The following is a 53,415-nucleotide window of genomic DNA, read 5'->3' on the forward strand; positions in this document are numbered from 1 at the left end:
CCTCGGAACACATCAATCTTACCGGAGATTATCGTTGGCCAAAGCCTTAGCGTAGGATTTCGCCCTCTCCCGCAAACGACCCCAGCTTGAGCGCTTCGACCGGGGATAGGGTCGGCGGGGTGTCCATCAGTTCGCAGGGCTTAAAGTTTACGCCCGGCCCGTCGAAGTCGGCCTCGTCGTAGGCGTCATGATTCGCCCGTTTGAGCAAGTCGGCCAGCGACTGAGCGCGGCGGCGCTCGTCAGGTGTAATCCAGCCGCTGAGGGCAAAGCCGACGATTGCGCTGATATGGGCGTCGGACAAAATGCTGATAGCCATTGGTGATTTCTCCTAGCGATTGCACTGGTAGCAGGTGCAGCCCATGCCCTGCTGCTTGAGTTCTGCGCCGCGGGCGAAAGCCTCCCGGTAGCTTTCGAAGCTGACGCGATTCTCGGTGTAGATCCGCATCGCGGTTCGCTGGTCGTTGTGGTAGCCAGCAACCTTGATGTGTGCGAGTGCATCTTTGCGGGTCATGGGTAGAGTCTCCAGCGGATGGGAGCGGCAAGGCCGCTCCCGGTGGGATCAGCTCGCAGCGCGAGCCAGAAGCGCCGGAGCGGCTGCGCGAACGGTCGCTACAGCGTCGGCATGGGAAGTGGCGAAGTGACCGGCAAAGCGGAAATAGTGCTGCCCAAGGCGCACATAGATCCGGGTGATGTCGCCGTTCAGTCGTTCGCTCATGCGGAATGAAGCGGTATCACCATTGTGAACCCAGCCCATGGGAGGAAGGATGTTCAGCGCATCGTCATATGTTTCTGCGTCGATCAGCATCGGCGCTTCTCGGGTCAGCGCCTCGATCTGCTCGCGGCACTCGTCCTCTGTGACGATGGTCATGCCCGGATAGCGTGTAGTGAGGTCGTCGAGCGATTTTCCGCACTGGTCTACCCAGTCGCCAGTTGCGGACTTCTCCGCGTATGACCACGGCCAATGCTTGCCGGGTTGGTAGAAAACGTGTTCGGTGGTAGCGGTCATGATTAACCCTCTTTCGCAGATGCCCGGAGCGGTTGCCGCCGCTTGGTTCCGGGTGTCGAGGCGGAATTGCTTCGACGGGGTTAGTATCTCAACCCCCGCCGAAAATGTCAACCTTTTGTAAAATTTGATTTTACATATTTGCGCCTTTGGCGAATGCCGGCGCGGCGTGATTTATTGGGTTCGATCAGAGCGGATTACGCTTGAAATAACGAATTCCCAGGATGACTACAGCAATCGGGAACAGCACTAGGCCAATGTTTAACAGGGTGCCCATGTCGAAGTGCCCGACAGATTCGGTTCTCCATACTGCGGAATTTTCAAATCTACGCTTGCTGAAGCTCGATGAGGTTTACCAGTCGAGAACCTGCAAGCCGATCAGCACACTGCCAACTGTGGCAAGGATCGAAAACACTTTCCAGAACGGTAGATCTAACTCAAGCAGTCTGAGCGTGCCGTATACGAATGCAAATAACATCAACGAGAATGCGAGAGCATCTATCCAGCCGGGAAAGGGTCTGCCTAATACAGCAGTGAGTTTTGGCAGAACCAGAAGGAGGAATCCCGCACCTATTGAGGCCAGCCATTTCTGATGATTACGGGGGTTCTTGGGCTTCTCTGTGAAGCTTAGGCCATCCCCGCCATGATGTTTTCCGTCACTCATGGTTTCTCTCCTAGCAGCGATGCGGCTCGGTTATCCGGGGCCGCTTCGCGCTTTTAGTGGTTATGCTTGCTCGCGATGAATCTCGGCCATGCACTCGGCTTCGTCGATAGCTTCGTCGTCAATGCGGATCTCTCGCAGGATCAGCGCTTGTTGAAACTCGATGCGATGGTCACGGGGCAAGCTATCGAACTCCTGGCGCAGTGTGCGCAGCAAGCGAGCCTCGTACAACTCGTAATGACAACCGCTGCCCTTAACGCAGGAATCAATGTGATGGCTGATAACCGCCGCTGAGTCGAAATCGGAAACTGGTTTTTCAGCAGACGGACGACCGCTCCAGAAATTCAGAAAGTCAGCGCGGGTCAGGTTCGGTTGAAGCTGGGTGACTACGGACATCGTTGTAACTCCTTCGCAGAATCCCCGGAGCGGTTGCCGCCGCTTGAATCCGGGTGTCGAGGCGGGACTGCTTCGACGGGATTAGTATCTCAATTCCCGCCGAAACCGTCAACCTTTTGTAAAATCTAATTTTACTTATGTTTCTGCTTTCTGTCAGGTGGTGTCATCGAGGCCAGCACCGCTGCAACGATAAAAGCGCCGATGGCTGACCATTCACACAAGGCATTGAGCTCTGGAGACACCTGGCCCCCATTACCAAGAGCGTGCGGGATCACCAGCAAAGTTAGAGCGCAGATTAGTACGGCCAGCCATTCGTCATGGTGGGCGATGTAAGCGGTCAGCTTAGATTTAGCGGTGCGAGTTGTAGTAGTCATGCCGGTGGTTCCTTCGCAGAGCCCGGCGCGGTTGCCGCCGCGTATGCCGGGCTTAGATTTAGGTTAGTCGTGGATGCGGCAGGGATAGTCGCCAATGCCGGTGCACTGCGGGCAGTGCGCCATTTCAGCCTCAAGAGCGATCATATGGTCACGATCCTCCCAGCCTTCTTTCCACCACTCGGCCAAAAGGGTGCAGCTTGCCAACAATGGCGGGACATCTCCAAGAGGACGGCCCATTTCGCGGTAATCACCCCCGATCAAGTCTGCTGTCATGGCAATATCTTGATAGTGGATGTCCCGCGTTACCGCATCCATGCTGTCTGCATTTATCAAATACTGTTCGTACCGTGTCCGAACATCTAGGCAGTTACTCAGTAGATTCATGGTCTGGCCTCATTTTCGCAGAGTACCCGGAGCGGTTGCCGCCGCTCTGTTCCGGATGTCTTAGCTGTTGCTTCGACGGATTTAGTATCTCAAATTACGGCTATTTTGTAAACCTTTTGTAAAATCAAAGCCCTGTTTTTGCTTCTTTCTCGCACGCGAGAAAAAACCAGCGATCAGCTTGACGCCGCCGCTTTCGGGTGCTGCTTGGAGTGCTAAGGCAGGTGTGGGAATAAACGCTTTTCAGCGTCGCCGCTTGCGGCGGCTTCTTCTTCCCTACGCCCTGGAGCGCGCTTGCCCTGGTGGGTCTGCTCGTCGGCGGCGGCTGGGCGTGGTAGAGCCAGGGAGACACGCGGGCAGGTTATCGAGCAAGGGGTCTTCTGAGCGCAGCGTCCCTTGCTCGATGTTCTGACCGGGTGTATCACGTCCGGCTCCCACGGCCAGTTGCTGACGATGAGCCCGCGCAAATGTCGCGGAATGGCGGCAAGCGGAGCGCGCAGGCCGCTTGCGGCCGGAGGCGTGAGGATGGAAGCCCGAAGGGCCAAGACCCGGCGCGCTCTTGGCCGGGGCTTGGTTCACGACAGCCGACCCCGAAGGGGCACGCCCTAGGGCTGAGGCCGCAGACAACAAAAATTCACTTTCTGATAGGCAGGTTTTGAAAATTGGAGCGGCGCGCTCTATCCATTCGCGGCGAAACTATCCGCATAAAGTATTCAAGGCCGATAAAGCAGCTCCCAAGCAACGCGAAGAACGCGAATGATGCCCAGTCGATAAATGTTGTTTCATCCAGCATGAAAGGCCGAGAAAGCTGCCGTGCCAGGATGACCAGCATCAGCACGCAAACGGCGGTTCTTGTCCAGGGCCAGCGCGCAGTTATGCGATCAATCCGCTCCATGAATTTGTTCAGCATGTTCGCCTCGCTCAGTGATGAATAGATCTACCGCGAAGATTTCGCGGAGTTGTAGCCTAGCGCAAGGTCGTACATTGAAACCGTGACGAATCGAAGCGCCTGATTCATTTCCCGGGCCAGCTCGTCAGCATCAGGACAATCCGCATCCTTTGCAGCCAGGTGCAGGGCATGCGCTCGCGCAATGAGATACTGCACTTCACTGCTCAGGGCGATGATTTTACTCGGGTACAACTCTTTAACAGGTCCGGTGACAAATAGTGCCGGAAGCTGTTCGCTTTTCTGCTTGAGCCACTGGGTGAATACTTCGGACTGCGTTGCAACTGCTGAACCTCTGTCGGTGAAGGTCATGTTTTCTTGCTCGGCTTACTCGGCGGTTTGTTGTACGGCGCGGCCATTTCTTCAACCTGTGCGGCAAGCTCTGGCGGTAGCCAGACCATCACCGGCACCAGTTCCTGGGCGCCCTGGTCATTTAGAATTTTGGTTACACGCTTCACGGCGGCGTAAACAAGCTGCCGTGACTCGCCCTGCTCTTTCGCAACATCAGACGGGCGAAGCCCATCGACCAGAACAGAACGAGCCATTGAAACGGTTCCCATAGACAAATCCCGAAAAGCGCCGCTGAATTTGTCCCATTGTTCCGCTGTGTATTTGCTCGATCTCGACATCTAATTTCTCCGGCTATCAGGTAGCGGACACGGCCAGCCGTGGCGGTGTGCCGCTGGGGATTGTGAAAGCCGACTAACGATGACCTGGTGGGGTACGTTGGCCAGCCCGAGGAACGTCCAATAACGCCCGTTCCAGTGCGCGTAAATTCGGGTCACATTGCCGACTTCGCATTGCTCGATCTTGAATGTCTCGGCATGGGCGTCGGCGGCGAAGTCGGCCACCGGCAGGTGGCTAATGGCGTAATCATATCGCGCCGCGCTTATCTCGGCGGGGGCCGTGCCGTGTGCGGCCTCCTGGGCGATGAGAAAACTTTCCTCATCGCCCAGCACCGCGCCGGGGTGTCGGATCTGCATTTCTGGCAGCATCAGCCAGCGGCACCGGCTTACCCATACATTCGGGCCTATCTCTTGTGCATAGTCGATGATCGAGGTGTCACCGGGTACATAGAAAACTTTTGCGGTCATGACGGCTATCTCCCAAGACGACAAGAGCCGGGCGCGTTAGCGCCCGGCCTGGTGATTACGCGGCGTTGAGGTTGCCGGTGCGAAGCATCTCGGCCATTGCCCACATTGCGCGGTTGAGTTTCACGTCTTGGTCAATGCCATTGACCTGCCGGGTGGTGGTGCGGCGTCCCTGCTTGTTGCGACCGCGCAGACCGCCCTGAATGGTGTTTTCCTGTACGCGGTTGAAGGTTGTCCAAAGGTCATCGCTGCGGTCTTCGATGCGGCGCGGCATCAGCAACTGTTCAGCAGTGACAGGGGCCGGGCCGTCTTTCTCGTCGTAGCGGTAAGCCAGGGTTCCAGCAGCAAGGGCAAGCTGTTCATGACGCCCGAGGTGCATTTGCTTCATCACGTCGCGCTTTTCGTCGATGGCCTCGAACTGGCTCAGAACCTCATAGGCACCTTCGATCACTTCGCCTACAAGGTCAGCGCGGCCACTGTGGCGCACTTTCTGATCCATCATTTTGTCGCCCAGCACCAGACCGTTAGCGCAGACGAAACGGAAGCATCCAGCCATCATCTGGTACGAACTGGTGCCGTCGTGGCTGTTCAGCAGAATGATTTCATTCGCCTCTTTGCTCATGATCTGGTCAGCGTGGCGCAGGCGAATCATGTGCTTGGTGTGTTCGCGCTTGTCAGCGTTGCGAACGCGGGTCTGGCAAGCCATGAAAGGCAGGAAGCCTTCACCGCGCAGGCTTTCCAGCACTTCGCTGGTTGGGATGTAGAGATAACGATCGGATCGGCTATCGTGTGCCTCGGTCGCAAAGATCGACGGGGCCACCTTGAAAATTTGCTCATTGGTCAGCGGCTCATGGCTGCGGATCATTTGAGGATTGCCGAAACGGCTAGCAAGACGGTAAGACATAAAAGTAACTCCTTCGCAGATAGCCCGGAGCGGTTGCCGCCGCTTGATCCGGGTGCCGAGGCGTTATTGCTTCGACGTGGTTAGTATCTCAAAATTGCCCCCATACGTCAACCTTTTGTAAAATCTGATTTTACTATATGCTACTTATTTTCCTGTTCTCGCACGCGAGAAAATGCCCCGGATCGCTTGACGCCGCCGCTTTCGGGTGCTGCTTGGAGTGCTAAGGCAGGTGTGGGAATAAACGCTTTTCAGCGTCGCCGCTTGCGGCGGCTTCTTCTTCCCTACGCCCTGGAGCGCGCTTGCCCTGGTGGGTCTGCTCGTCGGCGGCGGCTGGGCGTGGTAGAGCCAGGGAGACACGCGGGCAGGTTATCGAGCAAGGGGTCTTCTGAGCGCAGCGTCCCTTGCTCGATGTTCTGACCGGGTGTATCACGTCCGGCTCCCACGGCCAGTTGCTGACGATGAGCCCGCGCAAATGTCGCGGAATGGCGGCAAGCGGAGCGCGCAGGCCGCTTGCGGCCGGAGGCGTGAGGATGGAAGCCCGAAGGGCCAAGACCCGGCGCGCTCTTGGCCGGGGCTTGGTTCACGACAGCCGACCCCGAAGGGGCACGCCCTGGGCAATCACCCCTCTCGACCCGATACAGCGGAGGTGTAGCCGGTCGAGATTTCGCGCTTACCGTCTCGATCTATGTCGAACTGGGCAGAACAGACGATCCCGTCGTTCGCTTCACTGACGTAAATCACCTGGTGAAGCTTCATAACATGGCCACCTTGGCTATTCGCGTTTCTCTCGGCCATTGCGGTGATCGATGCGAGACAAGAATCCCTGTTAGCAAGCGCTTGTGCAGATATCGGCTTTTCCGATTTGTAGTTCTGCAGGGCAACCCCGCACACAACCCCAATAGCTAAAGTGACAGCTACGCCGATGACTCCAAGCGTCATGCCTACATGTCGTTCCATTTTTTCATTCAGCATGAGTTGCACCTTCTACTGATTTACGGATTTTCTGCTCCGTTACTACCGATGTGCCCGGCGGAAAATCAACATCGATCCCGGTTTTTTGGTCGTTGCTGCGCGGTTGCTGGCTTTCCTGGTGAATCTTGTTTTCGCGTACGCGAGTTTGAATGCGGGCTTTTGAGAAATGCCACTCGGCCACCAACAAAGCAACGAACGAAACTGCAAGTATGACTTTCGTTAGGAAGCCCACAATGCAACCTCCTTTGTCACGTTGACGCGCGTGTGCAGCTCGTCGGTCAAAAGTTGGTATTGCGGCGGTGTTACCTGCCCGGTTTCGTAGAGCTTGCGCAGCTCACGAACGGCACGCCAATACCCTACGGGAGTCCCCTGCTGGTCTACATTGCTGGCCAGCGTGTTATGGGCGACCTCACGCAATGCACAACGTAATCCATGATGACTTTCACCAATTTGTTCCAAGCTGACCGCATGCGGAACTAAGTCAGTGAAGATTCTTGCCAGAACGGGGCGGTCAGCCGCCATCAAAGCTTTTATACCGTTTTCGATATCCGTTCGTACCTGTCCGGTTGCTAGATGCAGCGCGCCCTGAATCTGCTCCTCAGAGGCGGTTTCGAGCCAGATCAGCACGTTTAAAAAGTCGGATTGCTGCTCTCGATCAGACATTGCCTAAAACTCCATTTCATCAGGCGAGGTGGTCACTTCTGCCAACGACCGGCAGCGTTCGGCTTTGCGCAACAGCTTTGCCACGTCACCGGAGCGGAACCGACCGGTGCCCGTAGGCCATAGCTCAGCGGCGGCCTCATAAAATTCGGCGGCAGTGTTCCATGTTTGTGATTGCTCGGCCAGCCGTGCGGCGGTGGACAGTGCAAGGCTTGAACGCTCTGCTTTGCTAGGTGTGAGGTCACGGAAGTGCATGATGTATCTCCTTCGCAGATGCCCGGCACGGTTGCCGCCGCTCTTTCCGGGCTGAGTAACGGCGCACGACTGTGCGCCGGGTTTGATTCAGATTTGCCGCGTAGCTGTGGCCAGGCCAACAGCGATTGGTCGAACCCATACCGGCGTGTGACTGAGCAAGAAGGTTTCGCCCTGCTTGGCCATCAACAAGGTGCGGGCCATAACACCGGCGATGGCCTCGGCTGCATCAGGGGGAACGGCGTTACCGATACGCTCGCGCCATGCCTGATCGCTCAAGCCATCAAGTTCAAGCTGCTCTTCTGGATCGACCAGACTTTGCAGCGCGGCCATTTCGAATGTCGTGAATGGACGGTGCCATGTGCCGTCGAGGCTTTCGATCACGCACGTCAGCCGATCATTGGGCGCAGGCATGCGCGGATCTGCGACAGACCATCGCCCATTGTCTTGTCGTGCGCTTGCCGAAACGGCCCCGGCCTGCCCTGCCCAGTCAACAACCCCATAGTGCCCCCCAGTCAGGTAGGCATCGCCTTTGACCCGGCGCATGCCTGGGCGCGGATCTTGTAGCGCGAACGCGCCTTGTCCGGTTGTACTACCGGCGATCACCGTCCCGGCTGAGTTGTTCCAGGGCGTGACCTGGTACTTGCCGAACCCCTTACCGGCCCGGCGCGGATCAGCAACAGAGAAAGTGCCCTGCCCCGGCGACTTCACACCGATAATGGCACCACTGGATGATCCCCATTGGCGAACCCCGTACTGGTGGTATTGCGCCGCGCCTGCCGGTGCCCGTGGGTCAGCCACGGAAAACGCGCCATTGGTTGGGCCTGACTGCCCTGCAACGGTGCCCATCGAATCTGTCCAGTCATTCACGCCGAGATAGCCGGAATACGCCTCTGGCACGATTACGAAGTCTTTGAGGTAGCCATCTTCGACAGCCAGCCGCTCAAGGCTGCGCCAGTCTTTCCCGGCCTCGACAAGTGCGAGGCGAACCCATGTTTTCCATTGCAGCGACGGAACACGGTGCATTGGGCCAGCGCGCTCGATGTCGCCGGGGGTCGGCATGCGGCCCAGCAGCGAGCCGACTGATTGCAGAGTGCGTTTTTCTGGTTCGTACAGGAACGGCGGCACTTTTTCTTCGTGCCGGGCTACTAGCAAGAACCGCTTGCGACTCTGAGCCAATCCGCCTATCTCGCCGCAGTCGTGTGTCGTTTCGGCCACTGCATACCCGTAGAAACTCAGGATCTGATTGATCTGGTCGAGCAGGTGACGGCCACGGGTAGCCAATCGCGGAACATTCTCGAACACGATCAAGGGAACTGGGGAATGCTGCCAGGCTTCGCACATGAGCCAGACGCACCGCAGGGTCAGCTCATTGAGCGCTTGATACTTCGGGGTCAGGCTCATAGCTTCCGAGAGCAGGCCGCTCGCGCCTTTGCAGGGGCTGCTGATGAACACACAATCGGGATCTTGGTTGCCCGCGGCGCGGCGAATCTCTTCGGGGGTGGCTTCCCTCCAGCCTGCCGGTGGCTCAACGCCGTGAAAGCGCGTGTATTGGTCGCGGGTGAACAGGTCTATCTGTGTGCCTGGCACACCGGCCAGCTTTTGAAAATCACGCAGCCCTGCCCCGTCTACGTCGATCCCGCCGATGCACTGCCAATCCGCCTGCATGTGGCCAACAATCTCGCGGTTCTGGTTGAATCCCTTAGCGCCGCCGCCCAGGCCGCAGCAGAAATGAAAGTGTTTCAGCCGGTATTTGATCACGTCGTTGTTCCTTCGCAGAAGGCCCGGTGCGGTTGCCGCCGCAGTCTCCGGGCAAGTTAGCCAGATAAGCCGTCAACCTTCGGAGGGGGTGCAGCCCAGCTCGCGTGGCCCGGCCAGCCGGGGGACGTAGTAAGGTTTTGGCTTGGTTGACCAATCATTGGCTTTCGCGCATTCAGCCGCACCCTTTGCCGTCCGGGCGCGCACATACATCGTGCGAACCAGCTTCTGCTTTTTCCCGTTGCCGCGCACAAGGTCAACGGCGTAGGTCTTCCATTCTTTGTCTTTCCAAAAAGCGTGCGCGTCAGCTTCATCTCCGAACAACATGCGCGCTTGCTTCGGTGCTTGAGTCTTGGCCGGTTGCTCAGCTTTTTCCTGGGCGGCTTCAATGACCCTGGCTGCGGTCAGCTCCGCGTCCATGCCCTTGACCCAATATTGCTGCATGTAGAAAGGCTGCGCCTCGACCACGCCCGACGCATCGGAGTGACTGATGGCCATAGCGTTGGCCACCGCTTCGACCACTGAGGATTCCCACTCAAAATACTTCATGCCTTTTCTCCTTGAGGCCCCCGGCGAACCGGGGGAAAGGGTGGGTTAGGCGACAGCGGCAAGCTCGTCGGCAAGGTTGGTGGCACCGTCGAGAAGCGATTGAAGCGCGGGAGAGCTATCGGCCACGACTTCGGAACCGTCGCCGTTTCCATAGACCAGCTTGACCCAGCCATGAAAGCCGGTATGTGGATGTTTGAATGACAGTACGTCATGCCCGGAGGTGAACATGACGCCAAGAATCTCGTCTTGGTCGGTTGATTCGCGCAGCACCCAGTCATGGCCATCTTTGACGCTAACGACGTAACCGGCAGCGAATGCGTCTGCCAGGATCAGGGTGATGATTTGCAGCTCGATGTCGCGGGTATCCATTTCAAAACTCCTTCGCAGAGAGCCCGGAGCGGTTGCCGCCGCTTGAATCCGGGTGCCGAGGCGGTGTTGCTTCGACGAACTTAGTGTCTCAAAGCGTCAGGCAATCGTCAACCTTTAGTAAAATCTAATTTTACTTTTGCTTTACCATCTGTCGGATTGAGCGTCTATGTTTCTCGCGTGCGAGAACGCCTTGCGATACTGTATAGATAAACAGTTTCTTGGTGCCCTATGAACGTAAGGTCGATAACCCCACTGCTTGACTCTGCCCAGCTCGTGCCGCTGATGTCAGGCCGTGCCAGCGGTGGTTTCGCAAGTCCTGCTGCTGACTACTACGAGCCGCCGATTTCTCTGGATGATTTGCTGAACATCCGAGCTGCCCACGTTTGGATCGTCCAGCTCGAAGGGGTGAGCATGCGGGGAGCTGGGCTGCATCACGGGAGCCGTCTGGTTGTTGATCGCTCGATCACTCCCGCGTCGGGCCTGATCGTGCTGGCTTACGTGGACAATCAACCGCTTGTGAAGCGATTGGAAAAATCTGCGGGGGGCTGGGTGCTTGTGTCTGAGCATCCTGACTACAAGCCAATCACTCCCGGCGAATATGAATCTATCGAGGTATTCGGCGTTGTCACCTGGTGCCTCTTTTCTACCTTGTAAGGGGCTGCGGCCTGTCTTCGCACTGATCGACGTGAACAGCTTCTATTGTTCCTGCGAGCGCATTTTTCGGCCTGAGCTGCGCAATCGTCCCGTTGTCGTTTTGAGTAATAGCGATGGTGCGATTGTGGCCCGCACGGCTGAAGCTAAAGCGCTGGGTCTGAAAATGGGCGAGCCCTATTTCAAGGTTCGCCGCTTCCTTGAGCAACACAACGTCGCGGTGTTCAGCAGCAATTACACGCTCTATGGCGAATTGAGCCATAGGGTCACTATGGCCATTGCATCGCTGACCGACTCCATCGAGGTCTACAGCGTGGACGAAAGTTTCGCCAAGCTCGATGGCTTCCCTGAGCCGCTGATTGACCTGGGCAGGGCCATTCAAGCGCGGGTGCTGCAATGGACTGCCCTGCCGGTGGGGGTTGGCATCGGCCACACAAAGACCCTTGCGAAAGCTGCGCAGCATGCGTCGAAAGTCTGGCGAGAGAAAACGGGTGGGGTTGTCGATCTGCGAGAGCCGCATGCTGTCGAGTGGCTTTTGCGGCGGATGCCGGTAGAAGACGTGTGGGGTATAGGTCGCCGGATGAAAGAGAACCTGGCCGTTGACGGAATCGTCACTGCCTGGGATCTGTCACGCGCTGATGCCCGTGCAATGGGCCGTAAATACTCAGTCGTGCTTGAGCGAACCATTCGAGAGCTGAACGGGGAATCGTGCCTGGATCTGGAACAGGCGGCGTCGGCCAAACAGTCCATATGCACAAGCAAGATGTTCGGCAAGCGCGTGCAGGATCTGGAAGGGCTGCGCCAGGCCGTGGCGACCTACATGCACCGCGCCTCGGAAAAGCTGCGGTCGCAAGGTTCGCTGTGCGGGAGCTTCCGGGTGGGCATACAGACTTCGTTTCACGGCGATGGGCCGAAGTACGCGCAGGCTGTCACTTGCACACCGGAATATCCAACTGACGATGTGCGGTTGTTGACGAAACACGCGCTGCGCGGACTTGAGTCGATCTTTCGGCCCGGTTTTGCATATAGCAAGGCTGAAATTCTGCTGATGGATCTGCGCAAACGTGGCGAGTTCAGCGGCGATCTGTTCACCGAGAATCAACCGGAAAAGACAGATGCGGTCATGGCCCTGATGGACAAGATCAACCGGCGCTGGGGTCGTGAGTGCTTGCGCACGGCTGCGGTGCCGATGTCTCCAGACTGGGGCATGAGGCGGGAATTTCTAAGCCCTAGTTACATGACCGATTGGAACCAACTCTGGAAGGTGAAAACCTAGACGCGCCGCCGCTCTCGGGTGCTGCTTGGAGTGCTAAGGCAGGTGTGGGAATAAACGCTTTTCAGCGTCGCCGCTTGCGGCGGCTTCTTCTTCCCCTCGCCCTGGAGCGCGCTTGCCCTGGTGGGTCTGCTCGTCGGCGGCGGCTGGGCGTGGTAGAGCCAGGGAGACACACGGGCAGGTTATCGAGCAAGGGGTCTTCTGAGCGCAGCGTCCCTTGCTCGATGTTCTGACCGGGGGTATACCGTCCGGCTCCCACGTCCAGTTGCTGACGATGAGCCCGCGCAAATGTTGCGGAATGGCGGCAAGCGGAGCGCGCAGGCCAAGGGCCGGAGGCTCTGTGAACTGCCGATCCAAGGGGCGCAGCCCTTTGGCCGTCGGAGACGCTTCGTGCTGGCCTGGTCTGCGCACACAAAAATCATCCAGTGAGCGAGGCCCGCAAGAGGCCAGGAGCGAACGGTGCGGCTGTCCACGGGCCAGGTGCGCTTTATACCTGGGCGGTGGACAGGGGATTGCCCGTTCTCGCACGCGAGAATCCCCCCCCCAGCTTGATTACCCTGCGGCGGGAAGTGGGGGGAATCAAGGGTTTCCCGTGTGCCGTACGACACATTTTAAAGCGGTACGATCACTGCTTTGCGGCTGGAAAGTCAGGGATGGCCAAGCCTTTGGTGTCATCGGCAGCGTTCCATGACCAACAGCCAGGAGCCCCATACTCGGCGGCATAATGCTCTGTTTTGACAGCCTTTCGCTTGAGGTATTTGTCATCGCTTCGCCCATAAACCTCCATTGGGTATTCCCTGTTGCTGGGCAAGTCCAGCAACCAAAAATCGGGGAATACGGCGTCGGCCTCTGCATCGTATCTGAGCGGTTTATAGAACCGCCTACCTTCCGTGCGTAGCTTCGCCTCAATGACGGATTCATAGGAGGAATCGACCGGAACCCATTCATCACTCACAACCATCAAGGCGATATTGAGTGCTTGCGCGGCTTCGGAGCTGGTAGGTGTGTCCGTCTGCACAATGGCAATGACGCGCTTGCCTTGGCTCCATGCAGAAAGCTCGCGCTTGAAACGGCGGCATACAGATGCCCAGGTTTCGGCGTCATATGACAGCTTGGGAACGCCATGAAACCCCTTGATAGCGATAAAGCCTGGCGTACCTTCTGCGCGCTCCAGGGAATATGCAGCTAACGGCGCGATGACCAGCAAGCGGCGATTGTTGCGGATCGCACTCGCAACCTTCCCGGCGTTCGCTTTCTCCTGCGTCCCGCCTGATACAACGGTGGCAACCACAAGCGAATCATCAAGGCGCAGCCTGTGAGTGGTGATTCGGTTCGCCGCCAGGGCAAGCCTGCGGTGTATGAGTGATGTATCCCGCTTTCCGGCCATGCCCGGCGACCAGACATTCAGCTCTGCCTCCGTCCACAACAGATGCAGCAGGCCAAGCAGTGTCATAGCTGGTTTTGTTGCTCGGGCATTTTGGGTGCCAGTGCGTTCTGCTCGCGGCTCGCCGGCGTCGGCAGGATCTTGCTTGCGCAGTGACAGCGTGAGCTTGATTCTTAGGTCGCCGTCGCTGGTTTCCTCGATCACGCCTTTGCTGTAGCCACTTAGGCCTGACTTGTCAGGATCTGGTGTGTAGTAACCGCAATCTAGTGCGTGTTCCTGGCCGGTGTGAGCGTACCTGGCAAGGTGATAGCTATCACTGCCAGACATATAGCGTACAGAAAATCGGCGCGGCCCAGTCCCAGCACAACAGCAGGACACATGCAGCTTGTTTTGGTGAGCGCTGCGCAAGGCGCTCTGCCATTGCGCAGCGAATTTGCTATCTGTTTGGAAGCTGACTGTGTAAACCTGCGGGCCGGTGGTTTTCACAATCTCTATTGGGTGTCGGTCGGTCATTGCCCCCCCATTAAGCGCACCTGGGCGCGCTATCGAGTGAATTGCTGTCACGGGGGGATCTGGTACAATGCCACTGTTCTCTTTCGCAGAGAGCCCGAAACCCGTTAGCCTTGCCGGGCGCGGGTTTCACCCCTCCCCCCCTATGTGACTACTTACTGCGCCGCCAGTCGGGGCCAAGCTCGCAGCATTCCAACGCCTGATCGAGCGTGGCGAAGCAACCCCAGTTCGTAGGGCGATCCCATGCACCGCCGTCCAGGCAGCTCACAAAATATTGGATGCCTTCGGGGTATTTCTCGTAAAAGCTCGCCTTCCTTTCGGCCAGTTTGGCTTCAAGTTCAGAATCACTAATTACAAATTCGTTTTTCTCTGCTCGATGGCGATCTTGCGTGTTGCGGTCGTGCTGTTCACGCTGCGCCCAGCTCATGCTCTCGATGTAGGGCAGTCCCTCCCAATCCTCAATCTCCTGCGGTTCGCGATACTCGTTGGCGGTGTTGCCAAAGTCTGCGCGGAGTATCGGATTAAATGGATACCCATTGCCGACCGATTCCTGATTCTGCGGTCGGTGTTTTTCGAGGTATACGTCTACCGCGTATGGTTCACCGTCAAGGCCCGGAATCATGCGAGTTCTCGCGTGCATGTAGATGCTCCTTAACCTTGTTCGCTATGCGGAATGGATGGAAGCGGCGGCAGCAGCTCGTCCATCACTTCCTGTTTTGGCGGCGGAAGGCCATCGCCGTGGGGTAACTGAATGTCGCCAGGATCTGCCGAGGGGATGCCGCGCAGCTCCCCAGTGCCAAGATCGAGCTGATCGGCAGAGGAAACGAGGACGCGGGCATTGAAGCGAGCGTATTGGATGTTCTCGCGCTTATCGGCCCATGCAATCCGGCTGTTCACGATATACGCGAGCGCACCGCCACGGTCGCCGCCAAGCTGGATGGTCTGAATCCACGCCTGAGAGGTGAGCACCCGCAAAGCACGTTTAGTCGTGGTGGTTGATACGCCTGACAGCTTGGCCAGCGTTGCGTGGCTGGCAATCAAGGCGTTGCTTTTGTCCATATTGGCGATCAGGACGTGCAGCAACTGGGCTGCGCGAGGCGCTTCTGCGATCAAGATGGCCAACGCTTCGTGTGCAGCTCGCTCGGTTTGAACCCATGTACCGCGTGGGTTCGGTTGGTGAAGATTGCGCACCTCTTTGTCTTCGTCTTTCATCCGGCTCCACTACCTCAAGGTTGGAGGGGTAGGCCACACCGTGACCTAGGGGTAGGTCATCCGTGCTCGATAATGAGCAAGAATGCTTGATAAGCAACACTATAGTAAAAGGCGTGCGGCTTGTCAGCTACAGCCTGCACGATAACGAGCAAATTTGATCTAGGGGGAGGTCGCACTGTGACCTAGGGGTAGGTCACGCTTGCTCGATAACGAGCAAATATTGCTGGCAAAGTGACTACTATTGGCCTAGGGGTAGGCCATGCTGTGACCTAGGGGTAGATCATCCTTGCACGTTATCGAGCAAGTTTTGCTGGTCAGTAGGCACCGTTGACCTAGGGGTAGGTCAACAGGGGGGGTAGGTCACATGATGACCTAGGGTAGTCCACCAACTGCGCTCTACCCTGGAGCATCAACCGTGCCCTAACCCTATGCCACATCATGACCTACCTGCACCGCTGTAGCCCCCGTAAATCAAGGGGTTTGAAGTCATGCTTCTTATGATCTCAACCGTCCGATCCTCTGACTTTGACCTTGAGGCCGTCAAAGTCGCCTCCCGGCGGGGGCTACCCGTAAATGACGCGCTGCTCCGGCTGCGCCTACGCATCACCTCATTTCCGGCCAGCTCGATTTAAAAGCTTGTAGATGGTGGTGCGGCTGACGCTGTACCGACGCGCAACATCGGTAACAGTTATATCAGGGTCTGCAAGAAGGGCTGTGATTTCCCGACCTTCCTTGTCACCAAGTTTTGCTTTCCGGCCACCGACACGGCCACGGGCGCGAGCTGCTGCCAGGCCCGCAACTGTTCGCTCGATGAGCCGGTCACGTTCATAAGCTGCAAGCGAAGCGCAAAAACCGAAGATCATCCGGCCCTGGGCTGTTGCTGTGTCGTAGCGTTCAGTAATTACCTCGAAGCTCACGCCAGTGGCTTCAAACAGGTTCACCAACTCGAACAACTCTTGCAGGTTCCGACCAAGACGGGATAGCTGCCAGACCACAACAGTATCGCCACGGCGTAGCGCGTTGACCATCTTGTCTTGTTCGGGCCTTGGGTCTTTACCTTTAGCCCCCGTGATTTTTTCGTGGTAGATCCTGGTGCAGCCAGCCGCTTTCAGAGCGTCAATCTGTAGATCAAGGTTTTGGTCTTGCTTGCTGACTCGGGCATACCCGATTCGCATACCACCTGCAATGAGGTCTGGTGTAGATGAATCTGAGCGGTCGCGCATGGACGGTCACCCTCTCACTGTTAACATAGCTTTTCAGTACCCGTTATCTGGACATAGATAAGTTTACGGCAATGTGAACACTCAGGCGCCAAAAAAACCCAGCAAACTGAGCTGGGTTTTCTGGTGTTCAGTAAACGGTCGTTTGTTGAACACACCTAAACGGGGGCATTGGGATCGGGTTGGGCCAGCTCGATCTGCTCGATGCTGCCGATCCAAAACTCACCAAACTCATCCAGCACCTTCACGCGGTCGCCCTGGTCTACGCGCTGAACGATAATGCCGGTGCCGTACGAGCATTCGCCGGTCTGGAAATTCACCTTTTCAAACATCATGCGCACCTGAGTGTTTCGGATAGTTTTTCGAGTGCTGACAGCATGGGGTCTTTGTATTCCGGCCACTGATCCGTCAGATATGCCCACCCGCTCATCGGTTCTGCGCCGTCTTGAAACGTGTACTCGATAACTGGCCCGGTTGTAATCCGATGATGGTGGTACCAAGCCCATAGGAATAGCCAGATGATGGGCCTGGTCGGCAGGTCAACTACGACTGCATAGGCAGGGCAGGGATCTGTTTCGAAGGTGTACTCAGGTCTAGTGCAATGCCAACTCCGTAGGTTCGCGGACGATTCCCCAAGTGCGTGAAGCTGTTCAACAAGCGATAGAACCTCTGCGCCAGATGGCCCAGTTTGGCCGAGCTTCACAATGATTCGCTTGCGGACTGGTGAGCTGTTGTCGAGCTTGCCTGCTATGGCGTCGTCTACAGCGGTCAATGCGATGCGCTCTTGCTCTTGCCGAAGCACGTAGACCCTTTCGCGCTCGATCTTGTCAGCAATGCGCTGTCTCTCCTCGGCTTCTTGCTCTGCCTCGCTCAACGGCCAGGCCAAAAAGGGCAGGTTATCTACCTCGTCTTGAGTGAACGTGCATCCCATGTCGAGCAGCAGGTCACGGGCCTGTTCGATTTGATCCTGCGCGTAATCAACCATGACAGGCGTTATGCCTCCCAAGCCGTCTACATGATGTGTCGCTCTCGCCACGTTGTTACTGATGACTTTGCGCAGCTCTAAAGCGGTAAGCTCCAACAGATCATCATCGGGGAACTCATAGCTGTCAGGTTTATAAAATCGGATGGGTTGATTCATGGGTGTCCTCCAGCAGCATAGGTCTACGCAGCAGCGTGGACTTTTGAGGCGGTCGGTTTCTCGCATGCGAGAATGAATTTCACTTCATCAGTTTGAGCTGTTCGATGTCCTCTACATTCCAGTCAACGGCCAGACGTTCAAACACTTCACTGCCGTTGACGACGTACTCATGCACGTCTTTCTCTGGCTGGAAGTCCATGCGCAGCACGGTCAGGCAGTCGTCGAACAGTTGTCGGTCAATGCAGCGGAAGTCTGTGAGGTCGAAAGGGAAGCGTGACCCGTTGTAGCAGCCCAGTAGGAACCGAGCGATGTACCGACTTTGACCGGAATGGCCCTGTGCAACTTTGACCAGTCGTTCAAGTGCAGCTTTGCCTTGGTAGCGGATCGTTGGCATCAGTTCTTGATATTCCTGCTCGGCCTGGATCTGCTTGAGGGCTTCGCTTGCGATAACCTTGCGTGCTTCGCTTCTGTCGTCCATCGCATAGCTCCTTAACGATCAGGTTTCAGCGTGAAGCGGTAAGTGTTTTTGTCGCTCCTGAACACCACGCTAGCGATTTGCGGGGATGCGATCTTGGGTGAAAAGGCAACCCGCGTCGTACCTGACGGGTTACTGGCGTCCCAGCTCTGTATGTCGGAAACAACTAGATCAACACCCACCTCGCCATCCGGCAGGCAAAAGTCCGCTTTAGCCAATTGAGATGGGGTGTAGCCTGGCATCGAATTGGTGGATACCGGCAGGCAACCTCGATCAGCCGATGGTGTAGGCCGGTCGTTCGTCTCTGAGTCGTTGCAGCCTGAAAGTGCAAGCAGTGCGGCGATTATGGACAGGCGAATTTTCATTTTGGCTCCTTCGTATCCTGGGCGCGGTCTTGCCAGTATTTCAGCCGTTCAGTGTCGGCCTCTCGGACAAACCGCTCGATCATGGGCTTGGGTGCGCAGATATGGGCGTATGCCCAGCCTTCGGGTGCTTGCATCAAGTAGGCTGAGTAAACCTTGTCGCGGATGGCCAAAGCCCGTTGCTTGGTCAGCCCATGCGCTGTAGCAACAGCGCTTAGTTTCTTCCCTTCAACCAGAATCTCGAATGCTACTTGGTACGACTTTTCAAGCATTCGAGATTCGGGCGAGCTGCGTATCCGCTCGAACGCATCGAGCGGTACGCGCAGGTCTTGTTCGGCTAATTTACCTGTCATGCGTCAGGCTTCCAGTTCGTGTTCAGCTTCTCCCGTGCTTCGTGCAACTCGCTCTGGAGATAGGTGCGTTCTTTCTCAAGCGTGGCGATCTGCGCTGCCTGTACAGAAATTTGTTCCTGTAACTGCGCGATGATGATTGCAGAATCTGGATCTACGCTGGTTGGGGCTTCCGGTTTAGCAGGACTTGGATTTTTCTTCCCGCCTATACGGATTGCCTTTGGCCCCGTCTTCTTGGCCCGCTGTAGCTCCCCACGCACCTCAGTGCGGATGTTCAGTTCGGGTTCAGCCTCGGCTCGCTGTAGCAACTCGGCGGCAGCTTGTGGGTCTACCTTTTCAAGCCTGTTTAAGTCGTTGACCACGGATACGTCAGCGGTAATGCCTGATTCGACGGCAGCGCGGCCAACGCCGTCAGCTTCCATGATTTCAAGGTACTTCAAGCGTTCGGCAACCCAGTTCAAGCCTTTCTTCCACTCGTCGGCCACTGCCTGGAGCGTACCCAGCTCTAGCTTGTCAGCTTGAAGCGCGAGCGCAATTTCAAGCATCGTCAAACCTTCACGCTGCACGTTCTCCGAGCGCTGAATCCGCTTCACTTGAGCATCGGTTAGGTCGCGCACTACAACATCTAGCAGCAAGCCTTTCAGGGCGCATGAGCGAAGGCGTCGTTCACCCGCAACCATTTCATAATCGAAGCCGCTGGCAGGGTTCGGATGGGGCCGCACGATAGCGGGTTCACCCTGACCGTTCTGCTCTATGTCAGAACCCAGCTCATTCAATGATTCTTCCGTAAAGCCGGGGTTGTCTTTTGAACGGATCTGGCTCTTACACTCCACTTGGCCGGGGCTGACCTTGCGAATCAATTCCCCTTCCAGCACTACAGGTTTTTTGCGTTGCAGGTCTGAAAGCTTGGTAACTCCAGCTCCAGCCGTAGATTTCGTGATGCCCGCAGCGAATGCGTTTGCTTTGGCAGGCTTATCTTTAGTCGTCATTAGTCGAGTCCTCAGTCTGCCCACACTTGGGAAAGAATTGCTTCGCAAGCGAGCTTCATTTCTCGCCCGGCTACTCGCTGACTACTGCCATTGGCTTTTACCCACACCGGGTTACCAGATGCTTGCGACTTGTTGATGCACGGGCGGTAAATGATTTGTTCTGCGAACATCATTTCGCCATAAGCTTCGCGGAGCCCGGGCAGGATTTCGATTTCGTCCGGTGATCTGCTATTGACCAGATTGGGCATGAACCCCAAGAAGCGGAGGGCAGGGTTAAATTCTTCCTGCACCGTTTGAATCGTCCGCAGTAGCTTAGGCATACGCGAGATAGTGAAAGGGCTGATATTGAACGGCGCGACAACCGAATCTGACGCGACCAGGGCGGCTACCATCCTGCGCTGCAAGTTTGGCGGTGTGTCGATCATGCAGAGGTCGAAGTCGTCAGCGAAACGCTCAAGGCCTGCTTTCAGGTTAAGCACTACAGATAGATCCATGTCGTCAACGTCGAGCAACGGCACGTCGGCTTCAATCAACCAGATGTTCGGTGCGACTTGGCGCGGCTGGCGGCCTTCGTGTTCGTCGCTGAATAGCTGGCTCGACATCAGGTATTCAGTTGTATCGCCCTCATCCGCAGCGCCGTAGAAAAGCGACAAGTCACCCTCATCAAGATCCACAACAAGGACACGCTTGCCGCTGTTAGCCGCATAGCTGGCCAGATGAATTTCAAGAGTGGTCTTTCCTACTCCGCCTTTCTGATTCGCTACGGTGGTGATTTTCATGGTCGTCTCCGGCATGGCCGATCAGTGAACGTGAATCCATAGTGCCGACAGTAAACCCCTATGTCAACACCAAAAAGGGTTTACTTTTATGGATTCTCGCACGCGAGAAATGGGTTCATGCCGCCTGCGAGAACCGACCTGCTTGGACTGTTACAATTGCCGCAGCCGTGGCCGGGCAGGGTGGGGTTCAGTTTCCTTGCAGCCTGCTTGATGCGGTTAGGAGGGTGGCCGGGGCGGCTCCCTGGTAGCCCTCCGCTCTTTCCGCGACACCTCTTCCCCCCTGTACGACATCACCTACAGCCGTACCTGAAAACGCCTACAACTTTGGTCGAGATACGTTCAGTCTAAATTTGACCGTTCGTCCAGAAACTGCCGAGGTGGTGAGAAAAATCCCCTTCTACCTGTCTACCGCGCGTGTCTCGCCGGTAAGACACATTCCGCAACATCCGACAAGTGGTACATCGCTTCTTGTCACGTCAATCGAGCAGGGTTGATCTTCGAAAGAATCGCCCGTGACTCAATCACTTACAGCGCATGGCCATCACGCCGCCATCGCATCGGAATCCGCAGCGATTTTGCTAAATCGTTTCTCGGATCCAAAACCGCAAAAAATAAAAGGTTGATTTCATGAAACGTAATAGCTACGGTGAATCACGAAACACGACTTTTGTGCAACGAAACACGAAAGAGGACGAAAATGCGAGGTGGGATCTAGATCACGAAAGGGTAAGCAATCAGTATTTCCTCAGTTTTTAGCTTGCAGCTTTGCCGAGGATGAGATGCAGACCCTAGACAAAAAAGACCTGACCACCTTCACGGTCGCCCAGCCTGACTATCGAGTTCACCTCCGTGAACATTGGGAAGGGCAGGCCCGGAAGTGGGTATTGATCATCGAGAGCCCTTCGACTGGGCAGACATTCACCATCGTAACGGCGTTAGGAAGGACACGGCTTTTTACCAATCCTGAAACCGCCATCGACTTTATAAAAGAGACGTGCCTTAACAACCCGAATAACGCAATAACCGTAACGTACGGGAAGCCCCCGTCATGACATAACAGAGGTAATCTATGAAACTCGGAACTGCAATTCAAAGCTCGAAAGATGCAGTAAGCGAAACCGCTAAACCCTCTCTCCGTGATAAAACCACTGGCGTTTATAAAGCGATAAAACAGTGGTTCCAGCCTAAAAAAGGCATGAACCATAAAGCTCTGATGCGTCAGGACTGGACTGCGAAAGTAGAAAAGGGTTTCGTCACTGGTTCGATGTTAGCCCTTGCTGCTATGCCAACATTTGCACATGCCGACGTGGACTTTGGCCCACTCAAAGACCTGTTCAAATCTGCCGTGCAATTTCTGATTTACGACTTGGGTTACTACCTCGGCATCGCCGCAATCGCCATTCAAGGCATGCGGGCAAAAAGCGGACGCATCGAATGGTCAACTTTCCTCTGGTGCTGCGCGGGTGTGTTCATCGTCTTCTTCGCACCTAACTTTGTCGATCAAATCAAGCAGAACGCAACACAAATGTCATGACCAGTATTGAGCACGATCCCGATGAAGGGGAGGTGCTTGTTGTTGCGATGGCCAGGCCATCAATGGTCGGGCCTTATACAATGTCAAGCATCGGCGTCAGTATCTTCCTGCCATTCATGGCAGCGATGATCTTCAAAAACCTTTGGCTTGTTCTAACAATGCCAATCATGTTTGCGATCACTTATTACATTTGCTCGAAGGATGTTTATCTATTTGGCGTCCTTTGGTCACTGCACAAGCTCAAGGGCTCACGTAATAAGAGATTGTGGGGGTATCGAAGCTATGCACCTCGTTGACAAGTACCTTAAAAAGTTGACGCGCAACCTCGATCTCTCAGTGGGTGTACAGCATCCTTCCGGGTCTGGTGAGGATTTGGATGAGCTGGTAGCCAGCGAATTTATTCCGTATGACATCCCATACGACGATGAAACGCTGATTACCAAGGAAAGCGCGCTCATCCAAGTTATCAAGCTCGATGGTTTGTACTTCGACTCACTTAGTGCTGAACAGGTTAAACAGTTCGAGCGTCGCCGTAATACTCTGTTGCGCAGCATTGCATCGAGTAACTTCGGCATTTACGTCCATACGGTGCGCCGGAAAATCTTCGATTATGTCGAGGGTGAGGGGTCAACTTGGTTTGCCCGGCGTTTCAATGATGCTTGGCGGGAGCGCTACCGGACTAACGGGTTCTACATCAATGAGATTTATATCTCACTGGTACGCACCCGTTTCCGCGCCGGAGTGCCGGGCTTCATGGATCGTGGCATTGCCCTGGTCACCGGCACCAAGGCCACTGCATCAGAACCTGAAAGCTATGAGGCTATGGCAGCGGATCTGTACAAGGCTAGTGGCTTGCTTGTCAGTGGACTAAGCGAATATGGGGCGCGCCGTTTGGGTGCCCAGCGCCTGCCGGTGTACGAGACAGAGTTTGTAAGCCGTGAGGACGCTTTTGCAGCGATTCGTCGGTTCCGTTGGAACTGGGCCGAGTTCAAGCAAGAGCATGGCGATCTGGAGCAGTATCCGGCTGAAACAGTGGTCGAATACCTGGGCGAAGAATGGTCTGAGATTACGAGTTTCCTGCACTATCTTGTCAACCTTGAAGACAGGAAAGTGCCGATCAGTGACTTGAAAATCTGCGACCAACTGCCGTCTGCACGCCTTAATTTCAAGCTTGTTGCGACACTGTGCGAGGTCAAAGCCAGCACTAGCTCTCGTATTGGCACAATGCTGAGCATGGGTGAATGGCCACGTCGTACGCCGTCGCGCATGATGAATAAATTCATGCAGCAGCCGGTCGAGTTCATCATCACTCAGTCCTTCTACTTCACGGATCGGATTGCAGCAGAATCGCAACTGACCCAAGAAACTCGCCGCTTGACTGTGAGCGACAAGCACGGGGTGGCGAGCGAAGACGCGGCAGAGCTGACCGAAGGGCTCAAGGCGCTGCGCCGTGGCGATACTGTCAACGGACTGCATCACCTGACCATCTTCGTGCATGTCGCAGCCCTGCCAATGGACGCCGAGGAAAACCGCAAGAAGAACCTGCAAAACCTCGACCAAGCGGTGAGCCTCGTTGAAAAGTGCTTCATTGACCTGAACGTCAAGTCCATCCGCGAATGGATCGGCCTTGAGACTTTTTTCTGGTCGCAACTGCCAGGGCAGTCAACCGCGTTGATTGGCCGTCGCGGAAAGATCAAGTCGAGTAACTTCGCGGGCTTCGCTTCGTTCCATAGCTTTGCCCTTGGCCGCAAGGAAGGGAACCTGTGGGGGCCAGCCATTACGGTCTTTGAGACCGAAAGTGGCACGGCCTACTACTTCAATTTTCACCGCGAGCTTGAAGGCATGGTTGCCGGGCATACGGCTATTGCTGCTGATACAGGGTCGGGTAAAACCACGCTGTTGGCCATGATGATCGCGCAGGCCGATAAAGCTAAGCCACGGGTGTTCTGGTTCGATAACCGCTTTGGCGCGAAAGTGTTTATGAAAGCAATGGGCGGTGTCCATACCGTCCTTTCGCCCCATAGCGGCATGCGCTGGAATCCCTTCAAGTTGGACGACACGGCGGAAAACCGTGCGTTCTTGGTCGATCTGCAAGTGCTGATGCGTGCCTGCTACGCGCCGACTGATGCGAGCGCAGACGACATCAAGCGTTTCAAGAAGCTCGTAGATGAAAACTATGAGCTGCCCTTTGAAGATCGCCGCCTGCGCAATGTGGCATGGGTATACGGCCAGGGCGAGCTGTCCGACATCATGGCTATCTGGCACGGAGCCAAAGGCGTGACAGGTGCCAATGCCGGGGTTTTCGATAACGTAGAGGATTCAATCGACCTGGCCAGCTCGCGCTATTACTGCTTCGAAATGATGGAGCTGCTGAAGGGTGGCGAGGCCCGCCCTGAGTTGCCTGTACTCATGAGCTACCCCTTGCATCGCATCGAAATGGCTATGGATGGCACGCCGTTCATTCTGGTGCTTGAGGAAGGCCAGAACCTTGTCAAAAACGAGTATTGGAAGAAGCGTATCGACAATTTCATCATGCAGATCCGTCGCAAGAACGGCCTGCTGATCTTTGTTACTCCTGATGCGAAGTATTTCCGCAGTGAAACCGATTCGATTGATAAACAAACCTCAACAAAAATTTATCTCTCGAACGATTCCGCAAAACCTGAAGATCACGAAAATCTGACTTCCGCAGAGTTGACTTGGATTCGTGAAATTGGCCCCGCGTCTCGGAAGTTTCTCATCCGGCGCGGCAAAGAATCCATCCGCGCTGTATTCGACTTGTCCGGTTTGAATGAGTTTATTCCGGTGTTGTCGTCGAACGATGTTGGTGTGGCTCTCATGGATTCAATCATCGAGCGACTTGGTACTGATGACCCTGAACAATGGGTTCCAGTGTTTATGCAAGAAGCTCAGAGCAAAAACACCCACAACTTGAAGGCAGTTCAATGATGGCTCGCATGAAGAAAATCTACCTCCCATTGGCGCTCGCATTGGCAGTTGGCAACGCCAGTGCTGGTGTACCTACATTTGACTACGCAAACGCTGCTGCGATGGCCCAAGAGTTGATGCAACTCCAAGCGCAGTACGAAACGCTCAAGCAACAGTATCAAACCATGCAGAACGTCCAGGGCAACCTTGAAGGTTCGTATGGTCGCGGTTCGGTTGGCCTTGATGACTCTCTCGATGCCGCGTCCGTGGTGCCTGGCTCTTGGCAAGAAGTGGTGTCGCAACAGAGCAGTGGTGCATACGGCAGCAAACAGTCGTATTACGAAGACCTTATCAACACGATGCCGCAGGAGCTGTTTGACAATCCCGAGGGCCAGCGCGCCAAGGGCTATCAACTCAGCTCCAACTCCGTCCGTGCTGCCATGTCAGGGGGGGACGCCTTGTACAGCGAGGTGCAAGTTCACTTGAACAACTTGGCCACCTTGGCAGCGCAGGTAGATACCACAACTAACGCCAAGGACGCTGCGGATCTACAGAACAGAATCGCAGCGGAAAACGGGATGCTGTCCTCGGCGCAGTCGAAGCTAAGCGCCCTGAACATGAATCTGCAAGCGAATCTGAGCAACGCCGAAAACCAAGCCACGGCGGATAACCAGAAATTTTTCACTTGGTCTGATCAGTAATTCTCGCGTGCGAGAAAAGGAGACGCATATGAAAGCCCTGACACTCATCTTAAAAATCTTGTTTGCCCCTGTGTGGCTGCCGCTGTGGGTTGTCTGGAAGCTCGGCAAGGTACTGATCCTTGCAGTCTTCATTTCCGCAGCCACTGGGTGCACCACCAACACTGGTCACATTGACAAGTCGCCATGTGCCTGCACGTTCACCCCTTTTGAAGTACCGGCAGCAAAGGAGGATCGCAATGTTTAAGCCCAAGCTGAACGTAACCAACATCCTTACCTTGATCGTCGCTGTCGGTGTGGTAGGCGGTCTGATCTACATCAACTCGTCCACCTACTTCACCACCAGCTCCGGCAGCGATAGTGCCCCAACTGTACAGCAACCTGTGACGGGCAACCCTCTGCTGACGGCCAAAAAAGAAGATGTCAGCCGCTGGTTTCCGGGTACTTGCTTCGCTGAAATCTACATGCAGTCGTCATCGTACGGCGGTGCCCTGGTTCAAGGCTGCATCGAAAAGACTATCCGCGAGGTGGCCAGCGAAACCGGCTACAAGCTGAGCGCTGATGACTTCCGTAAACCCGAGGTGATTGCCCACTTCAAGACAGTCTACGGGGCTGCCCCATGGCGAACCTGACCTTAGAGGGCTTGGTCGGGGCTTCTGATGAAGTATCGACCCGGTTCGTAGCCGAGGTCTTTCCGAACCTGGCTGGTCTGGTTTCTCCCGTCGTGTACATCGCGGCAGTTCTTTACTGGGCCACATTGGGTTTCTCGGTCTACAGCGGTCGCCAAGGCATCGACCCATGGGACTTCGGTAAGCGCGGCATGATGACGCTCATGGTGTTTGCCGGGCTCAACTGGGGCGAAGGCGGTTCGATCTTGTACCAAGGCTGGGCACAAGCGACCGAGGCACTTGCGGCTAAGGTCATGAGTGGAGGTTCGACTACCAATATGCTCGATGCTCTGTATGTCAACATCGGCAAGGTGTCGAGCGTTTTGATGAACGTGAGCTGGCGTCAGTTCGGCATGATCCTGATGGGGTATGGCCTATTTGTAGTCAACTGCATCCTGTTCGTAGTGGCTCTGTTGAACATGCTGATTGCAAAGTTTGGTGCTGCGATCTGTATGGCCATTTTCCCAATCATCATCGGCTTCTTCTTCTTCCAGTCTACCCGGCAATGGGCGATGAACTGGTTAAGCAAGATGCTCAACTTCTCGTTCGTTTACGTCATGTCGATTGCCATCGTTCGCTTCGGCTATGCAGCATTTGGTGACGCAATCGACGAAGTAACCAGGGCAGCAACCATAACTGATGCTGCGCTAATCACTGCCCAGCAATACGGCACGCTTCTGATTGTCGTCGGGATTTTGGTGATTTGCATGTTGCAAGTTCGTTCTTGGGCAGCGGCCCTTGCTTCGGGTGCAAGTGTACAGGGCGCATCGCTGGTAATGATGGCTATCCGCAGTGCAGGTATTCGCTAATGGACAACACATTTAAGAACGACGAAACAGCTCGCCGGAAACACTTAGTTGAAAACAAAAAAGTCCGACAGGAACGAAACCGGTCTTTGCTCGGCCAAGGTATTCAGGCAGTTGTGATTCTTGGTTTGGTCGCCGCTGTAGTCTTTCTGTCTAAGACGCATACAGTTATCCCGGTGGTTACGGTCATTGGCGCAGACGGTGAGGTTCTGAAACAACGTGTGGTCGATAAGAACAATGTCAGCTCAGAGGAAGCGTTGATTGAGTCTGATCTGTATACGTTCATCAATTCATGCAACACCTTCGACCCACGTGCCCGGCAAGAAATGTCGGATATTTGCCATATGTTTTCGAGTCCTGAAGTCGCACGTCAGTACGAGCATGAAATTGCAGCAGACAATCCACGTAATCCTTACCTGACCCTTGATGACAAATCTTGGATTAGTGCTCAGGCGTACGGGATCAACAAAATTGGCGATCTGTATCAGGTTGCTTTCAACTCCAATTACTACGCAACACCAACGTCTGACCCTAAAACAACGCAGTATGTCGCCACCGTAAAAGTTCAGCACACTGGTGAACCAAGGGCATTGGGTGATCGTTGGATTAACCCGCTTGGCACTGTAATCACCGTATATCGCAAGAACGAAGAACTGAGCCGCCAGTAATCGTTCTATCGCAAGGAAACTGACAATGAACATGAATCTCCGCGCATTGCCGCAAGTGACAGCTATTGCCCTGAGTCTGGCAGTTGGATCAATTATCCTCCCAGCTCAGGCCGCAAAAGAGCCAACTTCCTTGATGACCGATCAGCGCGTCAAGCAAGTCCCATATGACCCGAATCAGGTCTATGAGCTGATTGGTACTTATAATTATCAGACTTCAATCGAGTTTGAAGCTGATGAAATGGTCAAGGTTGTTGCCTTGGGCGATACCATTGCCTGGCAGACCGTGACCTACGAAAACCGCCTATTCCTCAAGCCTGTCGAAGACAATGCTAAAACCAACCTGACGGTTATCACCAGCAAACGTACCTACTACTTCCAGCTCAACAGCTCGAAGTCTTCTAAAGGCCAGTCATATCTGGTGCGATTCGTATACCCCGGCAGCCGTGTGACCACTTTTGCAGGTGCTAAGCCATCGCCAAAAGCAGCCTATACAGCTTCGGCAAGTGAACCGAACATCAACTATGGCTATTCAGGCGACCGCGATGCAATTGGCGTTACTGGTGCCCTGGATGACGGCGAATTCACCAAGTTCCTGCTGAAAAAAGGAACTGATATGCCGCAGGTGTACATGGTGATGCCCGATGGAACCGAGAAACTGGTCAATAAGCGCCGCGAAGGTGACTACATCGTAGTCGAGCGAACCGCCAGCATGTTTGTGTTGCGGGACGGTAACGCTTATGTGTGCATCGAGAACCTTGCAAACCCCTACAAGCGCACCGTAACCCGTGGTGCGCGCGATGGCGGGGGGGCATAACCATGGCAGATCAAGAAAAAACCCGCGAAGAAGAAATTCGTGAATGGGATGAATCGCAAAGCAACTCGATGCTCAAGGGCGGTAAATCCAACAAGCTGAGCGGCATTGCAATTGCTGTCGCCGCAGTTGTTTTGTGCGGTGGTGTGTTCTGGTTGCAGCATAGCGGCAACGATACCACCGAAAAGAAAAAGACCAGTGATGACCTGGTCATTTCCGAACGTCGCCGCGTGCAAGATCCCGTGCAGCCGCGCAAGCAAGCCACGGTGCCCGCTGCATCTAATGACGGTGCCCAAGAAGCGAAGGCTGAAACCCCTCGTAGTACCGTGAACAAGCAACAGGCGACAGGCCTGTCAGAAGATGAAAAGCGCCGGCGGCAGTTGGAGTTCCAGAAGGAGCTGGAGCGGCAGAAGATGCTTGCCGCCCGGCAGCGGTCGGCCATTGTTGCTCAGTCCCGTGGCGGTGCTGGTAATGGTGGCAGCTCCGGCAGCGCTACTGGCAGCAGCTCAGGACAGTCCGGTGGAATGCTGGGCGGCAGCTCGCGCAGTGGTGCGCAGAATGCCCCAACAAACAGCAATGACGCATACGCGCAATCGACATTCTCCGATGGTGTAGCCGTATCCGAAGCGCGGGCCATGAAGGATCTGGAATTCAAGGTTCTTCAAGGCGCGACCATCGACGCCGTGTTGCAGCCTCGGGCCAAAAGCGATCTGCCCGGTCAGGTGTGCGTCAGTGTGCAGCGCGACGTTTATGCAGCAGTCGGTCGTCGTGTGTTGATTCCTTGGGGATCGACAGTTTGCGGTAGCTACAACGCAAGCCTCAAGCCGGGCCAAGAACGCCTTTTCACCATTTGGAACTGGCTGCGTACTCCCAAGCTGGACGGACGCCCAGCAATGGAAGTTGCCTTAAACAGCGGCGGTGCCGATCAGCTCGGTTCGGCAGGCCAAGGCGGCGTAGTCGATAACCACTGGGCGCAAATTTTCGGTGTTGCGGCAGCAATTTCCGTTATCGGTGCAGGCGCGTCGAATAGTGGTGTTGGCAGTGGTGACCGAGAAAACTCGGCATCGAATTACCGCACGGAAGTGCAGGAAGCCGCGGCTGATTCCGCGCAAACCGTCCTGGGCCGCTACGCCAACATTCAGCCATCGCTGACCGTACCGCATGGCTCGCGTGTGGTGATTTACCTCAACCGCGACCTCGATTTCTCGTCGCAGTACAAAGAAGAAGTAGAGCGCGCCGAGAACGGCGGCGTTACCTACATCCAGTGAGGGCCAGTTATGTCTGAGATTGCTTCTTTCCGCGCCAAACTGGCCAATGTGGTCGCTCTGCTGGATGACCCAATGGTGACTGAGATTGCCATCAATGGCCCTGATAACGTGTGGGTAGGTCGACGTGGCCAGCGGTTCATGAGTCCGGTGTCGGTCGATGGTGTAACCGTTCCGCTGATCGTATCACTGGCCGAAGTAATCGCCGCTCACACGAATCAAGAAGTTGATTCGATGGCCCCGATACTGTCAGGGCGCATCCCGATCAATCTTGAAGATAACGTGCCAGACCATGAGCGAGGCGACTACCGCGTACAGGTAGTGCTAGCTCCGGCCGTCGAGCAACATATCGGTGGCATCGTCACCATTCGTAAGCCCGGCCGCACGATCATGACACTAGATGATTACGCGCTTTCAGGTGCATTCGAGCGGATCAACGAGCCAGTTGATCGCGCAGATTATTCCGACGATCACCTCAAGGAGCTGATGCGGGATCGGCAGTGGAAAGCCTTCTTCATCGGCGTCATCAAGGCTCGCAAGAACATCATGATTTCGGCGGGCACCAATGCCGGGAAAACCACGTTCCTCAATAGTCTTTTGCAACACATCGATCCGCAAGAGCGGATCGTGACCATCGAAGACACTCGCGAAATAAGCTTGGCAGCGCAGAACAAAGTCCACTTGATCTACTCCCGTGGTGGGCAGGGCAGGGCAAAAGTCACGCCCTTTGATCTGCTCGAATCTATCCTGCGCCTGACTCCCGACCGGGCAATCATGGGCGAGCTGCGCGGCGGTGAGGCTTTTCCTTTCCTTGAGCTGCTGAACACCGGACATAGCGGATCGCTGAGTTCGATTCACGCGGACTCTCCAACCATGATGTTCGATCGTCTCGCCTCAATGGCGGCTCGTGGCGGGGCAGACATGAGCAAAGACCAGCTCATTGAGTATGCCCGTCAACTCGTAAACGTTGTTGTGCAGTGGGAATACGGCTTCGACGGAAAGCGCTTCATCACTGAGGTTCAATTCGGCTCGGAGGTACAAAGTTATGCTGCCTAAATTCACAATCGCCGCGCTGGCTCTGTGCTGCGCTTTCAATCAAGCGTATGCGGATGATGCGGCAACGATCCCTGAGTCGGTTGTCTTTTCGGAGCTGGCGGCGCAGTGCGCTCCGAAGGTTAACCATCAAACCCTGAACGCCCTGGTGGGCAATGAATCTTCGTACAACCCATATGCAATAGGTGTGGTCGATGGCGTCCTTGAACGTCAGCCACAGTCGCGTAATGAAGCTGTGGCCACTGCTGAGCGGCTTGAGCAAGAGGGTTATAACTTCTCTGTAGGTATCGGCCAGTTCAACATCAAGAACATCCGGGCAATGGGTCTGACCGTAGATGAGATGTTCGACGCTTGCCGTAACCTCGAAGTCAGCAGCGAATTGCTGGTCGGTTATTACACCCAGTCGCTGAAAGAAACCCCTGAGCCTCAGAGAGCTTTGCGCCGAGCGCTCTCGCGCTACTACAGCGGCAATCCACGTCGTGGTTTCCAGTCCGATTCTCCTGGCGGCACAAGCTATGTGCAGCGGGTAGTCGGTCGTGCCTTGGCCCCTAATCAGGTTGACCCTGTGGTGCCCGCTTTGGAAGCCGCTGATGGCGATCAGGCCATAGCCGTGCGTCAGACTACAGAGCAGGCCAGGAAACGCCCTGAGCGCGCCCGTAGAGCCACACAAGAACAGTCCGAACAATGGGTGATTGTCGCGGGTTCCTCCGGCAACCAATCGCCTGCTGAGCAACCAGCCTCATTCGATAAGGCTGATAGCGATTCTGATCCCGAGGCAGTGGCCGAAGGTGATGAAAAATCAACGGTGAAAGTCGCGCTGAATACTGACAGCGAGGGTGGTGGTAAGCCGCCCGTGACTGAGTTCCACCGTCCCAAGCCACAAGGCAAGCAACCGTCGCGACGTGCTGAACAGTCGTCGGCTCCGTCGTTCGTGCAAATCATCAACTGACGTTTCTCGCACGCGAGAAAAATAGGGGAAAACATGAAACTCAAAATTCCGGCATTCGTGCTGGCGGGCATCCTTTTGCCTGCAATTACATGGGCTGACGTTCAACCGTTCACTGACATCGACGATGGCAGCGACCCCGACGCTTGCGGCGCAGCTTTGTGCTTGACCTCTGCGATCCGCGACGACGACTGCAATAAGTACGTGGACAAGTATTTCGATATAGAGAAATACCGTCACGGCCATTTCAGCCCAAGCCGTACCAAGGAAGCGCGTTGGGATTTCCTGCAACAGTGCAAAGACGACACGGAGGAAAAATTCAGGGCCAATGAAAAATGGGGCCCTGTACAGAGGGGCTTTTGATGCGTACTCAACGCCCCTTCGCCCTGGTGCTGACAGTGGCACTCGCGGCCATCACTCCGTTAGCAAACGCCAACCCTGATGCTTTGCAGGATGAGCGGCGCATCGAGGTTGGTTTCTCGCCGGAAGGATCTGCGCAGGCGCTGATCCTCTCAACTCTCAAGGCGGCCACCAGCTCGATTCGGCTGTCTGCTTACGTCTTCACAAACCCCGAAGTCACCAGCGCCCTGATCGCCGCGAAACAGCGCGGCGTCGATGTGGCGGTGGTGGCTGACCATCGCAGCAATTTCGAGGATCGACGCGGAGAGGCAGGGCGACATGCCCTGTCGTTGCTCGCCAAGTCGGGTATCCCAACCCGCACCGTCGATGCCTACACGATCCATCACGACAAGTTCTTTGTCGTCGATGGCGTTGCCGTCGAGACGGGCAGTTTCAATTTCACCGCCGCCGCAGCTCGCAAGAACAGCGAGAACGCCCTGGTTGTGTGGAACGACCCCGATCTAGCGCAGCGTTACCTGAACCATTGGAAAAGCCGGTGGGATCAGGGCAGAGCAGTTCAATCCAATTACTGAGGAAAGAATCATGCAAGCAGCTCAATCTGGAGTAACTACCTACCACATCAACGAAAAGGGCAAAGCCCCGCAGGTGTACACCGATGCGGGCAAAGCGGGCGAGGCCTGGCAGAAAGCCGCACTCGAACCGACCTCCAATGTGATTATGAAAACACCGGAAGGACGCGCCAAGCTCTACGCCGCAGCAGGCACCGAGAAAGGACAGGTCTACAAGGATTTGCCGTTCGACAATATGCCTGGGGCCTCAGAGTTCAAACAGTCATTCAAAGATAGCTTGGAGCGCACCAAAGCTGAACTGAGCATGCCCGCAAGCCAAGCGGATATGCCAGCGCTTCAACGCCCAGAATTGGGTAAGCAGTACACCGGCAAAATAATTGATTTCAAGGGCAGTCGTGTTGTGCAAGCAATCGCGGATGGCAACAAGACGATTTTTGTTGAACACAACCGTGAGAATCTGCAAATCAACCACTCGGCACTCATGATGCCCGGCAAGGACGTAACCGTACGCTATCCATTCTCGGCTAACGTCGGGATCGTGCGCGAAGGGCTGGAGAAGTCCATGCGAACACACGAGCATGCGCCGAAGGCGTTTGGCGGCATGAGCCGATAACCCACTGACAGCGCCGTTCTCGCACGCGAGAACGGCCATTAGCTGAGGTAGTCACATGACCAAAGACATCGAAGGCGATAACCAGCTTCGCGCACGGCCTCCGTGGGAAAAGAATCGCAAACCGCGCCTTGATAGTGATTCCGCATCCCTCCAGCATTTGCCAGATTCTCGGGTCGAGTTCGTAGTCAAAGAAGGTGATTCGGCCTACACCAAGCCTGCTTCCGATAGCCGCGAGCGTGCACAAACAGACTGGCAAGTCGGCAGCATTGAAGGTTCACCGCATGACCGCTATGAGGAATGTCTGACGCCCGAACCTGGGCGCGTCTATGTCGGGCCTATAGTCGATTCCCGATTCGGCACGCTCTATCAGGAAACGGTGCAGGACGGGCGTAAAGTGTTGATCGCTCACAAGCGCCTTGATCTGCATAGCGACCAATCAATGTTGTTTGCGCGCAACGGGGGTCACATCAAGATTCACTATGTCGGCCAGGGAGTAGGGATAGGCACCCCGGAACATCGAACCCTTGAAGAACGCGAACGTGAGTACGGCCACACTCGCATCGACGGAATCAGTCGCTGACTCCAACCACGCACCCACAAAAAACCCCGCCTCGGCGGGGTTCTTGTGTCTTAGGTTCGGCCCAACCCGTCGCCTGTGTTGTTTGACCGTTCGCGTCGGCTCCGCTCAAGCTCTCTCTGTCGCAGGCCGTTATCGATCATTGTCGTGCGTAACCGCTGCTGCTCGCGGCGCTGTAGCTCCCGCTCGCGCTGAATGCTCAAGGCAGTGGACTTGTCATAACGCTTGGCAATCGCTTCCGGCAGCGCCTTGATGTTGTCCGCGTAGATCCTGGCCTCAAGCCGCGCACGGCTGATGGCCACATAGAACAAGTTCAGCGACGTGGTTCGGCTCTTGGTGTTGATAGACACCAGCACACGGTCATTCGTCAGCCCCTGCGCGCTATGCACTGTGGCTGCATAAGCATGCTCAAGGTGCAGCGGTTTGTCGGTGGCCAGCTTCACCACTCGCCCCGTTGTGCCGTCCTTACCAATTGGAGCCAAGTGGATAAATCCGGGTTCCAGCGATTGCACCCGCATCCGGTCGCCGTTGGTGATGTCCAGTGACGGATTGTTACGGGTGATGCGGACAAGATCGCCGGGGGCAAGCTCTGGCTTCTCTGCCTTGTAAACGCTTAGCTTCGTGACTTTCCGTGGGTTGATCGTCAGTGACTCGCCCGTCGAGCTGGTCAGCACCAGAATATTACCTGGCAATGCTTCTTTGACCTTGTATGTTTCCCCACGGACAAGGCCCGCTTTCACATAGTCCTTCTCGGGTTGGATGACTTGGCCAACGGCATAGCTCGGCGCATACCTGCGTTCGGCTTGCGTCATGTCAACACGGTTGAGCGTGGTGAACTGTTTGCCCAGCCCGGTGAGGCCCAGCGCCTTGCGGGCTAGCTCGTTGATCTGCTTTCGGTCTTTGTTTGTACCAGCAACGATCAGCGCCTCGTCACGCTCCTGCGGGGGGATGGCCATGTAATCGTTGATGATAGCGGCGTGCCGATCATGCGCATGGCGCATTTCTTCGACGTAGGCAATGTGCTTTACGGATTTGGTGGTATCGCCTTCGGCGGCATATTCCACGGCGCGTTTAAGTTCGGGATCTTTCTGACGCTGAATTTCCTTGATGCGTGCGGTCTGCATACCTGCTTGCTGGAGCTGTGCGAACGGCTTACCGGCTTCGATGGCCTCGGTCTGTTTGGTATCACCCAACTGAACAAGGCGCGCACCAGATTTCTCGACAAGTCGCATCAGCTGCTCCATCTGCCGAGCGCCGACAACACCGGCTTCGTCGAGAACGATAATGGTCTTCTCGTCGAGTTTTTTGTCCTTCGTGTGGAAGAAGCTGGCCAGGGTGTGCGCGTCGAGTCCTTCGTTCTTGAGCGCGGACACTTGGTTGCCGTATGGGGCAAGTGCCAAGATCCTGAACCCGGTCTGTGTTTCGCCCTGGTACATCGCTTGATTGACCGACTCCAGTAGCTGCACCGCCCTATCTACCGAGTAGGTTTTCCCGGTACCGGCATCGCCCTGGATGCCAACAAATCGGTTTGTGGTACTGACGATGCTTTCAACCGCTGAGCGCTGACCTTCTGTGAGGGTCGTTCCTTCCAGCGCCTGGCGAACCTTCTCCAGTGGCATGATCTGCTCGACCTGGCCACGGCCAGTTCGCTCGATGGCCAGGATCGCTTTCTCGCGTTTGAGTCCCTTCTGTGTCGTGTAGCGCTTTTCCGCTTCGACCAGCGAACCACGCTCGATGGCATTGCTGACGTACTGATGCGCTTGTTTGTCCGACCAGCCTTTGAGTTCTTTCAGGTGGTTTATCCATCCTGCAGGAGACAGTACAGGGGATTTCGAGCTGGCTTCACCATTGGCCATCTTGTAGGCCGGGGCCGATTCGATCAGCGTTCCCTGTTTGACCAGCCGCGTGATTTCATTCTCCACCGCTTCCGGGCTGGTCAAGCCAATTGCGCGACGTAGGGCCGCTGTCCGCAAGTCCGTTGCGGTGACGACTTGCTCGCGCTCTGTGAGGTGGTTGATTGCGTACTGGACGACAGCCTGGCCGGGGCTCAAACCTTCCGGCAGGCTGTATTCGGCGTGCGATTGCCCTGGACGTTTACCGCCAAGTGCACCGGGTGTCTCCGAGCCATATTCGCGGCCATCCAGACGGCTGCGAGGCCCGTAATCGATTTGTAGCTCGCGGCTCTTTGTGACCCAATACTGTTTGACCAGCTCCTTATCCCGCTCGTCCTTCTTCGGGCGGGTGGCCATCGCAATGATTTGTTTCTCCAGCGCCGTAGCGTTGGCCCTCGTCTTGCCATCCTTGGCAAGCGCTTCTTCGATCACTTTGGCGCGGCTGGAAAAGGCCTCGATCTGATCGCGGCTGATGTGATCCAGCTCGAAGTTACCTTCCTTGTCCAGCACGCGGATTTCATATCCCAGCTCGCGCAGCTCATGCGCCAAGTGGCCTTTGTAGATCGCGTCCATTTCATGCTGTACCAAGTACAGGTCGTCATTGAACAGGGCGCGCCACTTTCCATCGGCACGCTGGGTCATGTTCATCACGACAGCATGAGTGTGCATTTGTGGATCTTTGCCCCGGCTCATTTCGTGCCGGAACTTGCCGATCACCATGTTCCCGGTGCGCTCACGTATGGACTTGCCTTTTACCTTGCGGCGAGCCTGCGCAAGTTTTTCCACATGCTCCAAGGTTTTCTTCACCGCAAGGTCATGCGCTGCGGTGACTTCTTTGTCGCCGGCGACAAGCGCCTGCATCGAGACAGATTTTGGCGCAGAGAATGTCAGGTCGATACCCATGCGGCGCTGCTTTGACTCGGGGTCGAACGATGCCGGGATCTTCTGTCCGTTGGGCAACCGACCGGCAAGCAGTCTGGCCAGCTCGGCTTGTTCGACAGCACCCTCAAGGCCAAGGCGCTCGGCACCTTCGCCCTGCCACTCTCCGAGGTTGTCTTTGTGGTAGTAGTCGTCGGCGGCTGAAAAGTAGTGAGCCGCCGCGTATTGATTGTCGCCCTTCACCAGCGTGACGTTGAACATTCAGCCCTCCCGTCAGGCGGTTTGCCCCTTGACCATGATTGCCTTGTTCCGCTTTGGGTACGCTCGATGCTTGAGCTTGATGCGCGATAGCGGGAACGATTCGCCAAAGGTCACGAAGGCTTCGAGGTCGTCAAGGTTGGCAATCTCGGAGTCCATCACGACGTGTTCCTGCTTGATTTCATAGGAGCGCGACGGGCGACCGGCAGTGAACGACACGCGAACGCGCTTCACTTCCTGTTTGCCCAGGATCTCCATTGCAATGTCGGCGTTCTTGGAGTTCGCAGCGGCAAGGATGATGTAGTTTCGGAAGCACGACAGCAGCGTATCGGCCTCGTCCCTGCCGTAGCTTGAATTGAGCTGCGACCAGTTCTGCAAGCTGCCAACAATGCGTAGGCCATGCTTACGGCCCTTGGTTGCAGCAGGCACAAACGATTCCAGCTTGCCAAGTGATTGCAGCTCGTCCAGATAGAGCCATAGGCGTTTGCCGGTCATGGGCTCAAAGCTGAGGATGGTGGCGCAAATCGTGTCAATCCACATGGCCACCAGTGGCTGCATGTTTGAGCGCATATCTTCCCGCCAAGTGATGAACAGGTTCCCCGCGTCAGGGTCATGCACCCACTTGTGAATCGAGAAGTCGCCCTTGCTCATGAAGCGCAGGGGGCGAATGTATTTGTTCATCATGAACTGGATACTGGCCACGGCTTTTTCTGCGTTGTCGCGGAAATAGCCTTGCGAGTCAGTATTTGCCAGGAAAGCGCGGATGGTGTCGCCGTCCTCACGCACAAGCAGGTTTACCAGCGTGTCCTGATTCGGGTTGTTGGTTTCCATGAGCTTGCGCATGGTGTCGGCCAGCACGTCACGCGCATAGGCGCACCATTGCTCGTCGCCCGGATCTACTTGCGGGGGGATGACTGACTTGGCCATGCGGTCAAAGTCATGAATCCCTCGGATTTCGTTGAACAGCGTCCAGCCTGCCGATCGTTCGTCAAACGGATTAAGAATGGTGTCTCCCTTGAACCCGAACTTTTCGTAGAACGAGCCGTTGGGATCGACGACGGCCATCTTGTCACGACGCTTGATCGACGCCTCGATCATGCCCTCCATCGCAACCGACTTACCTGCACCTGTGGATGCGCAAATCATGGTGCCGCGATCTTCAAGGTGCAGCGGCATTGGCAGCTTGCCAATCATGATCGGCTGGCTGGGTTCCAGCCCACGCTGTTTGCGCTCGCTGTTGGTTATACGGTTGCGGCTATTTACCTTTGATTTGACGTAGTGCCAGTTGCGCATGCGCGTACCGCGCAAGTGCTGCATGAAGCGCTCGCCACGGAATCCATCATCACAATACTCATTGAGGTAGTAGACCAGGCCACCGGCCAGCACGGCAGATAGGGCGGTCGAGCTGAACATGATTGGATTGCTCAACGTGGAGTGCAGCGTTTCCTTGAACGCTTCGGGGAATGGGGCGAACGGCATGTTGGCCAAGTAGGCACCTGCGGCCCAGCCAACAACCGGCAGGCCAAGACCAAAAGTCATGGTCATGCCTTCGACTTCTTGTTTGTGCATTCAATCGTCTCCTGAAAGGCGTTCGATGTCGCTAGCTACCTCCGGCAGCAAAGCGCCAATTACTTCTTCCGCTGATCCAAGGCTCGCCAGTTCGGCGCGAAGCCCGTTCAAGATGCCTGCGGTTCCACCCTTCTGGAGCAGGTAGACCGCGATGGCCAAGATGGTTTGCTGACTGAGCTGGTTGCGCTCAATGGATTCCAGTTGGTAGGTGAATCTGTCCAAGGTTGCCCATTGCTCAACGCTTTGACCTGGTGCGTTCACCTGATTGAAAAGGCGGTCTTTGACGTAGGTTGAAAGGTGCTTGTAGCCAGCCAGCGCAGCAGCGGTTTCGAGTCTTTCGACCTGCTCGTCATTGAACCGGATCGGTACTGTCTTACCCACGGCTCCCCCTCGTTTTGTAGCCTCTGAACCCACAATTCACTCAAGGTTCACGACAAACATGCTACTGTATAGCGTATGTATGACGCAAAAAGCTAGCTTTTACTGGGTCAGAGTGTATATTCGTAATACAACTGTATAGCACACAAAAACCGGGCAAAAGGGCTGAAAGCCCCGCCCGGCGCGGTTCTGCCCTCCCGACAGGGAGGTGCGTGTTGTGTATTGGTTTTATAGGCTCCTGTTAAGGAGCCAAAACCATAGCTTTTAGGGCGTCTAGACGGCATAGGCCGAAGGCCGTAGCAGGATGAGGGCTAGAAGGGGGCTAGAAGGCTGTAGAATGAAAGCAGAGCGGCTGTAGCTTGAAAGCTGTAGGGGGTCGAGTAGAATGCACAAGGGATGCAGGTAGGATGCAATAGAGGGCTGTAGAATGGCGAAGGCAGATTTAGAGAAGGCATTGCAGGGTGTGGAGCCAGTAACGAAGGCTGCAAAAGTCCGCGAAGTAATGCCGATCATCGAGAGGCAATTGAAGGCTGGTGTTAGGCAGCAAGCAATCCTCGAAGTGCTAAAGGCGCAGGGGATCGAGCTGACGCCAGCGACGTTCAAGAGCTACTTGGCCAGGTACAGGAAAACCAACAAACCGGAGGGCAAAGCGCCGAGCGCACCACGGGAACCCGTGGCGCAGCAGGCACCGACGATACCCAGCGAACCGGAGTCTGTATCGTACGATACAGAGCCGGATGCAGACGCAACCCCACCCAGCCCAGTCGGGCCTGGTGAACTGGGGCGAGTCATGAACCCTGGAGACGATGCAAACGCATCTGATATGGCCCGCTACGAGAGTGCGGGCAAAAAGCAGCGGAGGAAGACATGAAAATCGCAGTCGTGAATTTCAGTGGCAACACCGGCAAGACAACGGTATCCGATCAGCTCCTGGCCCCGCGTCTGGATGCGCCACGGTACGCGGTCGAAACGATCAATGCCGGTGCGTCCGACACCAGCGCCGACATCGAGCGCATCAAGGGTCGCCAGTATGGCGAGCTGCAAGAATGGCTGATGACCACGGACAAGGCCGTCGTCGATGTTGGAGCATCCAACGTCGAGGACTTCATGAAGTACATGGGTCAGTACGCAGGGTCGCAGGAGGAATTCGATTTCTTCCTCGTCCCGGCTGTGGCTGAAAAGAAGCAGCAGGCCGATACGATCAACACGATCAAGACGCTGGCTGCGCTGGGCGTTCCCGCGAAGCGGATCTTGGTTGTATTCAACAAGGTTGACATCGACGAAGCGGACGACGTGCCGGAGCTGTTTGGCGCGGTGTTCGGCTTCCATGCCCTAGACAAGAAATTCACGCTCAAGCCCAGCGCGGTGATCTACAGCAATGAGGTGTTTGAGCGCCTGCGGGCGCTGAAACGCAACATTGCCGATGTCGTGACAGACGAAACGGACTACCGCACGCAACTCCGCGAGGCGGCTGACGATGACGCGAAACAACATGCGGTACGCATGATTTCGGTCAAGCGCCTGGCTCTGTCGGCTTGGCAGAACCTCGACGACGTGTACGTGACGCTTTTCGGCAAGGCGAAGTGAGGGCGATATGGCTGGCAATGATCCGTACACCCAGCGCGAAGCGCTGGCCGTGCAGATGCTGGAAGAAATCGACATCCTTGTCAGGCGTCTGGAAGAAGTAGGCGCAGGCGTGCGCGAGGGGTGCGAGCAAGCGATCCTCGACGCCTCGGGCAAGGCGCTCTTGCAGACGCAGATGAACTTTGAATCTGTGCTGGAGCGCGGACAAGGCGATCTGCTGCAAGCGGCGAAGGCTGCGAGCGCGAAGATCGGGAACGAGCTGAACCGTGGCAGCGCCTCGGTGATGCTCGCTGCCGATGATCTGCGGCGTCGGGTGCTGATGCTGGCAGGCATAGGCATTGCTACGGCGCTAGGCGCGGGGTTGCTGGGCGGTTTCGTCGGCGCCCGTCTCGCCCTGGGCATGTGAGGGTCGGCGCCGCCCGCAAGGGGGCGCCCTTTTTTGGCGTCATTTCCTGTATCGTACGATACAGGATTGACTTAGGGTGATCCCCACTCCCCGCCGCCAGGCGATCAGGTTGGGGGGTCATTCTCGCGTGCGAGAAAGGTGGCAAATGAACAACCCAAGCGATGAAATGTACGATGAGATTTCCGGGGCTTATGCGTTCTTCAACGACCGGCTCTTTGCCGGGCAACTGCCCGGCTGCTTGTTCACGTTGCAGCGCAAAAGTCACACATTCGGCTACTACTCCCCCTCCCGCTTTCTGCGCAGGAACGGCAATGGCAAGAGTGATGAGCTGGCACTGAACCCGGCTTACTTCGCGCACCGCCGGATCGAGCAAACGCTATCTACCCTGGTGCATGAGCAAGTCCACCAGTGGCAGGCGTATTTCGGCAAGCCTTCGCGCAGCGGGTATCACAACGCTGAATGGGCCAACAAGATGGAAGCGGTCGGCCTGATGCCGAGCAATACCGGCGAGCCGGGTGGAGCCCGGCACGGCCAGCAGATGACCCACTACATCATCGAGGGCGGGCCGTTCGATGTGGCCTGCAAGGAATTGCTGGCCTCGGGTGGCATGTTGTCGTGGATCGACATTGTGGCCAAGCGTGTTCCGATGTCGCCTGCGTTGCTTTACGGGCCGGGCGGTGAGCCCAGCGAGCCGGAGCCGGTAGACCCGACTATCGACATCGAGGCGCTGACCTCTGCCGGACTGCTCCAGCCCGCAACGCCCAAGGATGACCCGAAGAACAAACGCAAGTACCTGTGCCCCAACTGCAAATTACAGGTGTGGGGAAAGCCCGGGCTTTCCGGGCTTATAGGCTGCATGGCTTGCGAGCTGGCCATGATCGACGCGAAAGAGTTCGTCGAGGTCGAGGCGGAGCCCGAGCCGGAGGCTGAATAGCTTCGCAGGGGTGCAGCTGGTCGACGGCAAGCCGTCCTGCAGGACGGTGCGCAGGCCGAAGGCCGGAGGCTCTGCTAACTGCCGATCCAAGGGGCGCAGCCCTTTGGCCGTCGGAGACGCTTCATGCTGGCCTGGACTGCGCACACAAAATCATCCAGTGAGCGAGGCCCGCAAGAGGCCAGGAGCGAACGGTGCGGCTGTCCACGGGCCAGGTGCGCTTTATACCTGGGCGGTGGTCAGGCGCAGGGTGATTTCCTGAGTCGTACACCGATGCCCGACGCTGGCCAGGCCAGCGCCCGCGTCAGCGGGCCGGGCGATTTCCCGTGTAACGTACGACACAAATCTGAGGTAGGCGCTTGTATGTCAAATCTGAGGAAAATGGTGGGCCTGGTTGCGCTGGTTTTCGCGCTGATCGCAGTGTTCTAGGGGTTTGGGGAGCAATGGAACCAAAAACCAACGTAAGCCCGACTAGCTCCGTTCAGAGCCCTCTTCCCAGGCATCCGACTCGATAAAACCATTGCGCAACTTGACCACCCATTGGCGCCGTTATTGACCAGCCGGCTGCATTCTTGACCAGTTATTTGCATTCGGAGTGACCAGGAGGGGGGCAATAGAGAAAACGGAAAAAATCGTACGCTAAGGCCAAGCGTGTTTTGCTAATGAACTGTGCTAGCAGACAAAACCAGCGGCTAGCACAACATCGATTACTTGCATTGCGACACCCAGTACGAATTGCACGGTACTCCAGTCGTTTTGGGCAGCTATAAAATCGAATTTCGTTATCGAAGTTCGATTATTATGGATTAATCTGTGGAAAATCAGGTAGGCCAACGCATGACTAATACCTCCACCGATGACCGCAGCCCATGGTCGGTTTTTCTTATTTTTCTACGACTTGGATTGACCTCCTTCGGCGGCCCCATCGTGCACTTAGGCTATTTCCGTGACGAGTTCGTCACACGACGGCGCTGGTTGTCTGAACGCAGCTATGCTGATTTAGTGGCGCTGTGCCAATTTCTTCCAGGCCCAGCAAGCAGCCAGGTCGGCATAGCGTTGGGGCTATCACGGGCTGGATATAGCGGGGCGCTGGCTGCTTGGACAGGCTTTACGCTGCCTTCGGCCGTAGCTTTAATCCTGTTCGCGCTGGGCATTTCCAACTATGGGGATTCCGTTTCGCCGGGCGCGTTGCATGGCCTAAAAGTGGTGGCCGTTGCCGTAGTCGCCCAAGCGGTATGGGGCATGGCGCGCAACCTGTGTACGGATGGGCTGAGAGTCACAATAATGGCGATTGCCGCCTGTGCTGTCCTGCTCGTACCGTCCGCGTGGGGGCAGGTTGGTGTGATTGTTGCCGCAGGCATCATAGGCCGACTATTGTTCAAGCCAGCACATACTGTTGAGCACGACCCACTACCTATCACGGTCAGTCACCGGGCCGGCGCACTTTGGCTATCGTTATTTTTTGCCCTGCTGATTGGCCTACCGATCTTGGCAAAATTGCTGCCAAGTCCAACGATGGTGGTAGTGGACGCCTTCTATCGTGTGGGGTCACTAGTGTTCGGTGGTGGCCACGTTGTGTTGCCGCTGCTGCAAGCCGAAGTGGTGTCCTCCGGCTGGGTCAGTAATGAATCCTTCCTCGCGGGGTACGGGGCGGCTCAAGCGGTGCCCGGCCCATTGTTCACATTCGCCGCGTTCCTTGGTGCTTCGATGAGCACCGCTCCCTCTGGCTGGGTCGGCGGTATTGTGTGCCTACTGGCTATCTTCGCACCCTCTTTTCTGCTGGTTGTGGGAGCCATGCCATTTTGGGAGCGCCTGCGTCGCAATACAGGCATGCAAGCCGCGCTGGCTGGGGTCAATGCGGCGGTGGTTGGCCTGCTGCTGGCCGCGTTCTATCACCCTGTATGGACTAGCGCCATATTTCAGCCGCAAGACTTTGTCTTGGCCCTGGTCGCCCTTGTCGCACTGATGTTCTGGAAGCTCCCGCCGTGGCTAGTTGTCGTCGGCAGCGGTGCAGCGGGTTGGCTGTTGAGTATCGCGCTGTGAGGCACGAAAAATGACAGATAAAGACCTGTACGGCGGGTTGATCCGCCTGCACATACTTCACCATGCAGCCGAGAAGCCCGTCTTCGGACTGGGAATCATCGAAGAACTGCAACGACACGGCTACGAGCTGAGCGCCGGGACGGTATACCCAATGCTGCACGGGCTGGAAAAGAAGGGCTATTTGACCTCACGCCACGAACGCACCGGGCGACGTGAACGGCGTGTCTATGAGATCACTGAGCAAGGCCAAGTTGCGCTGGTCGAGGCACGTGCAAAGGTTAAGGAACTGTTCGGCGAGTTGATCGAAGGTTGCTGAGTTTACGGCTTCAACTCGGCGTCAGGCGGTTCACTGGCACCGCGTCAGACTAGGGCCGCTTTCTGCATTTTCTGACGCCAAGGCGTCAATCTCTATGGCCTCAACCTGACAGGCCGAATGCTTAGCGTACGATTTTTTCCGATTTCTCTATCGACCCCAGGAGGATCTGAATTGATCTCTCCACCATGTGTACACTGCCTGACAGCGGAGTTCGTCGCGGTTTAATCTAGAAAGACTTGCCCTAGGGAGATCAGCACGGCTGGAAGAACTGACCCAAACGAGGCAGCAGGTCGCATTTGACGATATCTTCACTGTATACTTTATCGCTCAGCCATACCTCTTGAGCTACAGGAACACCAGCATGACTGTACTCCAAACGATCTACTGGCAGCCTACGCCGCCTTAGCGCTACGCCCCCTCGCAACATCTCGCTTCCGCTAGTTTCGCTCGCGGTCGCGTACTGCTGTATGCCCGGTTTTTACACCCAAGGCACACAGCCAAATAATCCTCACAACTTGAATTCGTATCGACGCGCTCGCCATCTGCCTGGTGTGCGTGTGGTGCATTGCCTTGGATATTCTGATGCTGCAATCGCTCAAACAAACGTGGTTTTCCAACGTCCGTGGAGACGTGCTCGCGGGGATCGTGGTCGCGCTCGCGCTGATCCCGGAGGCCATTGCTTTCTCTATCATTGCCGGCGTCGACCCCAAGGTCGGTCTCTACGCCTCCTTCTGTATCTGTGCTGTCATCGCCTTCGTCGGCGGTCGACCCGGCATGATCTCGGCAGCTACCGGTGCGATGGCACTGCTGATGGTCACCCTGGTAAAAGATCACGGGCTTCAGTATTTGCTGGCAGCCACCTTGCTCTGCGGGGCGCTTCAAATCCTCGCTGGATACCTGAAACTGGGCTCTCTGATGCGCTTTGTTTCGCGCTCGGTAGTCACAGGCTTTGTGAATGCATTGGCGATTCTGATTTTCATGGCGCAGTTACCTGAATTGACCAACGTGACCTGGCACGTTTACGCCATGACCGTAGTGGGCCTCGGAATAATCTATCTGTTTCCGTATGTACCGAAGATCGGCAAGCTGATTCCCTCGCCGCTGGTGTGCATCCTGGCCCTGACGGCCATTGCTATTTACCTCGGTCTGGATATCCGCACTGTGGGTGACATGGGCGAACTGCCGGACACGCTGCCGATTTTCCTGTGGCCTGAAGTCCCGCTGAACGTTGAAACTCTGCGCATCATCTTCCCGTACTCAGCCGCCTTGGCCGTAGTAGGTCTGCTTGAGTCCATGATGACCGCGACCATCGTCGACGATTTGACCGATACCACCAGCAACAAAAACCGTGAATGCAAGGGTCAAGGCATTGCCAACATCGCTGCCGGGATGCTCGGCGGTATGGCAGGCTGCGCCATGATCGGCCAGTCGATCATCAACGTGAAATCCGGTGGACGTACCCGTCTCTCCACATTGTGCGCGGGCATTTTCTTGCTGCTGATGGTCGTTTTCCTCGGCGAATGGCTCTCCAAGATCCCGATGGCTGCATTGGTTGCTGTGATGATCATGGTATCCATCGGCACCTTTAGCTGGGATTCCTTGCGCAATCTGAAAGAGCACCCACTGTCGACCAACCTCGTCATGGTCGCGACCGTTGTGGTGGTCGTGGCAACGCATAATCTGGCTTACGGCGTGTTGGTCGGCGTACTGCTGGCTTCGTTGTTCTTTGCGAACAAGGTCGGACATTACCTCGATATCAAGAGCAGTCTTGAAGAGACGGAGTCGCATCGGACTTACCGCGTGGTAGGCCAGGTGTTCTTCAGCTCGGCAGACAAGTTCACCGAAGTTTTTGACTTCAAGGAAGCGCTCAACAAGGTCACCATCGATCTGACACAGGCGCATTTCTGGGATATCACCGCCGTCGCCGCGCTGGATAAAGTGGTAATCAAGTTCCGTCGCGAGGGCGCCGAGGTTGAAGTGCTGGGTCTAAATGAGGCCAGCGCCACAATCGTTGACCGCTTTGGCGTGCATGACAAACCTGGCGCCATCGACAAGCTCATGAGCCACTAAGGAGATCGACAATGACCCACGTAATGGCATGTATTGATAACTCACAATCCTCATTGGCGGTCTGCGACTACGCAGCATGGGCGTCGCAGCGACTCAACGCGCCTCTTACCTTGCTTCACGTATTGGATGAAGAGAAATACCCAGCAGCAGCTGACCTAAGTGGAAATATTGGTCTCGGCAGTCGAGAGCATCTGCTGGAGGAGCTGGCTACATTGGATGCCCAACGCGCCAGACTCGCTCTGGAACAGGGCCAACACATGCTGGAAAAGGCCAGGGAGCGAACGGTCATTTCCGGCGCTGCGTTTCCTGAGCTGAAGCAGCGCCACGGACACTTGGTAGAAAGTCTGAGCGACCTTCAGGAGGATATTCGACTGTTGGTGATAGGAAGAGTGGGTGAAGACAACTCACGCAACGCGCACAGCCTTGGCAGCCAGATAGAAGCTGTAGTGCGAACAATTCACCGGCCTATCCTGATCACAGCCAACAGCTATAAAAAGCCCGAAAAGGTGATGCTCGCATTTGACGGCAGCTCCACAGCCTACAAAACCATCCAAATGTTTGCCGCCAGTTCGCTTTGCAAAGACTTGCCCATTCATCTTGTTACGGTCGGTGCAGATTCGGTGAGCAATCACGAGGCACTGGGAAAAGCACAAAGCATGCTTCTCTCGGCTGGCTTCCTAGTCCAAGCTGAAATCAGACAAGGTGAGGTGGAGTCGGCTCTGCACGATTATCAGACAGAGCACGGCATTGATCTGCTGGTCATGGGTGCCTATGGGCATTCACGCATCAGGCAGTTTTTGGTAGGAAGCACGACTACGACGATGCTTCGAACAGCCACCATGCCTGTATTGCTGCTGCGCTGAGATAACTCTCTAAGCCACAGTGTTTCTACTTATTGAGAAATGCTGTGGTCAATCCCATCTAAGCTATCTGACAACATAGCCCACTGAGTTCGACCTGCGCACCTAAATATCGTCGTCTGGATTACGCAGTGGCCGTAGCTCACCTCGGGCGACCTCTTCTGGTACCGCGAAGGAGTACCGTCCCAACATATTGATGTGCTCGAAGATCAGCGGCGACAAACGAGCCAGGTCTTCGTCCTGTACCGGGTAGCCGTGCTGCTTTAACCGCTCCACGGCAGCCGTCATGTAGAGGGTATTCCATAGCACAATGATATTTACCACCAGGCCCAGGGCACCGAGTTGATCCTCCTGGCCTTCTCGGTAGCGCTGGCGAAGCTCGCCTCGTTTGCCATGGAACACGGCGCGAGCCAGGCTGTGTCGGCCTTCGCCGCGATTCAGTTGGGTCAGGGTGGCGCGGCGCTTGGACTCATCATCAATGTAGGTCAACGTATGCAGGGTTTTCTCGATCCGTCCGAACTCTGCCAACGCCTGGGCCAGACGGGTCGGACGATCTCCCGTTTGTAGGGTGCGCATGATGCCTGTCGCCGGCACTCGGCCAAGTTTGAGTGAGCCAGCCAAACGCAACAGGTCATCCCAGTGCTCGGCGATCAGGTCGAGCTTGACTGACTGGCGAGCAAGTCCGTTGAGCTTGCCGTAATCCGCGTCCGGGCGGGTGCGCCAGAAGCGGGTACCGCCGACATCAGCCAGGCGCGGGCAGAAGTGATAACCGAGCAGACGGAATAACCCGAACACCACATCGCTGTAAGCACCGGTATCGGTCATGATTTGTGTGGGCTGCAATTCGGTCTGTTGTTCCAGCACAACCGCGAGCAATACTAGGCTGTCGCGCAGGGTGCCGGGCACCGTAATGGCGTTAAGACCGGAAAACTGGTCGGAGATCAGGTTGTACCAGGTGACGCCCCGGCCGGTACCGAAATACTTCGGGTTAGGGCCGGCATGTACGGTACGCACAGGTACGACAAAACGCATGCCATCGGCGGAGGCCACCTCGCCGCCGCCCCAGACCTGAGCCAGCTCCAGTTGACTCTGCGCAGCCACCAAAATGGCATTGGCTGCCGACAGGGTATCGTCACGGAGATAGTTCTGGCTCACCCAGGACATTCGGTCACGGCGCAGCGCTTGGTTGTCGTTGCGAGTCAAGGGCTCCAGGCCGGTGTTACAGGCTCCTCCCAAGAGCACTGCGCACAAACTCGTCACCAAGTTGTCGGCCCGCGCATTGCGTTCGGACACATGGGTGAAGGCTTCAGTGAAGCCGGTACGAGCGGCGATTTCTAACAGGATTTCCGGCAAATCGACACGCGGCATCAAGTCGGCCACGGCTGCACGCAGTTGCAGCAACGAGTTGGGCTCTTCCAGCTTCTCCAGCGCTCCGAGGGACAGCTCGGTTTTGCCCTCTGTATTCTCACTCAACTGGATCGCAGGATTGTCGGGCAGGCGAGCGGCGACTGCGTACCAAGTCGCATCCAGCTCGGCAGACAAGGCGTCCAAGGTGGTTTTGGCGTTCACAGTCAGGCCCAGTGAGCGACAGATGATCGGTCGCGCCGACAGCCATTCTGCACCATCGAGCAGACCGATACGCGGGTCGGCATAGCGCCAACTGGGTGCAACAAAGACATCGCGGCGGCGTAGGGCCGTGCGTAGTGCATCAAGCGTGCAGAAGACATAGGCGCCCATGTCGAGGGAGCCATCTTCGCGAGTGATGTGGTTCTGCCAAGCCTTGGCCACGATCTCCTGCGGCACGTCATCCTCCGGCTTCCTGCGAGGCAAGTTCAGTTGCAACCAGTCCAAACTAGCCGCCACACCCTTACCCGCCGGGCTGAAGCCGAAGCGAATATGTTTCAATAAGTCAGGAAGGAAACGGCGCACGCTGCGGTAGCGCTCCTCCAGAGCGAGGTAAAACACATCGTTGGCCGGACGGATCAACGCATTGACCTCTTCCAGGGCTTTCTCCAGCGTGACACGTGGCAGGTCGTTGAACAGCCGGGCACGGACATTGTCATCGCTGATCGAGCTATCCAGCACGACCTTGCACGCAGCGGCGAGCATTGCCGCCGAGCGATCCAGGTCTTTTAGACTACGCAACCGAGCCTTCTTGTCAGCCTTCTCTGCGTTGTTGAAGATATCACGCAGTAGCGCTTCCAGAACTTCCAGAGCATCGTCGTGCGCACTGGCTTCCAAGGAAACCGCGAATGCCACCAACGTCGCCAACCGGCGCGACGCCGGCAGTCGATTGATGGCCGTGACCTTCGCGGTGTTGGCAAAGCGAGCCAGGGCGGCAATGCGGCTGGGAGGGATATGCGCAGCTGCCGGTAAGGCGATACCCAACCCGCGTACATCATCCAGCCGACGCAGCGCCCGAACCAGTGCAGGGCCACTGACCATCACCGGGCCGGAGCGTAGTTGATCCAGTCGGGAACTACGGTTGCCTTCGGCCACCAGAAGCAAGTCTTGTAGGTGCTGTCTTTGCTCCTCGGTCACGCTGCGGCCCAAGGTGTACCAGAGGCGTTCTTCAACCCGGCTACGCAGTTGGGCAATGAAGCGCTCTAACTGGGAAATTCCGGGCAATAGGACTTTCTGTGTGAGCAGCCATGAGGTAGCTCGTTCGAACAGCACGCCAGGACGATCAGTACCAGTCCAGCAAAGGGCATACAGCCATCGGCTCAAACGAAAGCCGATGCCTGGGTCAGTAAAGTGGCGATAGCCATAGCGCTCTTGAATATCGGCCGCATGTATCCAGCGACGATGATCGCTATAACGTACAAGACAGTCAGGGTCGGCGATTGCCAATTGCCGACAAAGCACAAGCAGGACTTCCACCGGCACAGCCGTGGGTTTGTCCGGCAAAACACCGACGAAGCGAACGGTAGTCAGCAGAACGGCATAGCCCAAGCGGTTATGGTTGCCCCGTAGTACCTGGACGGCTTCACGGTCTTCATCGCTCAGGTGGAAGTAGCGCTCCAGTTCATCACGGCTGGGCGCATCGATGTAGCGACCAAAGCCGTCGCGTTGCTCCTGAGTCAGAAAACCAACCGGCATCGATCACAGTACCTCGGCGCAGAACACGGCGGGGGTGACAATCCGCGTGCGTTCGATATGTCCGCGCTGCAAGAGGCCTGCGCGTCGATCACCGGTTACTAGGTAGTCCGCATTGCCCGCCAAAGCCATGGCCAGCAGAAAAGAGTCATCCGGATCATCGGCTTCAACCTCAATGGTCAACCGCTCCAATACCACGGCGCGTTGCAGGTTATTGATCATGGCCCCCACTTTGGCAGGCTGAAGGATGGCCTGAAGCTTGGGGTAACGACTGGCGCGACGAATTTCGTCGAGCTGTGCCCGTGAAGTCACCACCTCGAAGCGAGCTGAACGCCAGGCCCGATAGATCGCATCAGGAGACCCATGCGGTGAGATCAGCGCACTGAACAGAATGTTGGTATCCAATACAACCCGCATCAGCGCTTACGCGCCCAGTCGAGCGCTTCTTCAACCGCTTCGGTCAGTTCGGCCTCACTCAGATGGGCATTGGAAACCTTGGCCTGTTCGGCGCTCAGCTCCAGGATGTGTGCCCGCACCGCTTCTTCGATGAAGCGCGACAGGTCGCCCTTACGGCCACCGCCTTGGCTGGCCAGAAACATGCGAAGCGATTGGTCGGTGTCGGTGGAGACGGCGACGTTCCAGCGAGTGGTATTCATGACTTTTTCCAATGTTAGGTGTTTATGTGTTTATACACTCGATCCTCACTGCGCCGCAACGGTTCGATAAAACCCTCGTTTTATAGAACTTTAACGGAAGACCTGCCCTGTCGTTTTCAGAAGGCGCCTGCGCCCGACCGGCTGGCCGAGCGGGCGCGGGGGCAGTCGCCGCTTGAGGCCGCCGTTGACCGCTATTCGCGGGCCTATCAGTCGATCGACCAGCACCGGCGCGAGGGCTTGCCGGTCCTCGACATGCAGCGGCAGGAAATAGGCGATGCCGGCCGGCAGCTCGACCAGGTGCAGGGCGGCATGAAAGATTTGCTGCGCTCGACGTTGCAAAACGACCCGGCGACGGTGCGCGCCATGACCGAGCTTTCCGGCCGGGAGCGTGTCGCGCAGGTTATCGACGGGATGAAGCGCGAAAACGCGGCGCTGCAAGACCCGAATATCAGGGCCGAGCGGTTCGTTGAACGCTGGCAGGAGCTACAGGGCCAGCGCCGGGAGCTTCGCGGCTGGCAGCACGACGATGCCCGCGCCAAGGTCGAAAGCCAGATGAACGGCATGACCAAGAGCCTTGAGCGTGACCCGCAGGTAGATTCCATCCTGCGCAATCGCCGTCAGGAACTCGGAATCGGGCAGCAGCAGCGCCGGGGGCAGAGCATCGCCCACGAGCTGCAAGAGGAAATGTCACGCAGCCGGCAACTTAGCCGGGGCATCGGTTTGGGAAGGTAGGCACGGAGAATATGGCGGAGCTGGACGACGACAGGGAAGGAATCGAGCCGGAAGCACTGGACGAGGACGCCGGCGACCCGGCCGCCGCGTTCGACGCGCTCCGGCGCACGATCGAGACGCAGGGCGCGCAGATCGGCGCGGAAATGACCGTGATGCGGCGCGGGCTGGAAGCGGCTTTCGACCAGCTCGAAAAGATCGAGCCGGCGCAGGACTACAAGCCCCAGCTCGCCCAGCTCGTGCAGGCGCTCGACAATGTTGCGGAGCGGCTGCACGGCGTAGAGCAATCGCCTATTCTCCGGCAGGGTGCGACACACTATGCGGCGCTCCTCGAGCGCAGCGGCGAGGCCCTGATACGCACCGCCGCGCAGCAGCTCGAGCGGCAGGCGTCCGACCTCGAGCGCGCCGGCCGGAACCTCGCCGCTCATACGAAAAGCGCCTACGACCGGAAAAGTCAGGATTTCCGCATATGGATGGCCGGCCTTGTCGGGCTGTTCGTCGGCATATTCCTGATTTTGCTGTTGCCGCGTTTCCTGCCCTTCTCGGCCGACACCCATGTTGCGGCGACCGTCATAGGTCAGGACCGATGGAACGCCGGCGTCACCATGATGCGGGTGGCCGATCCCCGAAGCTGGCGCGGCGTGGCCGATTCCTCGCAGCTCGTGCGCGACAATGCCGAGGCGATCGGGCAATGCGCCGAGGCCGCGCGCACGGCCGGTTCAGATCAGCAATGCACCATCACCGTGAAAGCGCCGGCAGCACCGGCGCAGTAGGGTTGTGGGGGGACACCAGTTATTTCGGGAGGTTTTCTTCCGCCTCAACAGGTCCGGCGGCCATCGCGACGAGGCGCGCCGCGATACGCTTGCGCAGTTGCTCGGGGAGCGGGCGCGACGACAGCGCCTCGTGAATCCACAGCCCATCGGCGGCAAGGCGCGAAATGAACCTGTCCAACTCGGCAGCGTCGTTTCCAATCGGCGCAGGAGGTGCCCAGCGGTCGATGACCTGTTGCCACAGATCGCCAAGCTGCCGATTGTCGGAGCTTTCCAGCATGAGCAGTAGTTCGACCCGCCGGGCAGCTCTTGCGCAGGTGTTGATGTAGGCGGCGTGTCGTTCGGCGTCTGTCGCCCTGTCCGAGGTGTTGCCGGCGCTCGCTTCCAGCTCCTGTTCCCATGAGCGAGTCAGATGCTCATGGGTGGCGAGGATCAGGGCTTCGCGCGACGGGAAATGATACAGAAGGCCGGCGCGTGTCATGCCGGTTTCGAGCGCTACGGCGTCGAGGGTGACGGCGGTGAGGCCGTCACGCTCGATGATGCTCACAATGGCTTCAAGCACTTCGAGGCGCTTGCTGGCTCTCGCCATGTCGGCTTCCTTAGTGTTGTGTGGGATAGGCTGACGATTGCGAGCCGGGACCGTAGCGCCGCAACAGGATGCCGGTGATCAGGGCACCCACGGCCAGAACACCCGCCGCCACGTACATGACGACCGTATAGGCGTGGTCGAATGCGATTCCTGCCGCTTGACGCACGACAACACCATCGGCCCCCGCCTCGTTGGCAAAGACCAGCGCCGACGCCATGCTGTCGCGGGCCG

The 53,415-nt window shown here is 56.6% G+C and carries 66 protein-coding genes (1 of these 66 only partly in view); 28 read left to right on the plus strand and 38 right to left on the minus strand.

Features of this window, described 5'->3' with window-relative positions; all coding sequences use genetic code 11:
- Window positions 1-46 precede the first annotated feature (46 nt).
- The 19 genes from RYC17_RS24615 to RYC17_RS24705 all read right to left on the minus strand — a co-directional run bounded on the left by RYC17_RS24615 (window position 47) and on the right by RYC17_RS24705 (window position 10,316).
- Window positions 47-316, minus strand: a complete 270-nt coding sequence (locus tag RYC17_RS24615; RefSeq protein WP_316904628.1) for a hypothetical protein — start codon at window positions 314-316, stop codon at window positions 47-49.
- 12 nt (window positions 317-328) lie between these two features.
- The gene (locus tag RYC17_RS24620; RefSeq protein ID WP_316904629.1) at window positions 329-511 is read right to left on the minus strand and encodes a hypothetical protein; all 183 of its coding nucleotides are present in this window, start codon (window positions 509-511) and stop codon (window positions 329-331) included.
- 48 nt (window positions 512-559) lie between these two features.
- On the minus strand, window positions 560-1,006 hold the full coding sequence (locus RYC17_RS24625) for a hypothetical protein (RefSeq protein WP_316904630.1): 447 nt from the start codon (window positions 1,004-1,006) through the stop codon (window positions 560-562).
- Between the two features lie 349 nt (window positions 1,007-1,355).
- Window positions 1,356-1,667 carry a hypothetical protein gene (locus RYC17_RS24630; RefSeq protein ID WP_316904631.1) on the minus strand — a complete coding sequence of 104 codons (312 nt, stop codon included), beginning with the start codon at window positions 1,665-1,667 and terminating at the stop codon, window positions 1,356-1,358.
- A 60-nt stretch (window positions 1,668-1,727) separates the two neighbouring features.
- On the minus strand, window positions 1,728-2,060 hold the full coding sequence (locus tag RYC17_RS24635) for a hypothetical protein (RefSeq protein ID WP_316904632.1): 333 nt from the start codon (window positions 2,058-2,060) through the stop codon (window positions 1,728-1,730).
- A 131-nt stretch (window positions 2,061-2,191) separates the two neighbouring features.
- Window positions 2,192-2,434 (minus strand): hypothetical protein, encoded by a 243-nt coding sequence (locus RYC17_RS24640; RefSeq protein WP_316904633.1) that lies wholly within the window; start codon window positions 2,432-2,434, stop codon window positions 2,192-2,194.
- A 63-nt stretch (window positions 2,435-2,497) separates the two neighbouring features.
- Window positions 2,498-2,818: a hypothetical protein gene (locus RYC17_RS24645; protein ID WP_316904634.1), complete on the minus strand. Its 321-nt coding sequence runs from the start codon at window positions 2,816-2,818 to the stop codon at window positions 2,498-2,500.
- A 631-nt stretch (window positions 2,819-3,449) separates the two neighbouring features.
- Complete coding sequence (locus tag RYC17_RS24650) at window positions 3,450-3,725, minus strand: hypothetical protein (RefSeq protein ID WP_316904635.1); 276 nt, start codon at window positions 3,723-3,725, stop codon at window positions 3,450-3,452.
- A 27-nt stretch (window positions 3,726-3,752) separates the two neighbouring features.
- A complete protein-coding gene (locus RYC17_RS24655) occupies window positions 3,753-4,073 on the minus strand; it encodes a hypothetical protein (RefSeq protein WP_316904636.1) in 321 nt (106 codons plus the stop codon).
- Window positions 4,070-4,390 carry a TrfB-related DNA-binding protein gene (locus RYC17_RS24660; RefSeq protein WP_316904637.1) on the minus strand — a complete coding sequence of 107 codons (321 nt, stop codon included), beginning with the start codon at window positions 4,388-4,390 and terminating at the stop codon, window positions 4,070-4,072. The genes RYC17_RS24655 and RYC17_RS24660 overlap by 4 nt, the downstream gene beginning before the upstream one ends.
- A complete protein-coding gene (locus tag RYC17_RS24665) occupies window positions 4,391-4,855 on the minus strand; it encodes a hypothetical protein (RefSeq protein ID WP_316904638.1) in 465 nt (154 codons plus the stop codon).
- Between the two features lie 55 nt (window positions 4,856-4,910).
- Complete coding sequence (locus RYC17_RS24670; RefSeq protein ID WP_316904639.1) at window positions 4,911-5,756, minus strand: DUF932 domain-containing protein; 846 nt, start codon at window positions 5,754-5,756, stop codon at window positions 4,911-4,913.
- Between the two features lie 618 nt (window positions 5,757-6,374).
- Window positions 6,375-6,728 (minus strand): hypothetical protein, encoded by a 354-nt coding sequence (locus RYC17_RS24675; protein ID WP_316904640.1) that lies wholly within the window; start codon window positions 6,726-6,728, stop codon window positions 6,375-6,377.
- Window positions 6,718-6,960, minus strand: a complete 243-nt coding sequence (locus RYC17_RS24680; RefSeq protein WP_316904641.1) for a hypothetical protein — start codon at window positions 6,958-6,960, stop codon at window positions 6,718-6,720. Before RYC17_RS24680 ends, RYC17_RS24675 begins: the two co-directional genes overlap by 11 nt.
- Entirely contained in the window at window positions 6,948-7,391 is a 444-nt protein-coding gene (locus tag RYC17_RS24685) for a hypothetical protein (RefSeq protein ID WP_316904642.1), read from the minus strand. Before RYC17_RS24685 ends, RYC17_RS24680 begins: the two co-directional genes overlap by 13 nt.
- Before the next feature lie 3 nt (window positions 7,392-7,394).
- Window positions 7,395-7,643 carry a hypothetical protein gene (locus RYC17_RS24690; protein WP_316904643.1) on the minus strand — a complete coding sequence of 83 codons (249 nt, stop codon included), beginning with the start codon at window positions 7,641-7,643 and terminating at the stop codon, window positions 7,395-7,397.
- Window positions 7,644-7,730: 87 nt separating this feature from the next.
- A complete protein-coding gene (locus tag RYC17_RS24695) occupies window positions 7,731-9,401 on the minus strand; it encodes a DNA cytosine methyltransferase (RefSeq protein WP_316904644.1) in 1,671 nt (556 codons plus the stop codon).
- A 72-nt stretch (window positions 9,402-9,473) separates the two neighbouring features.
- Window positions 9,474-9,947, minus strand: a complete 474-nt coding sequence (locus RYC17_RS24700) for a hypothetical protein (RefSeq protein WP_316904645.1) — start codon at window positions 9,945-9,947, stop codon at window positions 9,474-9,476.
- A 45-nt stretch (window positions 9,948-9,992) separates the two neighbouring features.
- A complete protein-coding gene (locus RYC17_RS24705; RefSeq protein ID WP_316904646.1) occupies window positions 9,993-10,316 on the minus strand; it encodes a hypothetical protein in 324 nt (107 codons plus the stop codon).
- 228 nt (window positions 10,317-10,544) lie between these two features.
- Here RYC17_RS24705 and RYC17_RS24710 point away from each other — a divergent pair, with 228 nt between their 5' ends.
- Both RYC17_RS24710 and RYC17_RS24715 read left to right on the plus strand, forming a co-directional pair.
- Window positions 10,545-10,970, plus strand: a complete 426-nt coding sequence (locus RYC17_RS24710; RefSeq protein ID WP_316904647.1) for a LexA family protein — start codon at window positions 10,545-10,547, stop codon at window positions 10,968-10,970.
- On the plus strand, window positions 10,915-12,243 hold the full coding sequence (locus RYC17_RS24715) for a Y-family DNA polymerase (RefSeq protein ID WP_316904686.1): 1,329 nt from the start codon (window positions 10,915-10,917) through the stop codon (window positions 12,241-12,243). The genes RYC17_RS24710 and RYC17_RS24715 overlap by 56 nt, the downstream gene beginning before the upstream one ends.
- Before the next feature lie 622 nt (window positions 12,244-12,865).
- Here the strand turns inward: RYC17_RS24715 and RYC17_RS24720 are convergent.
- The 11 genes from RYC17_RS24720 to RYC17_RS24770 all read right to left on the minus strand — a co-directional run bounded on the left by RYC17_RS24720 (window position 12,866) and on the right by RYC17_RS24770 (window position 20,662).
- Entirely contained in the window at window positions 12,866-14,137 is a 1,272-nt protein-coding gene (locus RYC17_RS24720) for a DUF1173 family protein (RefSeq protein ID WP_316904648.1), read from the minus strand.
- Window positions 14,138-14,285: 148 nt separating this feature from the next.
- Entirely contained in the window at window positions 14,286-14,774 is a 489-nt protein-coding gene (locus RYC17_RS24725; RefSeq protein ID WP_316904649.1) for a hypothetical protein, read from the minus strand.
- 11 nt (window positions 14,775-14,785) lie between these two features.
- The gene (locus tag RYC17_RS24730; protein WP_316904650.1) at window positions 14,786-15,346 is read right to left on the minus strand and encodes a replication/maintenance protein RepL; all 561 of its coding nucleotides are present in this window, start codon (window positions 15,344-15,346) and stop codon (window positions 14,786-14,788) included.
- A gap of 608 nt (window positions 15,347-15,954) precedes the next feature.
- A complete protein-coding gene (locus RYC17_RS24735; RefSeq protein WP_316904651.1) occupies window positions 15,955-16,569 on the minus strand; it encodes a recombinase family protein in 615 nt (204 codons plus the stop codon).
- 155 nt (window positions 16,570-16,724) lie between these two features.
- Window positions 16,725-16,901 carry a hypothetical protein gene (locus RYC17_RS24740; protein ID WP_316904652.1) on the minus strand — a complete coding sequence of 59 codons (177 nt, stop codon included), beginning with the start codon at window positions 16,899-16,901 and terminating at the stop codon, window positions 16,725-16,727.
- Window positions 16,898-17,707 carry a hypothetical protein gene (locus RYC17_RS24745; protein WP_316904653.1) on the minus strand — a complete coding sequence of 270 codons (810 nt, stop codon included), beginning with the start codon at window positions 17,705-17,707 and terminating at the stop codon, window positions 16,898-16,900. The genes RYC17_RS24740 and RYC17_RS24745 overlap by 4 nt, the downstream gene beginning before the upstream one ends.
- Before the next feature lie 79 nt (window positions 17,708-17,786).
- Complete coding sequence (locus tag RYC17_RS24750; protein ID WP_316904654.1) at window positions 17,787-18,185, minus strand: hypothetical protein; 399 nt, start codon at window positions 18,183-18,185, stop codon at window positions 17,787-17,789.
- A gap of 11 nt (window positions 18,186-18,196) precedes the next feature.
- The gene (locus RYC17_RS24755; protein WP_316904655.1) at window positions 18,197-18,547 is read right to left on the minus strand and encodes a hypothetical protein; all 351 of its coding nucleotides are present in this window, start codon (window positions 18,545-18,547) and stop codon (window positions 18,197-18,199) included.
- Complete coding sequence (locus RYC17_RS24760; RefSeq protein ID WP_316904656.1) at window positions 18,544-18,897, minus strand: TrfB-related DNA-binding protein; 354 nt, start codon at window positions 18,895-18,897, stop codon at window positions 18,544-18,546. The genes RYC17_RS24755 and RYC17_RS24760 overlap by 4 nt, the downstream gene beginning before the upstream one ends.
- Window positions 18,894-19,883: a ParB/RepB/Spo0J family partition protein gene (locus RYC17_RS24765; protein ID WP_316904657.1), complete on the minus strand. Its 990-nt coding sequence runs from the start codon at window positions 19,881-19,883 to the stop codon at window positions 18,894-18,896. The genes RYC17_RS24760 and RYC17_RS24765 overlap by 4 nt, the downstream gene beginning before the upstream one ends.
- An 11-nt stretch (window positions 19,884-19,894) precedes the next feature.
- On the minus strand, window positions 19,895-20,662 hold the full coding sequence (locus RYC17_RS24770) for a ParA family protein (RefSeq protein WP_316904658.1): 768 nt from the start codon (window positions 20,660-20,662) through the stop codon (window positions 19,895-19,897).
- 1,069 nt (window positions 20,663-21,731) lie between these two features.
- Here RYC17_RS24770 and RYC17_RS24775 point away from each other — a divergent pair.
- From RYC17_RS24775 to RYC17_RS24850, 16 genes are read left to right on the plus strand one after another with little or no spacing between them, the layout of a single operon-like run.
- Window positions 21,732-22,196, plus strand: a complete 465-nt coding sequence (locus RYC17_RS24775; RefSeq protein WP_316904659.1) for a TrbC/VirB2 family protein — start codon at window positions 21,732-21,734, stop codon at window positions 22,194-22,196.
- Window positions 22,193-22,492 (plus strand): VirB3 family type IV secretion system protein, encoded by a 300-nt coding sequence (locus tag RYC17_RS24780; protein ID WP_316904660.1) that lies wholly within the window; start codon window positions 22,193-22,195, stop codon window positions 22,490-22,492. Before RYC17_RS24775 ends, RYC17_RS24780 begins: the two co-directional genes overlap by 4 nt.
- Complete coding sequence (locus RYC17_RS24785) at window positions 22,479-25,145, plus strand: type VI secretion protein (protein WP_316904661.1); 2,667 nt, start codon at window positions 22,479-22,481, stop codon at window positions 25,143-25,145. Before RYC17_RS24780 ends, RYC17_RS24785 begins: the two co-directional genes overlap by 14 nt.
- 8 nt (window positions 25,146-25,153) lie before the next feature.
- Window positions 25,154-25,825, plus strand: coding sequence for a type IV secretion system protein (locus tag RYC17_RS24790; RefSeq protein WP_316904662.1), 672 nt, complete (start codon window positions 25,154-25,156; stop codon window positions 25,823-25,825).
- Between the two features lie 28 nt (window positions 25,826-25,853).
- Window positions 25,854-26,069 carry a hypothetical protein gene (locus RYC17_RS24795; RefSeq protein ID WP_316904663.1) on the plus strand — a complete coding sequence of 72 codons (216 nt, stop codon included), beginning with the start codon at window positions 25,854-25,856 and terminating at the stop codon, window positions 26,067-26,069.
- Window positions 26,062-26,454: a hypothetical protein gene (locus tag RYC17_RS24800; RefSeq protein ID WP_316904664.1), complete on the plus strand. Its 393-nt coding sequence runs from the start codon at window positions 26,062-26,064 to the stop codon at window positions 26,452-26,454. The genes RYC17_RS24795 and RYC17_RS24800 overlap by 8 nt, the downstream gene beginning before the upstream one ends.
- Window positions 26,442-27,299, plus strand: coding sequence for a type IV secretion system protein (locus RYC17_RS24805; protein ID WP_316904665.1), 858 nt, complete (start codon window positions 26,442-26,444; stop codon window positions 27,297-27,299). The genes RYC17_RS24800 and RYC17_RS24805 overlap by 13 nt, the downstream gene beginning before the upstream one ends.
- Window positions 27,299-27,964, plus strand: coding sequence for a type IV secretion system protein (locus RYC17_RS24810; RefSeq protein ID WP_316904666.1), 666 nt, complete (start codon window positions 27,299-27,301; stop codon window positions 27,962-27,964). The genes RYC17_RS24805 and RYC17_RS24810 overlap by 1 nt, the downstream gene beginning before the upstream one ends.
- Window positions 27,965-27,989: 25 nt before the next feature.
- A complete protein-coding gene (locus RYC17_RS24815; protein ID WP_316904667.1) occupies window positions 27,990-28,778 on the plus strand; it encodes a TrbG/VirB9 family P-type conjugative transfer protein in 789 nt (262 codons plus the stop codon).
- Window positions 28,706-30,043 (plus strand): TrbI/VirB10 family protein, encoded by a 1,338-nt coding sequence (locus tag RYC17_RS24820; RefSeq protein WP_316904668.1) that lies wholly within the window; start codon window positions 28,706-28,708, stop codon window positions 30,041-30,043. The genes RYC17_RS24815 and RYC17_RS24820 overlap by 73 nt, the downstream gene beginning before the upstream one ends.
- Window positions 30,044-30,052: 9 nt before the next feature.
- Window positions 30,053-31,096, plus strand: a complete 1,044-nt coding sequence (gene virB11, locus RYC17_RS24825; RefSeq protein ID WP_316904669.1) for a P-type DNA transfer ATPase VirB11 — start codon at window positions 30,053-30,055, stop codon at window positions 31,094-31,096.
- Window positions 31,086-32,042: a lytic transglycosylase domain-containing protein gene (locus RYC17_RS24830; protein ID WP_316904670.1), complete on the plus strand. Its 957-nt coding sequence runs from the start codon at window positions 31,086-31,088 to the stop codon at window positions 32,040-32,042. The genes virB11 and RYC17_RS24830 overlap by 11 nt, the downstream gene beginning before the upstream one ends.
- Before the next feature lie 33 nt (window positions 32,043-32,075).
- Complete coding sequence (locus RYC17_RS24835) at window positions 32,076-32,402, plus strand: TrbM/KikA/MpfK family conjugal transfer protein (RefSeq protein WP_316904671.1); 327 nt, start codon at window positions 32,076-32,078, stop codon at window positions 32,400-32,402.
- Complete coding sequence (locus tag RYC17_RS24840) at window positions 32,402-32,971, plus strand: phospholipase D family protein (RefSeq protein ID WP_316904672.1); 570 nt, start codon at window positions 32,402-32,404, stop codon at window positions 32,969-32,971. The genes RYC17_RS24835 and RYC17_RS24840 overlap by 1 nt, the downstream gene beginning before the upstream one ends.
- A 10-nt stretch (window positions 32,972-32,981) precedes the next feature.
- Window positions 32,982-33,581 (plus strand): hypothetical protein, encoded by a 600-nt coding sequence (locus RYC17_RS24845; protein ID WP_316904673.1) that lies wholly within the window; start codon window positions 32,982-32,984, stop codon window positions 33,579-33,581.
- Window positions 33,582-33,636: 55 nt separating this feature from the next.
- On the plus strand, window positions 33,637-34,161 hold the full coding sequence (locus RYC17_RS24850) for a hypothetical protein (protein WP_316904674.1): 525 nt from the start codon (window positions 33,637-33,639) through the stop codon (window positions 34,159-34,161).
- A 50-nt stretch (window positions 34,162-34,211) separates the two neighbouring features.
- On the opposite strand, the gene mobF is transcribed toward RYC17_RS24850, so the two are convergent.
- Genes mobF through RYC17_RS24865 form a run of 3 tightly spaced genes read right to left on the minus strand, consistent with a single transcriptional unit; the run spans window position 34,212 to window position 39,137 of the window.
- Window positions 34,212-37,190, minus strand: coding sequence for a MobF family relaxase (gene mobF / locus RYC17_RS24855; protein WP_316904675.1), 2,979 nt, complete (start codon window positions 37,188-37,190; stop codon window positions 34,212-34,214).
- Window positions 37,191-37,202: 12 nt separating this feature from the next.
- Entirely contained in the window at window positions 37,203-38,756 is a 1,554-nt protein-coding gene (locus RYC17_RS24860) for a type IV secretion system DNA-binding domain-containing protein (RefSeq protein WP_316904676.1), read from the minus strand.
- The gene (locus RYC17_RS24865) at window positions 38,757-39,137 is read right to left on the minus strand and encodes a hypothetical protein (protein ID WP_316904677.1); all 381 of its coding nucleotides are present in this window, start codon (window positions 39,135-39,137) and stop codon (window positions 38,757-38,759) included.
- Window positions 39,138-39,561: 424 nt separating this feature from the next.
- Here RYC17_RS24865 and RYC17_RS24870 point away from each other — a divergent pair, with 424 nt between their 5' ends.
- The 8 genes from RYC17_RS24870 (at window position 39,562) to RYC17_RS24905 (ending at window position 47,347) form a co-directional block, all read left to right on the plus strand.
- On the plus strand, window positions 39,562-40,005 hold the full coding sequence (locus RYC17_RS24870; protein WP_316904678.1) for a hypothetical protein: 444 nt from the start codon (window positions 39,562-39,564) through the stop codon (window positions 40,003-40,005).
- Complete coding sequence (gene stbB / locus RYC17_RS24875; protein WP_316904679.1) at window positions 40,002-40,721, plus strand: StbB family protein; 720 nt, start codon at window positions 40,002-40,004, stop codon at window positions 40,719-40,721. Before RYC17_RS24870 ends, stbB begins: the two co-directional genes overlap by 4 nt.
- Window positions 40,722-40,728: 7 nt before the next feature.
- Complete coding sequence (locus RYC17_RS24880; protein ID WP_316904680.1) at window positions 40,729-41,124, plus strand: hypothetical protein; 396 nt, start codon at window positions 40,729-40,731, stop codon at window positions 41,122-41,124.
- A gap of 145 nt (window positions 41,125-41,269) precedes the next feature.
- Window positions 41,270-42,058, plus strand: coding sequence for a SprT-like domain-containing protein (locus tag RYC17_RS24885; protein WP_316904681.1), 789 nt, complete (start codon window positions 41,270-41,272; stop codon window positions 42,056-42,058).
- A gap of 834 nt (window positions 42,059-42,892) precedes the next feature.
- A complete protein-coding gene (chrA, locus tag RYC17_RS24890) occupies window positions 42,893-44,098 on the plus strand; it encodes a chromate efflux transporter (RefSeq protein WP_019334754.1) in 1,206 nt (401 codons plus the stop codon).
- Between the two features lie 10 nt (window positions 44,099-44,108).
- Window positions 44,109-44,414 carry a PadR family transcriptional regulator gene (locus tag RYC17_RS24895; protein ID WP_017335982.1) on the plus strand — a complete coding sequence of 102 codons (306 nt, stop codon included), beginning with the start codon at window positions 44,109-44,111 and terminating at the stop codon, window positions 44,412-44,414.
- 582 nt (window positions 44,415-44,996) lie between these two features.
- The gene (locus RYC17_RS24900) at window positions 44,997-46,484 is read left to right on the plus strand and encodes a SulP family inorganic anion transporter (protein ID WP_017735063.1); all 1,488 of its coding nucleotides are present in this window, start codon (window positions 44,997-44,999) and stop codon (window positions 46,482-46,484) included.
- A gap of 11 nt (window positions 46,485-46,495) precedes the next feature.
- The gene (locus tag RYC17_RS24905) at window positions 46,496-47,347 is read left to right on the plus strand and encodes a universal stress protein (protein WP_017735064.1); all 852 of its coding nucleotides are present in this window, start codon (window positions 46,496-46,498) and stop codon (window positions 47,345-47,347) included.
- Window positions 47,348-47,449: 102 nt separating this feature from the next.
- On the opposite strand, the gene RYC17_RS24910 is transcribed toward RYC17_RS24905, so the two are convergent.
- Genes RYC17_RS24910 through RYC17_RS24920 form a run of 3 tightly spaced genes read right to left on the minus strand, consistent with a single transcriptional unit; the run spans window position 47,450 to window position 51,096 of the window.
- Complete coding sequence (locus tag RYC17_RS24910; RefSeq protein WP_019334756.1) at window positions 47,450-50,443, minus strand: Tn3 family transposase; 2,994 nt, start codon at window positions 50,441-50,443, stop codon at window positions 47,450-47,452.
- A gap of 3 nt (window positions 50,444-50,446) precedes the next feature.
- Entirely contained in the window at window positions 50,447-50,857 is a 411-nt protein-coding gene (locus tag RYC17_RS24915; RefSeq protein WP_017335986.1) for a putative toxin-antitoxin system toxin component, PIN family, read from the minus strand.
- Entirely contained in the window at window positions 50,857-51,096 is a 240-nt protein-coding gene (locus RYC17_RS24920) for a ribbon-helix-helix domain-containing protein (RefSeq protein ID WP_017335987.1), read from the minus strand. Before RYC17_RS24920 ends, RYC17_RS24915 begins: the two co-directional genes overlap by 1 nt.
- Window positions 51,097-51,120: 24 nt before the next feature.
- Here RYC17_RS24920 and RYC17_RS24925 point away from each other — a divergent pair, with 24 nt between their 5' ends.
- Together RYC17_RS24925 and RYC17_RS24930 are read left to right on the plus strand one after the other, a co-directional pair.
- Window positions 51,121-51,828, plus strand: a complete 708-nt coding sequence (locus RYC17_RS24925; protein ID WP_196740189.1) for a hypothetical protein — start codon at window positions 51,121-51,123, stop codon at window positions 51,826-51,828.
- An 11-nt stretch (window positions 51,829-51,839) separates the two neighbouring features.
- On the plus strand, window positions 51,840-52,598 hold the full coding sequence (locus RYC17_RS24930; protein WP_006473465.1) for a DUF6118 family protein: 759 nt from the start codon (window positions 51,840-51,842) through the stop codon (window positions 52,596-52,598).
- Window positions 52,599-52,617: 19 nt separating this feature from the next.
- Here RYC17_RS24930 and RYC17_RS24935 read toward each other — a convergent pair whose 3' ends face one another.
- On the minus strand, window positions 52,618-53,184 hold the full coding sequence (locus tag RYC17_RS24935) for a TetR/AcrR family transcriptional regulator (RefSeq protein ID WP_008786762.1): 567 nt from the start codon (window positions 53,182-53,184) through the stop codon (window positions 52,618-52,620).
- A 10-nt stretch (window positions 53,185-53,194) separates the two neighbouring features.
- On the minus strand, window positions 53,195-53,415 hold the 3' portion of the coding sequence (locus RYC17_RS24940) for an MFS transporter (RefSeq protein ID WP_003830786.1). The gene runs 1,291 nt beyond the window's last position; 221 of the gene's 1,512 nt are visible here — the last part of the coding sequence; the start codon falls outside the window, past its right edge; it ends in the stop codon at window positions 53,195-53,197.

Source organism: Pseudomonas syringae group sp. J248-6 (assembly GCF_032586995.1).
Classification (GTDB): domain Bacteria; phylum Pseudomonadota; class Gammaproteobacteria; order Pseudomonadales; family Pseudomonadaceae; genus Aquipseudomonas; species Aquipseudomonas amygdali.

What these genes read in the sequence shown, in the direction of transcription:
- mobF (WP_316904675.1), bottom strand. Translation starts at nt 37,190, where the DNA reads ATGTTCAACGTCACGCTGGTGAAGGGCGACAATCAATACGCGGCGGCT.
- RYC17_RS24835 (WP_316904671.1), top strand. Translation starts at nt 32,076, where the DNA reads ATGAAACTCAAAATTCCGGCATTCGTGCTGGCGGGCATCCTTTTGCCT.
- RYC17_RS24935 (WP_008786762.1), bottom strand. Translation starts at nt 53,184, where the DNA reads ATGGCGAGAGCCAGCAAGCGCCTCGAAGTGCTTGAAGCCATTGTGAGC.
- RYC17_RS24775 (WP_316904659.1), top strand. Translation starts at nt 21,732, where the DNA reads ATGAAACTCGGAACTGCAATTCAAAGCTCGAAAGATGCAGTAAGCGAA.
- RYC17_RS24795 (WP_316904663.1), top strand. Translation starts at nt 25,854, where the DNA reads ATGAAAGCCCTGACACTCATCTTAAAAATCTTGTTTGCCCCTGTGTGG.
- RYC17_RS24720 (WP_316904648.1), bottom strand. Translation starts at nt 14,137, where the DNA reads ATGACCGACCGACACCCAATAGAGATTGTGAAAACCACCGGCCCGCAG.
- RYC17_RS24745 (WP_316904653.1), bottom strand. Translation starts at nt 17,707, where the DNA reads ATGAATCAACCCATCCGATTTTATAAACCTGACAGCTATGAGTTCCCC.
- RYC17_RS24640 (WP_316904633.1), bottom strand. Translation starts at nt 2,434, where the DNA reads ATGACTACTACAACTCGCACCGCTAAATCTAAGCTGACCGCTTACATC.
- RYC17_RS24910 (WP_019334756.1), bottom strand. Translation starts at nt 50,443, where the DNA reads ATGCCGGTTGGTTTTCTGACTCAGGAGCAACGCGACGGCTTTGGTCGC.
- chrA (WP_019334754.1), top strand. Translation starts at nt 42,893, where the DNA reads ATGACTAATACCTCCACCGATGACCGCAGCCCATGGTCGGTTTTTCTT.
- RYC17_RS24765 (WP_316904657.1), bottom strand. Translation starts at nt 19,883, where the DNA reads ATGACGACTAAAGATAAGCCTGCCAAAGCAAACGCATTCGCTGCGGGC.
- RYC17_RS24785 (WP_316904661.1), top strand. Translation starts at nt 22,479, where the DNA reads ATGCACCTCGTTGACAAGTACCTTAAAAAGTTGACGCGCAACCTCGAT.
- RYC17_RS24620 (WP_316904629.1), bottom strand. Translation starts at nt 511, where the DNA reads ATGACCCGCAAAGATGCACTCGCACACATCAAGGTTGCTGGCTACCAC.
- RYC17_RS24625 (WP_316904630.1), bottom strand. Translation starts at nt 1,006, where the DNA reads ATGACCGCTACCACCGAACACGTTTTCTACCAACCCGGCAAGCATTGG.
- RYC17_RS24670 (WP_316904639.1), bottom strand. Translation starts at nt 5,756, where the DNA reads ATGTCTTACCGTCTTGCTAGCCGTTTCGGCAATCCTCAAATGATCCGC.
- RYC17_RS24800 (WP_316904664.1), top strand. Translation starts at nt 26,062, where the DNA reads ATGTTTAAGCCCAAGCTGAACGTAACCAACATCCTTACCTTGATCGTC.
- RYC17_RS24710 (WP_316904647.1), top strand. Translation starts at nt 10,545, where the DNA reads ATGAACGTAAGGTCGATAACCCCACTGCTTGACTCTGCCCAGCTCGTG.
- RYC17_RS24725 (WP_316904649.1), bottom strand. Translation starts at nt 14,774, where the DNA reads ATGCACGCGAGAACTCGCATGATTCCGGGCCTTGACGGTGAACCATAC.
- RYC17_RS24690 (WP_316904643.1), bottom strand. Translation starts at nt 7,643, where the DNA reads ATGCACTTCCGTGACCTCACACCTAGCAAAGCAGAGCGTTCAAGCCTT.
- virB11 (WP_316904669.1), top strand. Translation starts at nt 30,053, where the DNA reads ATGTCTGAGATTGCTTCTTTCCGCGCCAAACTGGCCAATGTGGTCGCT.
- RYC17_RS24715 (WP_316904686.1), top strand. Translation starts at nt 10,915, where the DNA reads ATGAATCTATCGAGGTATTCGGCGTTGTCACCTGGTGCCTCTTTTCTA.
- RYC17_RS24860 (WP_316904676.1), bottom strand. Translation starts at nt 38,756, where the DNA reads ATGCACAAACAAGAAGTCGAAGGCATGACCATGACTTTTGGTCTTGGC.
- RYC17_RS24790 (WP_316904662.1), top strand. Translation starts at nt 25,154, where the DNA reads ATGAAGAAAATCTACCTCCCATTGGCGCTCGCATTGGCAGTTGGCAAC.
- RYC17_RS24660 (WP_316904637.1), bottom strand. Translation starts at nt 4,390, where the DNA reads ATGTCGAGATCGAGCAAATACACAGCGGAACAATGGGACAAATTCAGC.
- RYC17_RS24685 (WP_316904642.1), bottom strand. Translation starts at nt 7,391, where the DNA reads ATGTCTGATCGAGAGCAGCAATCCGACTTTTTAAACGTGCTGATCTGG.
- RYC17_RS24885 (WP_316904681.1), top strand. Translation starts at nt 41,270, where the DNA reads ATGAACAACCCAAGCGATGAAATGTACGATGAGATTTCCGGGGCTTAT.
- RYC17_RS24930 (WP_006473465.1), top strand. Translation starts at nt 51,840, where the DNA reads ATGGCGGAGCTGGACGACGACAGGGAAGGAATCGAGCCGGAAGCACTG.
- RYC17_RS24675 (WP_316904640.1), bottom strand. Translation starts at nt 6,728, where the DNA reads ATGCTGAATGAAAAAATGGAACGACATGTAGGCATGACGCTTGGAGTC.
- RYC17_RS24735 (WP_316904651.1), bottom strand. Translation starts at nt 16,569, where the DNA reads ATGCGCGACCGCTCAGATTCATCTACACCAGACCTCATTGCAGGTGGT.
- RYC17_RS24815 (WP_316904667.1), top strand. Translation starts at nt 27,990, where the DNA reads ATGAACATGAATCTCCGCGCATTGCCGCAAGTGACAGCTATTGCCCTG.
- RYC17_RS24810 (WP_316904666.1), top strand. Translation starts at nt 27,299, where the DNA reads ATGGACAACACATTTAAGAACGACGAAACAGCTCGCCGGAAACACTTA.
- RYC17_RS24780 (WP_316904660.1), top strand. Translation starts at nt 22,193, where the DNA reads ATGACCAGTATTGAGCACGATCCCGATGAAGGGGAGGTGCTTGTTGTT.
- RYC17_RS24630 (WP_316904631.1), bottom strand. Translation starts at nt 1,667, where the DNA reads ATGAGTGACGGAAAACATCATGGCGGGGATGGCCTAAGCTTCACAGAG.
- RYC17_RS24750 (WP_316904654.1), bottom strand. Translation starts at nt 18,185, where the DNA reads ATGGACGACAGAAGCGAAGCACGCAAGGTTATCGCAAGCGAAGCCCTC.
- RYC17_RS24900 (WP_017735063.1), top strand. Translation starts at nt 44,997, where the DNA reads ATGCTGCAATCGCTCAAACAAACGTGGTTTTCCAACGTCCGTGGAGAC.
- RYC17_RS24870 (WP_316904678.1), top strand. Translation starts at nt 39,562, where the DNA reads ATGGCGAAGGCAGATTTAGAGAAGGCATTGCAGGGTGTGGAGCCAGTA.
- RYC17_RS24880 (WP_316904680.1), top strand. Translation starts at nt 40,729, where the DNA reads ATGGCTGGCAATGATCCGTACACCCAGCGCGAAGCGCTGGCCGTGCAG.
- RYC17_RS24635 (WP_316904632.1), bottom strand. Translation starts at nt 2,060, where the DNA reads ATGTCCGTAGTCACCCAGCTTCAACCGAACCTGACCCGCGCTGACTTT.
- RYC17_RS24730 (WP_316904650.1), bottom strand. Translation starts at nt 15,346, where the DNA reads ATGAAAGACGAAGACAAAGAGGTGCGCAATCTTCACCAACCGAACCCA.
- RYC17_RS24920 (WP_017335987.1), bottom strand. Translation starts at nt 51,096, where the DNA reads ATGAATACCACTCGCTGGAACGTCGCCGTCTCCACCGACACCGACCAA.
- RYC17_RS24840 (WP_316904672.1), top strand. Translation starts at nt 32,402, where the DNA reads ATGCGTACTCAACGCCCCTTCGCCCTGGTGCTGACAGTGGCACTCGCG.
- RYC17_RS24915 (WP_017335986.1), bottom strand. Translation starts at nt 50,857, where the DNA reads ATGCGGGTTGTATTGGATACCAACATTCTGTTCAGTGCGCTGATCTCA.
- RYC17_RS24700 (WP_316904645.1), bottom strand. Translation starts at nt 9,947, where the DNA reads ATGAAGTATTTTGAGTGGGAATCCTCAGTGGTCGAAGCGGTGGCCAAC.
- RYC17_RS24845 (WP_316904673.1), top strand. Translation starts at nt 32,982, where the DNA reads ATGCAAGCAGCTCAATCTGGAGTAACTACCTACCACATCAACGAAAAG.
- RYC17_RS24850 (WP_316904674.1), top strand. Translation starts at nt 33,637, where the DNA reads ATGACCAAAGACATCGAAGGCGATAACCAGCTTCGCGCACGGCCTCCG.
- RYC17_RS24905 (WP_017735064.1), top strand. Translation starts at nt 46,496, where the DNA reads ATGACCCACGTAATGGCATGTATTGATAACTCACAATCCTCATTGGCG.
- RYC17_RS24645 (WP_316904634.1), bottom strand. Translation starts at nt 2,818, where the DNA reads ATGAATCTACTGAGTAACTGCCTAGATGTTCGGACACGGTACGAACAG.
- RYC17_RS24705 (WP_316904646.1), bottom strand. Translation starts at nt 10,316, where the DNA reads ATGGATACCCGCGACATCGAGCTGCAAATCATCACCCTGATCCTGGCA.
- RYC17_RS24615 (WP_316904628.1), bottom strand. Translation starts at nt 316, where the DNA reads ATGGCTATCAGCATTTTGTCCGACGCCCATATCAGCGCAATCGTCGGC.
- RYC17_RS24740 (WP_316904652.1), bottom strand. Translation starts at nt 16,901, where the DNA reads ATGATGTTTGAAAAGGTGAATTTCCAGACCGGCGAATGCTCGTACGGC.
- RYC17_RS24755 (WP_316904655.1), bottom strand. Translation starts at nt 18,547, where the DNA reads ATGAAAATTCGCCTGTCCATAATCGCCGCACTGCTTGCACTTTCAGGC.
- RYC17_RS24895 (WP_017335982.1), top strand. Translation starts at nt 44,109, where the DNA reads ATGACAGATAAAGACCTGTACGGCGGGTTGATCCGCCTGCACATACTT.
- RYC17_RS24650 (WP_316904635.1), bottom strand. Translation starts at nt 3,725, where the DNA reads ATGCTGAACAAATTCATGGAGCGGATTGATCGCATAACTGCGCGCTGG.
- RYC17_RS24805 (WP_316904665.1), top strand. Translation starts at nt 26,442, where the DNA reads ATGGCGAACCTGACCTTAGAGGGCTTGGTCGGGGCTTCTGATGAAGTA.
- RYC17_RS24760 (WP_316904656.1), bottom strand. Translation starts at nt 18,897, where the DNA reads ATGACAGGTAAATTAGCCGAACAAGACCTGCGCGTACCGCTCGATGCG.
- RYC17_RS24655 (WP_316904636.1), bottom strand. Translation starts at nt 4,073, where the DNA reads ATGACCTTCACCGACAGAGGTTCAGCAGTTGCAACGCAGTCCGAAGTA.
- RYC17_RS24770 (WP_316904658.1), bottom strand. Translation starts at nt 20,662, where the DNA reads ATGAAAATCACCACCGTAGCGAATCAGAAAGGCGGAGTAGGAAAGACC.
- stbB (WP_316904679.1), top strand. Translation starts at nt 40,002, where the DNA reads ATGAAAATCGCAGTCGTGAATTTCAGTGGCAACACCGGCAAGACAACG.
- RYC17_RS24925 (WP_196740189.1), top strand. Translation starts at nt 51,121, where the DNA reads ATGTGTTTATACACTCGATCCTCACTGCGCCGCAACGGTTCGATAAAA.
- RYC17_RS24830 (WP_316904670.1), top strand. Translation starts at nt 31,086, where the DNA reads ATGCTGCCTAAATTCACAATCGCCGCGCTGGCTCTGTGCTGCGCTTTC.
- RYC17_RS24665 (WP_316904638.1), bottom strand. Translation starts at nt 4,855, where the DNA reads ATGACCGCAAAAGTTTTCTATGTACCCGGTGACACCTCGATCATCGAC.